Genomic DNA, 57671 nt, shown 5'->3' on the forward strand with positions numbered 1-57671 from the left:
AGAGGATTTTTCTTCTTTTCTACATAATAATTATAATTACCTAAATATTCTTTGAGGCCTCCTTGATTTAATTCAAGGATTCTAGTTATTACTTTATTTAAAAAATATCTATCATGAGATATTACAATAACTGTACCGTCATATGATAGGATTGAATCTTCTAGTGCCTCACGGGACATAATATCTAAGTGATTGGTTGGCTCGTCTAATAGCAAGAAGTTAGATTTAGATAACATGATTTTAAGGAGATTAATCCTGCAGCGTTCTCCACCACTTAATGCGGAAATATTTTTAAATACATCTTCTCCTATGAATAAAAATGCAGCGAGAGCTGTACGAAGTTCTGTGGTAGTAAGTTTAGGAAAGTCATCCCAAACTTCATCTATTATAGTTTTTTCTTCGTTTAAATCCGATTGTTCTTGGTCATAATATCCTACAAAAATATTTTTTCCTAATATTTTTATGCCTGTATCACTAGGGATTTTATCCATTATAATTTTGAAAAGAGTTGTTTTTCCTCTTCCATTTTCACCAATAAGAGCAATTTTATCCGACCTTTTCATATCTAGATTTAAATTTTTAAACAAAAGATTGTCTCCAAATGATTTTGATAAATTTTCTATATGAAGCACGTCATTACCACTTTTGATTTCTGTCTCAAAATTAATTCTAGTTTCCCTAGGATCTTTGTCAGGAATATTAATTCTCTCCATTTTGTCTAAGGATTTTTGTCTACTCTCCGCAGCTCTTACACTTTTTTCTCTATTAAAGGACCTATATTTTGTTATAATGTCTTCTTGCCTTTTAATTTCTGACTGTTGTAAATTGTAGGCTTTTAACTTAATTTCATAATTTATTTTCTTAAGCTCTATAAAACTTGTATAGTTACCATTGTAGCAATCTACATGACCATTAATAAGTTCATAGGTTTTATTAGAAATGGCATCTAAAAAGAATCTATCATGAGATATTATAAACATAGTTCCTTTATAGGATTTCAAATACTCTTCTAACCACTCAATAGCATCTAAATCTAAGTGATTAGTAGGTTCATCCAGTAATAGTACATCTGGATTATTTAGTAGTAACTTACATAATGCAACTCTGGTCTTTTGACCTCCACTTAATATGTTTATTGGCTTATTATAATCTTCTTCCATAAAGCCAAGACCTTTGAGAACTTTACCGATTTCTGCCTTATAGGTGTACCCACCTCTGTTATTATAAAGGTCATAAGTTAATGTATATTCTTTTATTATTCTATTAGTATATTCTTCTCTTGACGCATCATATGGCTCATTCATTATTGTTTCTAATTCTTTAAGCTTTTTTTCGAGACTTAATAGATTGTCAAATACTAAAATGGTTTCTTCATATATAGTGTTACTGGAATCTAATTTTAGATCCTGAGAAAGATAACCAACTCTTTTATTTTTATCTATAAATAACTCACCATTATCATAATCTAATTGACTTGTGATTATTTTAAAAAGTGTAGATTTACCTGCCCCATTAGCACCAATAAAACCTATTCTTTCACCTTCATTTATACTAAAAGTTATTTTATCTAAAATAACATCTATTCCATAACTTTTGTGAATATCTTTGCAACTTAGAACTATCATTATTTTCACCTTCCCTGCTCTGTATAATTTAAATTATATAATGGTTTCAAGATCATAAAGGGCAATATTATTTGGAAAAATTTATGTATATGAACTTTTAAACAATTTAAAATTTAGTTGTTATAGATATTAATTATAGTCCATTTCTATATTATTGTACTATTTATATTGAATTATTGTAGTGAAAAATAAATATATGTAGCATTAATTTTAAAAAACACATCTAAAAATAACTAAAATGGGCAGAATCTTATAAGAACTAATAAATTTCTAGCAAAAGGTAGTGATAATACATAATAGTGTGGTAATATTAATATTATGAAATTTATGATGTTTGCAAAGGGGTGTAATTGTGGAAAGAAAAAAAAATATATCAATGGCGGTTATTAAAAGATTACCTAAATACCATAGATATTTAAGGGAACTTTTAAAAAACGATGTAGATAGAATATCTTCAAAAGAATTAGGAGAAAAAATTGGCTTTACAGCATCTCAAATTAGACAAGACTTAAACTGTTTTGGAGATTTTGGGCAACAAGGATATGGATATAATGTGAAAGAACTATTAAATGAAATCAGCGGAATACTAGGTTTAACAAAAGAGTACAAGATGATAATAATAGGTGCAGGGAATATAGGGCAGGCTATTGCTAATTATACTCGTTTTGAAAAGTTAGCATTTAACTTAGTGGGTATTTTTGATATTAACCCAAAGCTAATAGGACTCAAAATTAGAGATGTTGAAGTGAAAGACATAGATGAATTAGTGGAATTCCTTAAAGCCACACTAATAGATATTGGTGTGATTTGTGTGTCGAAAAACAATGCTCAAACAGTTGCTGATATTATGGTAGCAAATGGGGTTAAGGGTATATGGAATTTTGCACCTGTGGATTTAGAGGTGCCGGAACAAATAATAGTGGAGAATGTTCATTTAAGTGAAAGTTTATTAACTCTTAGTTGTTTAATGAATGATAGGACATATCCATAAAATTAATGCATTTTACTAATAACATTTAAATACTGGAAAATCATTCTTTTAAAAAAAAGTGGTGATTTCTGTTGAAATATACACGGCAAAGATATATACTGTAATTGAAGCTAAAAAGCTTCAATTAGTTTTTAGGTGTAATTGTTATATTATTAACAAATAGTTAATGAACTGATTAATTCGTAAGGAGTGGATTGTTGTGAAATACAAAAATATTGTTCTTCAAAAGGAAGACAAAGTTGCAGTGCTAACAATTAGCAGACCCAAAGCTCTAAATGCATTAAACACAGAAACATTAAAAGAGCTAGATTCAGCAATTGATGAAATTGCTGAAGATGACCAAATCTATGCAGTGATTTTAACAGGAGAAGGAAAAGCTTTTGTTGCAGGAGCTGATATCACAGAAATGAAAGACCTTAATGTAATGGGTGGTAGAAGATTTGGAAATTTAGGAAACAAAGTATTTAGAAAACTAGAAACTTTAGAAAAACCTATAATAGCAGCAGTAAACGGTTTTGCGCTAGGTGGCGGATGCGAGCTTTCTATGGCTTGTGATATTAGAATAGCCTCATCAAAAGCGAAATTTGGACAGCCTGAGGTAGGCCTAGGCATAACACCTGGTTTTGGAGGAACTCAAAGACTTCCTAGACTTGTAGGACTTGGAATGGCCAAAGAACTAATTTATACAGCAAAGATTATTAATGCAGAAGAGGCATTAAGAATTGGACTTGTAAATAAAGTAGTTGAACCTGAAAATTTATTAATAGAAGCTAAAGCACTTGCGAATACGATTGCAGGACAAGCACCTATGGCCGTAAGTTTTTGTAAAGCAGCAATCAACAAGGGAATACAGATAGATATAGACACGGCACTTTCTTATGAGTCAGAAATATTTGGAGAATGTTTTTCAACAGAAGATCAAAAGAACGGAATGATAGCATTTCTTGAAAAAACAGAAAAATGCTTTAAAAATAAGTAAATAATTTTTAAAAGAAACAAGAGAAAGATAACAATTATATTAATTGTCATCTATGCCCGAGAATAGTGAGGAGGAAGGTTTATGGATTTTTCATTGACAAAACAACAAGAATTTGTAAAACAAATGGTAAGGGAATTTACAATAAACGAAGTAGAACCAATAGCTGCGGAAATAGATAGAACAGAAAGATTTCCTTCAGAAACAGTAGAGAAGATGGCTAGATACCATATGCTTGGTATTCCAATTTCTACTGAATTTGGTGGAGCTGGCGGAGATAATTTATCTTACGTTATTGCTGTTGAGGAATTATCAAAAGCATGTGGTACTACAGGAGTTATTTTATCAGCACATACATCATTATGTTGTGGACCATTAGATATGTTTGGTACACCAGAACAAAAGAGCAAATATTTAATTCCACTTGCAAAGGGTGAAAAATTAGGAGCTTTCGGATTAACGGAACCTAATGCAGGAACAGATGCATCAGAGCAACAAACTACAGCAGTAATAGACGGCGATAATTATATATTAAATGGTTCAAAAATATTTATCACTAATGCTGCAGTAGCCGATACATTCATAGTTTTTGCTATGACAGATAAGAGTAAAGGAACAAAAGGAATTACTGCTTTCATAGTAGAAAAAGAGTTTAAAGGATTCTCAATTGGTAAAATAGAAGATAAATTAGGAATAAGAGCATCATCAACTGGTGAGCTTATATTTGAAAATTGTATAGTGCCAAAAGAAAACATGCTTGGAAAAGAAGGAAGAGGCTTTGGTATAGCAATGAAATCTCTTGACGGAGGAAGAATTGGCATAGCGGCTCAAGCACTAGGAATTGCAGAAGGAGCACTAGACGCAGCTGCTAAATACATGAAAGAAAGAAAACAATTTGGAAAGCCTCTATCAGCATTCCAAGGACTTCAATGGATGATGGCAGAACTTGATGTTAAAGTAGAAGCTTCAAAACTTTTAGTATACAAGGCAGCATGGAATAAGGATAATGGACTTTCATATAGCTTAGAAGCAGCTAGAGCAAAATTATATGCATCAGAAACAGCAATGGAAGTTACAACTAAAGCAGTTCAAATCTTCGGTGGATATGGATATACAAAAGAATACCCAATAGAAAGAATGATGAGAGATGCTAAGATAACTGAAATTTATGAAGGAACTTCTCAAGTTCAAAAGATGGTTATCGCTGCAAACTTATTAAAGTAGGAGGGATTAGGCAATGAATATAGTTGTATGTATGAAACAAGTTCCAGATACAAACGAAGTTAAAATAGATCCAAAAACAGGAACCCTTATAAGAGAAGGAGTTCCATCAATTATAAATCCAGATGATAAAAATGCACTAGAAGAAGCACTAACATTAAAAGATAATAGTGGTGCGCATGTAACAGTAATAAGTATGGGACCCCCACAAGCAGAAAAAGCACTAAGAGAAGCACTAGCTATGGGAGCAGACGCCGCAATATTGATATCTGACAGAGCTTTTGCAGGAGCAGATACATTAGCTACATCACATGCGCTTGCTGCAACACTCAGAAAATTAGACTACGATGTAGTTTTCGCAGGTAGACAAGCTATAGATGGTGATACAGCGCAAGTTGGTCCAGAAATAGCAGAACATTTAGGTCTTGCTCAAATAACTTACGTTGAAAAAGTTGAAGTAATTAAGGGTGGCCTAAAAGTTAGAAAAGCTTGGGAAGATGGATATGAAGACATCGAGGTTAAAACTCCAGTTCTTTTAACAGCTATAAAAGAGTTAAACGAGCCAAGATACATGAACATAAAAAACATATTTAATATGTATCAAAATAAAGAAGTTAAAATTTGGAATGCAGATAGTATTGATGCAGACAAAGCTCTTCTTGGACTAAGTGGTTCACCAACAAAGGTTAAGAAGTCTATGACTAAAGAACCTAAAGGAAACGGCGAATTAATAAAGTTGCAACCTAAAGAAGCGGCAACGTATGTAATTTCAAAATTAAAAGAAAACCACTTTATTTAAGGAGGGATCGAGCAATGAATATAGAAGATTATAAAGGAGTCTGGGTCTTTGCTGAGCAAAGAGACGGAGAACTTCAAAAGGTATCACTTGAAATATTAGGTAAAGGCCGTGAAATAGCGGATAAATTAGGAGAAGAATTAACAGCTGTAGTACTTGGAGACAAAACAGATGCTATGGTAAAAGAATTAGTAGCTTATGGCGCTGATAAAGTAATTGTTGCTGAAAGTCCACTACTCCGTCACTTTTCAACTGATGCTTATGCAAAAGTTATTTGTGAACTAGCAGCGGAGAGAAAACCAGAAATAATATTTATTGGAGCAAGTTATCTAGGAAGAGACTTAGGGCCAAGAGTATCTGCAAGACTTGCAACAGGACTTACAGCTGATTGTACTTCACTAGATGTAGATACTGAAACTAAAAACTTACTTATGACAAGACCAGCATTTGGAGGAAACTTAATGGCTACTATAGTTTGTGGAGAGCATAGACCACAAATGGCTACTATTAGACCAGGAGTTTTTGAAAAATTAGCTAGAGATAAAAACAGAACTTGCAAAATTGAGAAAATCAATGTAAACCTAAAAGAATCAGATATCAGAACTAAGACTTTAGAAGTTGTAAAACTTACTAAAGATATAGCAGATATAGGAGAAGCTAATATCATAGTATCTGGTGGACGTGGAGTTGGATGCGTAGAAAACTTCACACTACTTGAAACTCTTGCAACTAGCCTTGGTGGAGTTGTTGGTGGATCTAGAGCTTCAGTTGAAAATGGTTGGGTAGATAAAAACCTTCAAGTAGGACAAACAGGAAAAACAGTTAGACCTACTGTGTACATAGCTTGCGGTATTTCAGGCGCAATTCAGCATTTAGCTGGAATGCAAGATTCTGATTTTATAATAGCTATAAACAAAGATGCAACAGCACCTATCATGAAAGTCGCAGATATAGCAATAGCTGGAGATTTAATGAAGGTTATACCAGAAATGGTAGCTCAACTAAATGCATTAAATGAGGAAAAATAATTCTTAAATAGTTTGAATTAAAGTGAACTTGCTCTAATGCTAAAATTTAGTATTAGAGTAAGTTTTAAAAAAAGTAATTGTTTTATTTTCAAATAAAATAAAATTCGAGGAGCGTGTTATTATGGAAAAGATTTTTGTGCTTGGAGCTGGAACTATGGGAGCAGGTATTGTTCAAACATTTGCAGCTAAGGGATACGAAGTAATAATGAGAGATATTAAAGATGAATTTGTAGATAGAGGACTTGCAACAATTAAAAAGAACTTAGAAAGATTAGTAAAAAAAGAAAAAATGACTGAAGCACAAATGGAAGAAATACTTTCAAGAGTTACAGGAACTACTGATATGAATTTAGCAGCAGACTGTGATTTAGTAGTGGAAGCAGCTGTAGAAATTATGAAAATAAAGAAAGAAATTTTTGCAGAACTTGATACAATCTGTAAACCAGAAACTATTTTATCATCAAATACATCTTCACTTTCTATAACAGAAGTAGCAGCAGCTACAAATAGACCTGATAAAGTTATAGGAATGCATTTCTTTAATCCAGCTCCAATGATGAAACTTGTAGAAATCATTAAAGGAATGGCTACATCCACTGAAACTTTCGATGCAGTTAAAGAAGTAGCAATATCTATTGGAAAAGATCCTGTAGAAGTTGCAGAAGCACCAGGATTTGTTGTAAATAGAATATTAATACCAATGGTAAATGAGGCAGTAGGAATACTTGCTGAAGGTATTGCATCTGCAGAAGATATAGATAAAGCAATGATGCTTGGAGCTAATCATCCAATGGGACCACTAGCACTAGGAGACCTTATAGGACTTGACGTATGTCTTGCTATAATGGATGTTTTATACACAGAAACTGGAGACTCTAAATACAGAGCTCATAGCCTTTTAAGAAAATATGTTAGAGGCGGACTATTAGGAAGAAAAACTAAAAAAGGATTCTTTGTTTATACAAGATAGAATCTTCTTTTGAGTAATGAATTTAGAGAGTATTATAACTTATAGAGAGTTATAATGCTCTCTAAACTTTAATTATATATAATATAAAGTGCTTGCTAGTGTTATAATAATAGTAAAAATTTGGAGTTACTACAATAATATTTGGATTAATACTAGAAATGCTATTGTTTTTTACGCATTAGTAATAGTTAGTCCATGCTAAATTAATATTTCATAGTTTTATTGCTAAGTAATACATTTGAATTGTTAATGTTATATCAGTAACAATGAAGTAGCAAAATAACAAAGAAAGTATAATTGTTGTTAAGAATATAAGTTCAGAAACAGATAGTACGGGTTTAAATACGAGGGAGGAAAATATAATGAATAGATTTACACTACCAAGAGATATTTATTTTGGAGATAACTCACTAGAGGTGCTAAAAACCATAAAAGGTAAAAAAGCAGTAATAGTCACTGGTGGAAGCTCTATGAAAAAGTTTGGATTTTTAGATAAAGTTGAAGCTTATTTAAAAGAGGCAGGAATTGAAGTTAAGCATATTACTGGTGTAGAACCAGATCCATCAGTAGAAACAGTTATGAAGGGCGCAGAAGTAATGAGTGAATTTAAGCCAGACTGGATCGTATCCATTGGTGGGGGTTCACCAATAGATGCTGCAAAGGCAATGTGGATTTTCTATGAATATCCAGAATTTACTTTTGAGAAGGCGATTATACCTTTTGGTATTCCAGATTTAAGACAAAAGGCTAAATTTATAGCTATACCATCAACTAGTGGAACAGCAACAGAAGTTACAGCATTTTCAGTAATTACTGACTATAAAGCAAAAATAAAATATCCTTTAGCAGATTTTAATTTAACACCAGATATAGCTATAATTGATCCATCACTTGCTCAAACAATGCCACCAAAATTAGTAGCACATACAGGTATGGATGCATTAACTCATGCACTTGAGGCTTATGTTGCGGGACTTCATTCATATTTCTCAGATCCTCTTGCAATGCAAGCTATTACTATGATTAAAGAGAATTTAGTAAAATCATTTAATGGAGATGTTGAGGCAAGAAATGAGATGCATATGGCTCAATGCCTTGCTGGAATGGCATTTTCAAATGCATTACTAGGGATATCTCATAGTATGGCGCATAAAATAGGTGGTGTATTCCACGTTGCACATGGACTCGCAAATGCAATACTTCTTCCACATGTTATAGATTTTAATAAAAAATCTTGTGGAGATAGATATGCAACAATTGCTAGAACATTAAAACTAGCTGGTAATACGGATGATGAATTAATAAATTCATTAACTGATATGATTAAAGATTTAAATAAGACTTTAAATATACCAGTATCTTTTTCTGAGAATGGTATGACTAAAGAAGAGTTTGATGCTAATTTAGATTTTATAGCTGAAAATGCTTTAAAAGATGCATGTACAGGATCTAACCCGAGACCAATAAATTTAGATGAGATGAAAAAAATACTAAAATGTTCGTTTAATGGTGAAAAAGTTACCTTTTAAAAATAACAAAAGATATGTTTATATTGACTATACTTGTAAAAAGATTTAAAATATAAGTATAATTTAATATAAATGGATGAAAATTGTTGGAGATATCCCGTGCATTTTGGGATAACCGAAGAAGAAATGAGTAAATTTTGCTAAGAAATACTCGGAAGCTTTCAGGTTGAATACAATAATTGGACATGTCCCTGGAGAGATCCATTTAATATGGGCATCGAAGAAGAAACTCAAAGGTTGTTAGATTTGAGGAAACTTTCAGATAACAGGACAGGTAGTGAATAGCATTGGTATTTCTATGCTCTTTACCGCCTGTCTATTTAATTTAGACCTCTAGTAAAGATGCCTTGAAATCGTTATACTAATAAAGATGTTGTAAAAGATTTATGATAAGTCATAGACTTTTACTCTTTGTGGTAAAATGAAGTTATAATGAGCATTATATATATTACAATAATTGTTTTTAATGTACTTAATATAAACACACAAAATCACAGATGAACATGGAGGATGAAAAATGTATAAAATTATTGAAAAAAGAGCATTAGCACCTCAAATATTTTTAATGGACATTGAGGCACCAAGAGTAGCTAAATCAGCAAAACCAGGTCAGTTTGTAATTATTAAAATGGATGAAAAAGGTGAAAGAATTCCTTTAACAATCTCTGACTTCGATACTAAAAGAGGTACAGTTACTATAGTAGTTCAAACAATAGGCTGTTCAACAAAAGAAATGGAAAACTACGAAGTTGGTGATTCATTCTTAGATTTTGTAGGACCCCTTGGACAAGCATCAGAACTTATGAGTGAAAGTATTGAAGATCTAAAGAAAAAGAAAATAATGTTTATAGCAGGTGGACTTGGAACAGCTCCAGTTTATCCTCAAGTTAAATGGCTTAACGCGCAAGGTGTAAAGGCTGACGTAATAATAGGCGCAAAGGCTAAAGAATATGTGATTATGGAAGAAGAAATGAAGAGTGTAGCAGGAACAGTTTATCCATGTACTGATGATGGTTCTTATGGATATAAGGGACTTGTTACAAATAAATTAAAAGAATTAGTTCAAAATGAAGGCAAGAAATATGATCTAGTTATTGCTATTGGACCTATGATAATGATGAAATTCGTTTGTAAATTAACTGAAGAACTTGGAATAACAACTATTGTAAGTATGAATCCTATTATGGTAGATGGTACAGGAATGTGTGGAGCTTGCAGACTTACTGTGGATGGTGAAACTAAGTTTGCTTGTGTAGATGGACCAGAATTTGATGGTCACAAGGTTAATTTCGAAGAAGCAATGAGAAGACAAACAATGTACAAATCACAAGAAAGTTTGAAAGATGAAGGCATTAAACCAGGATGCGGTTTAGTAGGAGGTATTAAATAATGGATAGAATGAAGAGAATTCCAATAGCAGAACAAGATCCAAAGATAAGAGCTACTAATTTTGAAGAAGTATGTTTAGGATATACAGAGGATGAGGCAGTTGAAGAAGCTACAAGATGCTTAAACTGTAAAAATCCACAGTGTGTTACAAAATGCCCAGTAGCAATAGATATTCCAGGGTTCATTCAACATGTTAAAAATAGAGAGTTTGAAGAGGCAGTTAAAGTAATAGCAAAATATAGTGCATTGCCAGCTGTTTGTGGAAGAGTCTGTCCACAAGAGACCCAATGTGAAAGTAAATGTATATTAGGAATAAAGGGAGATGCCATAGCTATTGGTAAGCTTGAAAGATTTGTAGGCGATTATTCAAGAGTACATAATGTTGATATTTCAGAGACAAAACCTAAAACAGGCATTAAGATTGCTGTTATAGGAAGTGGCCCAGCTGGACTTACTTGCGCAGGAGAACTCGCTAAAGATGGATATGATGTAACTATTTTCGAAGCACTTCATGAAGCCGGCGGAGTTTTGGTATATGGAATTCCAGAATTTAGATTACCAAAGGATACAGTTGTTAAACATGAAGTTGAAAATGTAAAGAAATTAGGAGTTAAAATAGAAACAAATGTTATTGTGGGAAGAACTGTAACAATAAATCAGTTGATGGAAGAAGAAGATTTTGTTGCTGTATTTATTGGATCAGGTGCAGGACTTCCAATGTTCATGGGAATACCAGGAGAAAATTTAAATGGAGTATTCTCTGCTAATGAATATTTAACTAGAAATAATTTAATGAAAGCATATAAAGAGGGCTATAACACCCCTATTAGAACAGGTAACAAGGTTGCTGTTGTAGGTGGAGGTAACGTTGCTATGGACTCTGTACGTACAGCAGTAAGATTAGGAGCAGAGGGCCATATAGTATACAGAAGATCAGAATCAGAGCTTCCTGCAAGAGCTGAAGAAGTGCATCATGCAAAAGAGGAAGGAGTTATAATGGATTTACTTGTGAATCCAGTTGAGATCCTAGGAGACGAAAAAGGAAATGTTATAGGTATGAAGTGCATAAGAATGGAACTTGGTGAACCAGATGCAACAGGCAGAAGAAGACCTATTGCTATTAAGGGTTCAGAATTTATAATGGATTTAGATACAGTTATAATGTCTCTTGGAACATCACCGAATCCATTAATAGCTTCAACCACAGAGGGATTAGAAATTAATAAATGGAAGTGTATAGTTGCAGAAGATGAAACAGGCTTAACTTCCAAACAAAATGTGTATGCCGGTGGAGATGCTGTTTCAGGAGCTGCTACGGTTATATTGGCTATGGAAGCAGGCAAGAAAGCGGCTTATGCTATAAATGAAATGTTAACAAAATAATAATAAGATAAATATTGAATTTTAAGTCTATGGGAATAAATAAATGTTAAATATAAACAGCTCCTTAAATGAAAGTTTAAGGAGCTGTTTATATCTAAAGGGTGATTAAATTGTGAATTGTGTTGTGAATTGTGGGGACAGTTAATTACTATATGACATTTAGGCCATAAAAAAATAAAAGTTATTAACTGTCTCCGAAAAAAAATAAAAAACATAAAAAGTTCACATTTAAGGGTTAATAATTTGATATAATAAAGGTAAACAATAGGGGGGATATACATGTTAATGGATAAAATAAATAAATATTATACTGCAGAATATAATTTAAGCTGTTCTGAAGTGATGATTTATGCTGCTAGTGAAGAATATAATATGAATTTAAAAAGTGAAACCTTTAAAGCCATGGCATCTTTTGGTGGCGGAATGGGCATTGAGAGCATATGTGGGGCAATAACAGGTTCCCTTTCAGTTATAGGTATATTATTCACTAAGGAAAAAGCTCATGAAGGAGACAGAGTTAAAAAGCTATGTCAAGAATTCTTCAGAAAATTTGAAGCAAAGTTAGGTACAAATAATTGTGCAAAACTTAAAGAAAAATATAAGAAACCAGATATTGGTTGTAGGATTATGATTGAAACTGCTGCAGAAATATTAGATGAAATTGTTATAAGAGAATTAAAAGTTAATAATTGATATAAAGAAAGGAAATATTATGGATTACAAAAGTATTGAATCATTTGATAAGGGCATCATTATAAAAGATGTAGAGAACTTTGAATTAGACCATATATTTGAATGTGGTCAATGCTTTAGATGGAACAGAGAATCTAATGGTAATTACATTGGGGTAGCCTATGGTAAGGTAATAGAATTGAAAAAAAAGGATAAGGATGTAAAGATATACAATATAAACGAGGAAGAATTTAATTCCATTTGGTGTGATTATTTTGACCTTAAAAGAGATTACTCTGCTATCAAAGAAGAATTTATGAAAGATCCTCTTCTTAAGAAATCTGTTGATTTTGGATATGGTATTAGACTACTTCAACAGGAACCATTTGAACTTACTATGTCATTTATAATTTCTTCAAATAATAGAATACCAATGATAAAAAGGGCCATAAACAATTTGAGCAAAAAATGGGGAAAAGAAATAGAATATAGAGGTGAAACCTATTATACATTTCCAACAGTATCCGATTTAGAGGGAGCTTCTTTAGAGGATATTCAGAGTTGTAGTCTAGGATTTAGATCTAAATATGTAAAAGACACGGTGCATAGGGTATATACTGGCGAAGTGAATTTGGAATCTATCAAATCCCAGGAAGATGATATTTGTCATGAAGAATTAAAAAAACTTAATGGTATTGGTCCAAAGGTTTCAGATTGTATAATGTTATTTTCTATGCAAAAATATTCTGCATTCCCAGTGGATGTATGGGTTAAAAGGGCAATGCAATTTTTTTATTTAGCACCAGATGTTTCATTACCTAAGATAAGAGTTTTTGCTAGAGATAAATTTGAAAACACTGCTGGATTTGCACAACAGTACTTATTTTATTATGCCAGAGAGAATAATATAAAAATAGAATAAATTATTGAAAACTAAGCAAAATAACATAGAATATATAAACTTATGGATAAATGTTTAATGATATACGAATGAAGAGGATGAAAAATATGAATAAAATATGGAATGCTATTAGAATAAAATTATCGGAAAATAAACAATATATAGTACTGTCAGCAGTTTTAATAATATTCATATATATTGGATATGAATATTATTTCAAGTATTCATACATATTGAAAAATCCGAGTGCATTAAAAGAAGTTATTCGTTCTTATGGAAATTTCAGTGTTTTAGTTTTCGTTCTTATGCAGATTATACAAGTAGTTGTTTTTTTTATTCCAGGGGAGTTTATACAAGTAGCAGGAGGATATATTTTTGGTGCTTTTTTAGGTGGTATAATATCTTTGATGGGTATTACATTAGGAAGCATGATAGTATATCTAATTTCTAATAGCTACGGTAAGCCTTTTGTAGAAAAAATCATACTAAATAAAAAAGTGAAACTATTTAAAAAGGTATTAAAAGAAGGAAGCAAAAAAAACGTAGTATTCATGTTTTTTTTGATCCCTGGAATACCAAAGGATGCAATAACATATATTTGTGGAGTGTCGGATATTTCTTTTAAAGATTTTTTTGTATATTCAACCTTAGGTAGAATTCCTGGGATTTTTATTTCCTCTTTTTTTGGGCAAAAAATATTTTCATGGGATGTTACAAGTTTAATTACAATAGGAATAATCATGAGTATATTATCCATAATAGGTATATTTAAAGGTAATACTATAATCAAGGCTACCATAAAAAAGAAAAAAACTTATTGAAAAAATCAATAAGGCCATTTCTTTTAGACGAATATTATTAGTAGTTTAGTTTTTTATATTGTGACTTGTATATACATCTTAATAATATGCTGATTATAATAATGCAAAATATTATTAGTAACGCACAATGAAAGAAGAAATTTTGTGGAAGGATTGTTATTATTGGGTCAGTGTTAATATCAAATAGCCAGTAATCATTGTTGAAGAAGATATGATGAAAGGCGGTAAAGCTTTTATCAAAATTTATGACAAATGGTATAAGTAACATTATTGGTAATATTATTAGAACTACAGAACTAGTTAATAAGTATTTTATTTTTTTGTGCTTCTTATTCACAAGTATTCCTATGATGCTTACTAGTATTGAAAATAATAGCATTACTTTAAGTTTATCAAATATTACTTTTACCTCTTTAAAATGAGTTTTACCATTATCAGATGAGGCTAGTGTTGGAAGGTTAAATTCTTCTTGTTTATTTTGCGTTAAATATGTAATAAGGTAGTTATAATTAGACTTTAGTTCATATTTGCTTAAACTTGAGGATTCTTCGATGTTTAAAACTTCAATATCCATATAGTAAAGCGGCTTAAAAATTAAAGTGAAATTTACTGTTAATGATATAAAACAAAAAGTAAAACACAAAATAAAAAACGTTTTTAATAAAAATTTTAAAAAAGTTTTGATATTCACAAAATCACCTCTATATATTAATTTTAACAAAAAATTAAACTATATTCAATGATTTAAATAGTATTCTATTAAAAATAGAAATCATCTTAAAGCTTATAAAAATTGTAAAAAATTACAAAAAACAGAAAAACCAAGCAAACATAAGATAAACTATAAAAATCAGCGAAAATAGAAGCTAATTTGGTACAATGACTATAAATGGTATAATATATAAGGTAGGCGAAGTTGATATTATACCCATTATTAATTAGTATATAAGTTATAGAACATATTAGCACTCAGATGTGTTGAGTGCTAACAATAGAAATAAAAATATAAAAGGAGGGGTTTAAAATGAACATTAGACCACTTAGTGATAGAGTATTAATTAAAAGGTTAGAAGCAGAAGAAACTACAAAGAGTGGAATACTTCTTGCAGGAGCTTCAAAAGAAAAACCACAAGAGGCTGAGGTAATTGCAGTAGGACCAGGAAAAGTTGAAGATGGAATACAAAGAAAAATGGAAGTTAAAGTAGGAGATATAATACTATTCTCTAAATATTCAGGAAGTGAAATAAAATATGATGGTGTTGAGTATATCATATTAAAAGAAGAGGAACTATTAGCTATAATTGAAAAATAATTTTAAATAAACGTAAAAACAATTAAATATAACTTTAAAGTTATATTTAATTATTGGCGTATAGGAGGGTTTTAAATGGCTAAAAATATATTATTTGGAGAAGAAGCAAGAAGAGCTATGCAAAGAGGTGTAGATAAGCTTGCAGATACCGTTAAAATTACATTAGGACCAAAGGGAAGAAATGTTATTTTAGATAAGAAATTTGGATCACCACTTATAACAAATGATGGTGTTACTATAGCTAGAGAAATAGAACTTGAAGATCCCTACGAAAATATGGGAGCACAACTTGTTAAAGAAGTTGCTACAAAGACAAATGATGTAGCAGGAGATGGAACAACTACAGCTACACTTCTTGCTCAAGCTATAATAAGAGAAGGACTTAAAAATGTTACAGCTGGAGCTAATCCAATGCTAATAAGAACTGGTATAAAAATGGCTGTAGATAAAGCAGTTGAAGAAATTAAAAAAGCATCTAAACCAGTTAATGGTAAGGAAGATATAGCAAGAATTGCTGCTATTTCAGCTAGTGATGAAGTAATTGGAACATTAATAGCCGATGCAATGGAAAAAGTAGGTAATGAAGGTGTTATAACTGTAGAAGAATCAAAATCTATGGGAACTGAACTAGATGTTGTTGAAGGAATGCAGTTTGATAGAGGATATTTAAGTGCATATATGGTTACTGATGCAGAAAAAATGGAAGCAAATCTTGATGAGCCATATATTTTAATAACAGATAAGAAAATTACTAACATACAAGATATACTTCCAATACTTGAGCAAATTGTTCAACAAGGTAAAAAATTATTGATAGTTGCTGAGGATATTGAAGGCGAAGCTTTAAGTACACTTGTTGTTAATAAATTAAGAGGAACATTTACTTGCGTAGCTGTTAAAGCTCCAGGTTTTGGTGATAGAAGAAAAGAAATGCTTCAGGATATAGCAACACTAACTGGTGGAGAAGTTATATGTGAAGAATTAGGAAAAGAGCTTAAAGATGTTACTGTTGAAATGCTTGGAAAAGCTGAAAGTGTTAAAATTACTAAAGAAAACACTACAATAGTAAACGGAAAAGGTGATAAGACAGCTATACATGATAGAGTTTCTCAAATTAAAAAACAAATTGAAGATACTACTTCAGATTTTGATAGAGAAAAATTACAAGAAAGACTTGCAAAACTTGCAGGAGGAGTAGCTGTAATAAAAGTTGGAGCTGCTACTGAAACTGAATTAAAAGAAAAGAAATTGAGAATAGAAGATGCTCTTGCGGCTACAAAAGCAGCAGTTGAAGAGGGAATTCTTCCTGGTGGTGGAACAGTTTATATTAATGCCATTGTAGAAATTGCAAAATTAACATCAGATACACCAGATGTTCAAGTTGGTATTAACATAATTAAAAGAGCACTAGAAGAACCATTAAGACAAATAGCTACAAATGCTGGAGCAGAAGCTTCAGTTATAATAGAAAAAGTAAGAGCAAGCGCAGGGGAAGTTGGATACGATGCATTGCGTGGAGAAATGGTAAATATGATAAAAGCAGGAATTGTTGATCCAACAAAAGTTGTAAGATCAGCACTTCAAAATGCAGCATCAGTTGCAGCAACATTCTTAACCACAGAAGTTGCAGTAGCAGATATTCCAGAAAAGAATTCAGCACCAATGGGCGCACCAGGAATGGGAATGGATGGAATGTACTAAAAAAATTGAATGTTAATTATTTAAATAAAATATTCAATTTAAAAAAATAACTAGGGCCTAGTCCTAGTTATTTTTTTATATTCGATTTATATGTTTGAAATTTTAATATTTTGGTGAATTAGTAAGAATTATTCATTGACAAATCTTTAAACATTAACTATCATTATACTAACTTTAAAAAACAATATCGCAACTCATATATCCCTTGAATATGGCAAGGAGTATCTACGGTCAGCCACAAATTGACCACTATGGGTAATTTTAGTGTGAACTTATTTTAGGCATGCTAATTTTACTTTAGCCAAAGTAGGATTAGTATGCCCTTTTATATTTTCTCGCTTTTTTTAAAATTCAGTATATATAAATATTTTTATGCTAATTATAAAACAATAAGGCACACTTAAATAAACAACATGTCAGTAGGTTAGTTTATTTGTTTTTATTTATCTAAATTATAACTGTGAAAGGGCGTTGATGAAATGGCAAAGATAATAAAGCAAGCTTATACATTTGATGATGTATTGCTAGTTCCAAATAAGTCAGAAATATTACCTAGGGATGTTAGTTTAGTTACTAATCTTACAAAAACGATAAAACTTAATATACCTCTAATGAGTGCAGCTATGGATACTGTTACCGAGTCTAGAATGGCGATTGCTATGGCTAGAGAAGGTGGAATAGGTATTATACATAAGAACATGAGCATTGAAAACCAAGCTATTGAAGTGGACAGAGTTAAGAGACAAGAAAATGGTGTAATTACAGATCCGTTTTTTCTGTCACCTGATAATATTCTAGAAGATGCTTTAGCACTAATGAAAAAATATAGGATATCAGGAGTTCCAATTACTACGCATGGTAAATTAGTTGGAATAATTACTAACAGAGATATAGTTTTTGAAACTGATTATAGTAAGAAAATAAAAGACATAATGACAAGTGAAAACTTAATTACAGCGCCAGAAGGAACAAGCATGCAAGAGGCTAAGGAACTTCTAAAAAAACATAAAATAGAGAAGTTACCTTTAGTAGATAGTGAAAATTATTTAAGAGGACTTATTACTATAAAAGATATAGAGAAAACCATAAAATTTCCTGATGCTGCAAAAGACTCTAGAGGAAGATTATTGTGTGGTGCAACTGTTGGTGTAACTGCAGATGTTATGGATAGAGTAGCAGCGCTTGTAAAAGCTGGAGTAGATGTAATAACAATAGATACAGCTCATGGACATTCTTTTGGAGTATTAGACGCAGTACGAAGAATTAAATCTGCTTACCCAGAACTTCAAATAATTGCAGGAAACATTGCAACAGCGCAGGCAACCAAAGATTTAATTGAAGCAGGGGCAGACTGTGTAAAGGTAGGAATAGGTCCTGGATCAATTTGTACTACAAGAATTGTAGCAGGGGTAGGAGTTCCACAGCTTACAGCAGTAATGGACTGTGTGGAAATGGGGAATAAATACGGAATACCTGTAATCGCAGATGGTGGTATAAAGTACTCAGGAGACATAGTTAAGGCACTGGCCGCAGGAGCTAAAGTAGTAATGATGGGCTCTATGTTTGCAGGATGTGAGGAAGCACCAGGTGAGATGGAAATATATCAAGGAAGAAGCTATAAGGTATATAGAGGTATGGGTTCACTAAGTGCTATGGCTTCAGGTAGTAAGGATAGATACTTCCAAGAAGGAAACAAAAAATTAGTTCCAGAAGGTGTAGAAGGAAGATTACCTTTTAAGGGAAGTGTTATAGACACTATATATCAGCTAATAGGTGGTATACGTTCAGGAATGGGTTATTTAGGTTCAGCAACACTTGGTCAACTGTTTGAGACTTCAACATTTGTTGTACAAAGTTCAGCAGGACTCAGAGAAAGCCATCCACATGATGTATCAATTACAAAAGAAGCACCAAATTATAGTGTGAACAGCTAGGATAGATGAGAACAGCTAGGATAGATGAGAACAGCTAGGATAGATGAGAACAGCTAGGATAGATGAGAACAGCTAGGATAGATGAGAACAGCTAGAATAGATGAGAACAGCTAGAATAGATAAGAATAAAGTTTAAATGCACAGGAGGAAAAACATTGATTAATAGAGAATTAGTTTTAGTAGTTGACTTTGGTGGTCAATATAATCAGCTTATTGCAAGAAGAGTTAGAGAAAATAATGTTTATTGCGAGATAATACCATACACATTTTCCGTGGAAAAAATAAAAAAAATGAATCCAAAAGGAATAATATTCACTGGTGGTCCCAATAGTGTTTATGCAAAAGGTGCTCCAAAGGTGGAAAATGAAATATTTGAGATGGGTGTCCCTATTTTAGGGATATGCTATGGTGCTCAATTAATGGCGCAGTCTTTTGGTGGAAAGGTTATAACACCTGATGTTCGTGAGTATGGGAAAATAGAAGTTGACTTAAACAAGGATGCATTGATTTTTAACGGGATAGAAGAAAATCAATGCTGGATGAGCCATACAGACCATATTTCTGTGGCTCCAGAAGGATTTGATATAATTGCAACTACAAAAGATTGTCCAGTAGCTGCTATGGCTAATGTTTCTAAAAAACTCTATGGAGTTCAATTTCACCCAGAAGTGAAACATACACTTTTTGGTGAAGAAATGATTAGAAAATTCCTATATGATGTATGCGAAGTTAAGGGCGATTGGTCAATGTCTTCTTTTGCAGAAGAAAAAATCAAGGCTATACGTGAACTAGTTGGAGACAAAAAAGTACTTTGTGCTCTATCAGGGGGAGTAGATTCTTCCGTGGCTGCAGTACTTGTACATAAAGCTATAGGAGACAATTTAACTTGCGTATTCGTAGATCATGGTTTGCTCAGAAAAGATGAAGGCGACCAAGTTGAAACAATATTCAAAGGCGAATTTAAAATGAATATAATAAGAGTTAATGCTCAGGAAAGATTTTTAGGTAAACTTAAAGGTATAAGTGATCCAGAGCAAAAGAGAAAGATAATTGGAGAAGAGTTTATAAGAGTTTTTGAAGAGGAATCTAATAAACTTGGACAATTAGATTTCCTTGTGCAAGGCACTATATATCCCGATGTAGTTGAAAGTGGTACCACAACTTCTGCTACTATAAAAAGCCATCATAATGTTGGAGGCCTTCCAGAAGATATGCACTTTAAATTAATAGAGCCACTGCGAGAATTATTTAAAGATGAAGTTAGAGCAGTGGGAGAAGAAATTGGAATTCCTCATTATCTAGTGTGGAGACAGCCATTCCCAGGACCAGGCCTTGCTATAAGAGTACTTGGAGAAATAACACCAGAAAAATTATTTATAACTAGCGAAGCAGATGCAATATTTAGAGATGAAGTAGCTAAAGCAGGACTAGAAAGCGAAATATGGCAATACTTTGCATGTCTTCCTAACATTAAATCTGTTGGAGTAATGGGAGATGAACGTACTTATTGTCATACAGTTGCTCTAAGAGCTGTAACTAGCTCAGATGGAATGACTTCAGATTGGGCTAGAATACCATATGAAGTATTAGATAAAGTGTCCAGAAGGATTGTTAATGAAGTTAAGGGAGTAAACAGAATTGTTTATGACGTAACGAGTAAACCACCTTCAACTATTGAGTGGGAATAGGTCAGAATGTTGGTATACCTAGATATATTAAAAAATAAGTAGATAATAAGTGGTTATGATGTATGCTATTAATTTAGTATATCATAACCACTTTTTTGATATTTTTCAATAAATAATAAGGGATCTTTATTAAATTTACAAATTATTTTTGCTTTGGACATTATGATGACACAAAGAGCTGTTATTATAAATATATAGCAAGTAGCTATTGATTGATTTTTAATTAGAGTCCCCCTTTAATTAAATATATAAATATGAAACTAGTAATGGACTGGCATAATTTTGCCAGTCTTTTTTATTTTTTGATTACTCTAATTAGAAAACTATAATGATTAAACTGTGCCTTTCTTGATTATAAAGGAAACAGCTCGTGGAAAAAATGTGGTCAATGGATTGCTTGGTAGTGAAATTCTTAGGGAAACTAATTAGTGTTAATATTATTCGTGATATTAAAGAAAGTTATTTAGTACCTAAGAACCCCAGGCCTTTAGGAGTGGGAGTTTCATAGAGTGGCTTAGAAGTAAGAATATCAACGAGCTAAATCTTATAAAAAGGGAAGGGCTTGTACTTTTAATTAAAAACGATGGTGTAAGCATATCAAAAGAGGACAAAGAAAAGATATTTTTACCTTTTTACCAGTGCGATGACTCCAGAAGTAAAAAGACAAGTAAGGGTGTGGGCCTTGGCCTCAGCATTGTTAATTTAGTGATAGACAAGCATAAGGGCGAAGTAAGGATATTCTCAGATGACAATAGTACAGTTTTTGCTTGCTGGATTCCACAAAAATTAAATTAAGAAATAGAATATAAAAAGTAGTACTTAAGTTTAAGCATAGCTGAGGGTTTTGAAACATATATAAAAACTTCTCAGTTTTTTTATTGTAAAGCTAACTTGACAAGATAATATTACCAGTGATATAATAATGTAAAGTTGACTTTACAATAGGAGGACAGGAAAATGAAAAATAAGTTAAAATTATTACGAGAAAATTTTGGATTTACTCAAGATCAGCTTGCAACGTTAGTAGATGTATCAAGACAAACTATAATTTCACTTGAGAGGGAAAAATATGATCCTTCAATCCAACTTGCATTTAAGTTATCTAATATATTCAGTTGTACAATTGAGGATATTTTTATTTTTAAGGAGGAAAATTAATTATGAATAGTAAAAAATTAAGTAGTGAAACTAGAGGTTCAATTGTTAATATTCTTATGGGATGCTTTGGAGTCTTATGTTACTTATATGGAAAAGAAAAGGGCATAAAAGGAGCGGAAAGTTTAACAGTTTTTGCAATATCAGTAACGTTAATAGGGGTTAGTATTTTGGTGATTTTAACTTCATCACATTTAAAAAAGTATCCATTAAAAAGTATTGGACGAGTAAATAAGGATGATGAAATGCTTGTAGCATTAAGGCAAAAAGCTTCTCATCGTGCCTTTCATGTAACCCTAATGATTATATTTGCCTTAGTTATGGTAACTGCTACTGGAATAATTAATTTAAATGTAAATCCATGTTACATTTTATTTGGGATATTGGTTTTAATGTACAGTTTAGATATTATATTTATTACTATATTTAGTAATAAAAGTATGAATTAATAAATGTTGTCTAAGGAATACTGTAAAATAGTAAGCTAGGGGAGGAAAATTAAGTGAAATTAATAATTGAAAGTATAGAAAAAAGTTATGGAGATAAGCAGGTGCTTAAAAAAGCATCCTTTACCTTTGAAAAGGGGAAGATATATGGACTATTAGGAAGAAATGGAGCAGGTAAAACAACTCTTTTTAACTGTATTAGCGGAGAAACTAAATATGAAAATGGCAGTGTTAGTATTATTGAAGATGGACAAGCAGCAAAGGAGATAGATTATAGAAAAGTAGGATATGTTTTTTCAGATCCAGTGATACCAGAGTTTTTAACTGGATATGAGTTTTTAAAATTTTATATTGATATTAATAAGGACAAAATCGAAAATTTACTTACAATAGATGAGTATTTTGACATTATAAAGATTAAGGAAGACGACAGATATCGTTTGATGAAGGGATACTCCCATGGAATGAAAAATAAAATGCAGATGGTTTGTCTTTTAATAACTCAGCCTGATGTAATTTTGCTAGATGAACCATTAACATCTTTTGATGTAGTGGTGGCTCTGGAAATCAAGAATTTGTTAAAGAAAATGAAAAGTGAGCACATTATTATTTTTTCAACTCATATTCTTCAACTGGCTACAGATTTATGTGATGAAATATTGGTTCTAAATAATTGCATTTTAGAAGAAGTGGATAGTGAAGTTCTAAAGAGTACTGAATTCGAAACAAAAATCATGGAGATTTTGAAGGAGAAGGATGATGTTTAACACATTTATAAATAGTTTTAAGGTATCTTTTGTAGAACAGGCGAATACCTTTATATATTTTCTTAAAAGGATACCCCTTGTGGGGAAAAAAATTCCCGATAATTTATATAAAAAAACCAGAGCTAAACTGATTATAGGGGTTATACGTGAGATTTTAGGAGTGTTTGGGGGAATCATAGGAAAAACTATATATTTAGGTATAATGATCATTTTACCTTCATATTTAATTACTAAAGATATAGCAAAGATGCAGCCTATTTTCATACATATACTTTTCTTTTTAAGTTTTGTTTTAGGACCAATTATAAAAAGTATAATTTTTGATGAAAACAATAAAGCTGCCTTTAATATGATAACCTTAATGAAGGCGGATGCGAGAGAATACTATCTTTCAGAGATAGTATATAGAAATATAACAGATTTTATATACTTTGTAATTCCAGTAATCATTATAGGATTAGTAATAGGATTTTCGCCTCTAAAAGCTGTCGCTATGGTTGCGGAATTAATAGCTTTAAAATTAATTGGCGAAGGTCTACAGCTCTTTATATATGATAAGACAGAAGTAATGCTCAAAAAGAAAGCAATATTAATATCGTTACTAGTTATTAGTGGACTTCTCCTTGCCTATGCATTGCCATTTTATGGTGTCATAATTAATTTTAATCCAATATTGTTTAATGTTTATGTGGCAATTATTATATTAGGTCTAGGAGCTGTAGCGTTTATATATTTATGGAAATATACAAAATATACACCTATTGCAAAGGTTTTATTAACTAAAGATAAATTATTTAATGTAGAAGCTATTAGAAAGGGAGCGGCTTTTGCAAATGTAAAATTAGATGAAAAAAATATGAGTAAAGAAGACTTAAACACAAAAAAATATAATGAAAAGCAAGGATATGAATATTTAAACTCATTATTTTTTCTTCGGTTTAGAAGAATAATGGTAAAACCTATAGAGAGAAGGGTTGCCATCATAGGTATTATATTCTTAATTGGTATCTATGTAGTATTTTTTATGCCGAGTAAAAAGATAATGCTAGTGACTGAAATTAAAAAAAGTATTCCGATATTAATATTCGTTATGTATATAATGTCAACGGGGGAAAGAATTTGCAAGGCCATGTTTTATAATTGTGATGCAGGATTATTACGATATGGTTATTATCGAGAGGGTAATGTAATTTTAGCCAATTTTACATCAAGGCTTAAGAGGGTAGTTATTCTCAATTTGATACCAGCTTTAACTTTATGTGCTGCTATAGTTTGCATTATATTAGCTAGTGGTTACGGCTACGATCTTACTGGAATGATACCGCTATTTTTGTGCATACTTTGCTTAGCTTGTTTTTTCTCAATACATCATTTGTTTATGTACTATGTTCTGCAGCCTTATACAGCAGAGTTAACGGTAAAAAGCCCACTATTTAAAATCGTGAATATGGTTATGTATTTTGTTTGCTATGCATGTCTTCAAATTAAGACACCCCCATATTATTTTACTGTAGGGATTATTATAACAACTATTGTATATATGGGCATGGCTTTGATTTTAACCTATAGAGTGGCGCCAAGAACTTTTAAGTTAAAATAGAGAATTCTAACAAAAGGATATGTTGCGAGGAAATCATTCCAGTAACATACCCTTTTAGTTAAAGCATAATCTGAGAAAAACTTGATAATTTGAGCTTGAAATTAGATTTTTAACTAAAGTAATTTTTTTATATCGAATAGTGAATTTTGAACCAGCCAAGCTTGAGGGAAGTATTTTCCCACTGTCCAATAACTAACTCCACCTAAATTATAAGCATTAGCAGTCCTAAACTTAGCATCTATACTTCTAGCATCTTCAAACCAAACTACATGTCTTTTCCCATCAGTATCATAATAGTTAAAAAATGGTGCTTGCGAGATATAGTCATATTGAATAGATGCAAATACTTTTCTGGCAAGGTCTACGGCTTCTACATTACCAAGTGCAGTTGCTTTAGTTCCTTTCACATAAGGTAGTGTCCAATCATAACCATAATTAGGTATTCCCATAAAAATCTTTTTACTTGGGATTACTGTTACAGCATAATCAAGAATTTTTTTAACTTGGTTAATAGGCGCCACTGCCATTGCAGGACCAGAAGTATATCCCCATTCATAAGTCATCAGTATAACATGGTCAGCTAGTGCACCATGAACTGGATAATCATGTGCTTCGTAGAGTAGGCCCTTCAGATCACCAGAAGTTTTAGGAGCCAAGGCTGTAGTAACAACATAGCCTAAAGGTCTTAGTTTACTTACTGTTTTACGCAGAAAATTATTATATTTTTCTCTATCTTCTGGGAAAACGTATTCTATATCCATATCTAAACCGTAATAATTTTTATTTTTTAATGTAGTAGTTATGTTATCTAATAATGTGTTTTGTACTTTTTCATCAGTAAGTATAGTATTGGCTAGGTTACTATCAAATCCCCCACCCTCTTTTAAATTGGTAATTACCATCATAGGAGCTACTTTAGCACTCCTAGCGGCTTGTATTAGTGGGGCATCATTAATACCTTTTAGAGTGCCGTTTGCAAGTATCTGATAGCTGAATATACTAAGGTAAGTAAGACTGGGAAGAGTTTTTGCTAGAACAGCCATATCTGTAGTAGGAAGAGCATAACCATTAGCTTCAAGGGAACCTAATTTTTGCGTAGATGATGGTATTATAATAATTTCACCAGGATAAATTAATGGAGTATTTTTAAGTTTAGGATTTGCAGTAAGTAAATCAGAAACTGTTACACCATACATTTTAGCTATCATGTAAAGTGATTGACCAGGAAGGATTTTATGTGATCTTGTGCCTTCAAGTACTACAATGGTTTGACCTACCACAAGGTCATTTGGGTTTGTAAGCTCATTATCAGAAGCAATTTTATTATATGAAACTCCATATAGTTTAGAGATTCCATATAAGCTTTCACCGCTTTTTACAACATGAATAATCAAAAAAAATCACACCTCATTTAGTAATATACTTCAATATATGCAACATAATGCATGTGAGTACATCCTATCTCATTTTTAATTTAAAATTCAAAGATCATTAGAATATATATATTGTACACAGAAAATACTAAAGATAGTAAGTGAATGGATTTGATAATTTTGTAATGTTTTTATTTTAGTTAAATATATAAGTTTAGGCAATTTTAATAACATTATATGTAATAAGTACTATATTATATTTAAAAACTTGATTTATCTAATGGAATAAACTAAAATTATTGTATGTTGTTTTATTAATTTAACGTATAAGTGAATAGAAGTTTATAATTTTTATCTACTAAATAAAAATATAAAGAGCAAATCAGTGGTTAATTGTTTCACTGTAGTGAAACAAACAAGGAGGAATATTAATGGAAAAAATTTTATCTTTAGATCTAAGCAAAACAGTTCCCTATTTAGGTGAGCATGAAGTTTCTTATTTTCAACCAATGGTGTCTACAGCACACAAAATGCTTATGGATAAATCAGGCCAAGGAAATGATTTTTTAGGATGGATAGACCTTCCTATAAACTATGATAAAGCAGAATTCGAAAGAATTAAAAAAGCAGCAAAAAAAATAAGAAGTAATTCTGAGGTCTTAATAGTAATTGGAATAGGCGGATCTTACCTAGGAGCTAGAGCGGCTATAGAAGCATTAACGCATAGCTTTTACAACAGTCTTTCAAACGACAAAAGAAAATCTCCAGCAATATTTTTTGCAGGAAATAATATAAGCTCTACATATATGGCTGATTTACTTGATGCTGTAGAAGGAAAAGATATTTCTGTAAATGTAATATCAAAATCAGGAACTACAACAGAACCTGCTATTGCTTTTAGAGTATTCAAAGAACTATTAGAAAAGAAATACGGAAAAGAAGGAGCAAAAGAAAGAATTTTTGCTACTACTGATAAATCAAAAGGAGCTTTAAAAAAATTAGCAGATGTAGAAGGCTATGAAACTTTTGTTATTCCAGATGATGTAGGAGGAAGATTTACAGTATTAACTCCTGTAGGATTACTTCCAATAGCAGCAGCAGGAATAGATATTGATGAAATGATGAAGGGTGCAGCAGATGCAAGAATAGCATATAGCAATGAAGATATAAATGAAAATGATTGTTATAAGTATGCAGCAGCTAGAAATGCATTATATAGAAAAGGTAAGGTTACAGAAATTTTAGTTAACTATGAGCCAGCGCTTCAATATTTTGGAGAATGGTGGAAACAGCTTTATGGCGAAAGCGAAGGAAAGGATCAAAAGGGAATATTCCCAGCAGCTGTTAATTTCTCTACAGATTTGCATTCTATGGGACAATATATCCAAGAAGGTGTGAGAAATATATTTGAAACAGTTATCAATGTAGAAAAGCCAAGAAGAGAATTCATAATTAAAGAGGAAAAGGGCGATTTAGATGGATTGAACTTTTTAGCAGGCAAAACTATGGATTTTGTTAATAAAAAAGCTTTTCAAGGAACAGTACTTGCACATAATGATGGAGATGTACCTAATATTATATTAAATGTACCAACACTCACAGCATATAATTTTGGTCATATGGCTTATTTCTTTGAAAAAGCTTGTGCAATAAGTGGATATTTGTCAGGTGTAAATCCATTTGATCAACCGGGAGTTGAAGCATATAAGAAGAATATGTTTGCTCTTCTTGGAAAATCAGGATATGAAGAAACTAAAGCAGAACTTGAAAAAAGACTTTAGAAAAATGAGAAAACACATATGAGAATTATAGTAGATGCAGATGGGTGTCCTGGAAAAAATCTAATAGAAAAAGCAGCTGTAGAGCACTGTGTAGAGCTTATTATGTATTGTGATATTAATCATGTTTTAAGTAGTGATTATGCGCAAATAAGGTATGTGGATAGCGGATTTCAAAGTGTTGATATGAAAGTAGCTAATGAAGCAAAACCTAAGGATATAGTAATTACTCAAGATTTTGGTGTTGCCGCTATGGTTTTAGCTAAAGGAGCCTATGCTATGGGACCTAAAGGACATATATATGACGATAGTAATATTGATAAATTATTATTTGAAAGACATATGTCTGGAAAATTAAGACGTAGTGGGGGTAAAACCTTTGGTCCTAAAAAAAGAACCTCAGAAGATGATGAAAAACTTTATTATAATTTAGTTAAATTGATTATAAAGGCTAAGTCATAGCATGAGTATGATTGCTATATAATATTTAAAATATATAAAGGGACTAGTAATGAAAATTACTAGTCCCTTTATAAAATTTAGAGGGCTAAATGGTTAAGGATTGTTTAACTCTCTAAAAAATTAATCAGTATCTTTTAGCTGTTGCATATCAACACTATTTTTAAGAGAATCAGGAAATAGTGCACCATTATTTAGGCTTTCTAGCATAGGATAACCATTTTTATTTTTTTTATCAATTGTTACATTTTCTTTTTTATATGGATAATCTGGATTATAATGGTCTAGTTTTTCATCTGACATAATAGTTCTCCTTCCTTCAATTATTTAAAATCTATATCTATAATAGTTTTACCCTATTATTAAATTTTATAATAACAAATTTAATGCCATAAAAAGATATAAAATTTAAAATAAGATTGTTTTAAAATAAAATCATGAGTGTTTATGTCTATAAAAAAAAGGTTGAAATCGGATTATATGCTGTTACAAATAATGGTAATATAGTATAATATATCAGTATAGACAGTGATTTTTATAAAAATTTTTCTAGCATATAGCTTATTTATAAAGGTAGGTGAATTTATATGAATGAAATGAATATATTATTTAGTACAGAAAATATTCAAGAAAAACAAAAAGAAATAGTAATAAGTGTTGAAAATGAAGTAGAGGATAATTTAAGCTATAAGTTTCTTATAGGTTTAAAGGGTACCTGGACCACTTTAAAGGATTTAAGTGAAGCTAGTGCAGCTATATGGAAACCGGATACAGAGGATAAGTATTCTATAATGGTACAAGCTAAACGAAAAGAAAGTAAAAAGCCCTTTGATTTTATTTCAAAAACAGAATATACAGTGGGTACTGTTTGTGAAAAGCTAATAAGTGAAATTTACATAGACAAAAATGAGATAAGGGTAGGTGAGAAAATCACCTTAACAGTAGATTCCACAAAAATTCCTATTATGTATAGATATTGGGTACATGAAGATGATAATTGGTTACTTTTAAAGGATTATTCAACAGAAAATGTGCTAACTTGGGCTTCAAAACATTCGGGTAAGCAGGAGTTTTTGGTAGAATGTAAGGATTTAGATTCTAAAAATTCTTTTGATGATTTTATGAAAATAGAGTTTAATGTAAAAGCTATGAAATCCTTAGAAATTATGAACTTTGAATGTTTGACTGAAGACATATTTGAAGATAGGGAATTAGTTTTTGAGGTGGGTGCGAACTATGAAGATAACAGGATGGTTTTATACAAATTCGTGAAAATTAATTCTGATGGAAATAGCACTTGTATACAAGATTTTTCTACTAAAAAATTAGTCGGTTATGTTGAAGAAAATAGTGGGGATTATAAGCTGTTATGTATGGCAAAGGATATGTATTCTCTGCTTGAATTTGATGATAGAGCATTAATTCATTATACCGTAAAGCCATATGAAGAAATAAATATACAAAGTTTCACTAGTGACTTAAGTTCGCCTCAGTTATGTGATACACCTATTATTTTCAAGTGCATTGTTAGAGGTGGAAAACATTTATTGTATAAATTCGAGGTTAATGGAATTTGTCCGGAGAACTCTGGTTATATTAGAAAAAATAATTATATATGGAGACCTAAAGAAGCAGGAGAGTATAGTGTTTCACTATGGGTTAAGGATGTATCATTTAAGGGAGAATATGAGAAAAAAGCTTGTTTAAACTTTATAATTGATAATATAGGTAATGGAAATGTAGTTATTGAAGATGTTATTTTAGATAATAAAAACATAGTATTAGTAGGACAGGCTATTCATGTAAAAGTTAAAGCTACAGGAGGAACTTCATTAAGATATGGGTTTACGGTTTTTCAAAATGATAGTGAAATAGAAAGAATTGAATATGGAATCTTTGACTTTGTGGATTTTACTCCGGAAGAAAGTGGTAAATTCAAATTAGAGGTAAAAGTAAAAGATAAATATTCCAAGCGTGAATTTGATTGCCACGCAGTGGTATATATTGAAGCATTAGAATGTATACCAGCTAAAATAGATTATGTCTTAATGCCGCCAAAAGAATATTACATGGTTGGAGATACTATTGCGCTTCAAGTGATCTCTGAAAACACTAGAAATATTCTTATTAATTATGTTTTGAAAATAAATGGTCATTACGTGGAACAAACTAATTTTGTACAACATATGAATTATGAACTTAAACCTAAATGCAGTGGAACCTATTCAATAGAGCTTAGAGCAAAAAACAAATCTAGTGCAGAGGCATATGATAGTATGAAGGAAATAGAAATAGAAGTGCATGAGACTCTGCCCATAACAAATACAAAGATTTTATGTGATAAAACAAGCTTTATTGCTAACGAAGCAATAACATTTATGGCAGAAAATCATGGGGGCAAAGATGTTATATATGAGTTCTATCTTATGGAAAAAGGGGACTGGGCATTGGCACAAAGCTTTAGCAGAAAAAATGACTACACATTTATGCCATTTACTAAAGGTATTTATAAAATACTAGTTTTATCAAAAAATTTTTATAAGAGTATTTCATATGAAGATTATGATATAATGGAGATAAAAGTAGTAGAATAAATTAAAAACAGCTCTTTAAGGCTGTTTTTTTTATGAGAAAAGGGTTTATACTAACAATATACAATGGCTATTTTGTATGTTGTATTTTGTGAACTGAAGGTTTAAGAAACAAGTGCACTAGATATTTTAAGGAGATGAATATAAATGGAAAGAATAGATAAAATATTGTCCAATTTAGGTCATGGAACAAGGAAAGAAGTAAAGGGGTTATTAAAGAAGGGCAGAGTAGAGGTTGATGGAGTATTAGCATCTGATAGTGCTATGAAGATTAATCCAGATAAGTCTGTAATTAAGGTAGACGGCGAAGAGATTAGATATAGAAAAAATATATATTTAATTATGAATAAACCAGCTGGAGTTATTTCTGCTACTGTAGATAATCATGATGAAACTGTAATTGATTTAATAGATGAGCAGTACCATGCTTTTAAACCATTTCCAATAGGAAGACTGGATAAAGATACAGTAGGATTATTACTAATTACTAATGATGGTGAATTAAATCATAAGTTAATAGCGCCTAAGAATCATGTAGATAAGGTATATTATGCTGAAATCAATAAATTTATAGATGCGACGGATATAGCTACCTTCAAAAGAGGAGTAGTGATAGATGATGGATATAAATGTATGCCTGCAATACTCAAAGTATTAAATGCAGATGAAAATGGATCTGAAGTTATGATTACTATTCAAGAAGGTAAATTTCATCAGGTAAAGAGAATGTTTGAAAGTGTAGATAAGAAAGTTGTATTTTTGAGAAGAACTAGTTTTGGACCATTAAAATTAGATGAAAATTTAGCTGAGGGACAATACAGGGAACTTTCAGAAGAAGAGCTAAATTCATTAAAATTGGTTTAATTAAGTCAATAATATAATAGTATACATAAAACATGAATAAAATATGAATAAAATACCACTATTTTAAAAATTATTTACAAAAAAACATTAAAAACCCCTTGCAAAATTAAGCTAAGTTTAATATAATTAAAGAGTAAAGATAAATAGAGAGATAAATAGCCCCCTTTTTATTTATTATAAAACAGCCCAACCCCAAGGGCTGTTTTATTTTGCAAAAAAAAGTCGATTTCTGTGAAGAATTGTTTATATAATATATTTCGACAAAACGCCCACATTAAATAGAACTATTTAATGTGGGCATTTTTTAATGTATAATTGGGAACAATACAATTAAAGTATATACTAGAGGTATGTTTTGCATTATAATAAAAGTGAGCAATTATAGAAATAAATGAATATATTAGCACAGCATATTATGAAGGGTTAAAGTAATAATGAATATTTTTTAGGGGAATTCAAAAAAATATAATAATACAAAAAAATATAGTATTAATATAAAAATTAAGCAGGAGGGAAAATCGTATGGAGATAAAAGAAACATTGATAAGTCTTATGACAGAACAAGCATATAAACCAATGAATATAAAAGAACTTTCAAAAATGTTCCATATTAATAAATCAGATATAAAAGAGTTTACTGATTTATTATCTGAAATGGAGAAAAGCGGAGAAATAGTTAAAACACGAACGCAGCATTATGGTATTCCAGAAAAGATGGGTCTTGTAATTGGTAAATTTCAAGGTCATCAAAGAGGATTTGGATTTGTAATAGCGGAAGTTGAAAGACCGGATATATTTATTCCAGCAGATAATGTGAATGGCGCAATGAATGGTGATAAAGTTCTTGCTAAAATCTTAAAAGAAGAAAATAAAGGTAAGAAATGTGAAGGTGAAATTACAAGAATAATAGAAAGATCCAATAAAACAATAATAGGAACATATGATGACAGCAAAAACTTTGGTTTTGTAGTAGCAGATGACAAGAGGATTGCTCAGGATATATTCATTCCGAAAGCGGAAAGAAATGGTGCTAAAACAGGTCAAATAGTAATAGCTGAAATAACTGAGTGGCCAGAACAAAGAAGAAATCCTGAAGGGAGAATTATTGAAATCCTAGGCGATAAAGGAGATCAAGGCATTGATATATTAACTATAATTAAAAAGCATAAGCTGCCAGAAGAGTTTCCACAAAAGGTTGAAGATTTTGCAGCCAATATAGTTGAAGAAATCCCAAAAGAAGAATATGCACGAAGAACAGATTTAAGAAATCTGCAAATGGTAACTATCGATGGAGAAGATGCTAAAGATTTAGATGATGCTGTGTCTATTGAAGTTTTAGCTAATGGCAACTATCGTTTAGGAGTACATATAGCGGATGTTTCTAATTATGTAAAGGAGAAAAACCCACTGGATATAGAAGCACTAAACAGAGCTACTTCTGTATACTTAATTGATAGGGTTATTCCAATGCTTCCTAAAAAATTATCCAATGGAGTTTGTAGCTTAAATCCTAAATTAGATAGGTTGGCTCTTACTTGCTTTATGGAAATAGACAAAAGTGGTAAAACAGTAGATCATGAGATAGTAGAGTCAGTTATAAAAACTAATGAAAGAATGACTTATACTGATGTTACAAAAATACTAAGGGATAAAGATGAAGAAACAATAAAAAAATATGATTATTTGTATGAAGATTTTAAACATATGGAAGATTTATGCTCAATTCTTAATAAAAAGAGAATGGGAAGAGGTGCCATAGATTTTGATTTCACAGAGTGTAAAATAATACTAAATGAATTTGGAAAACCTGTAGATATTGTACCTTATGAAAGAGGAACTGCTAATAGAATCATTGAGGAATTTATGTTAATAGCTAATGAAACAGTAGCTGAGCATATGTTCTGGCTTAATGTACCATTTGTATACAGAATCCATGAGGATCCAGATGAAGAGAAACTAATACACTTTAGCGAATTTGCACATAATTTAGGTTATGCTATGAAGTGGGGAAAAGAGATACATCCTAGAATGCTTCAGGAAGTAATAGCAAGTGTAAAAGGAAAGAAAGAAGAGATGGTTCTAAGTACACTGTTACTTCGTTCTATGATGAAAGCAAAATATTCCCCAGAATGTGTTGGGCATTTTGGTTTGGCATCTAAATATTATTGCCATTTTACTTCACCGATTAGAAGATATCCAGACCTCATGATTCATAGAATAATTAAAGAAGTTATTAATGGTGGCTTAAGCGAAAAAAGAACAGAAAGATTAAAAAAAGAAGTAGAGATAGCATCAAAACAATCTTCAGATATGGAAAGAGTAGCTATGGAAGCTGAGAGAGAAGTAGATGACTTAAAGAAAGCAGAGTACATGAATGAAAGAATTGGTCAAGAATTTGAAGGCATTATTTCTTCAGTAACTAACTTTGGATTGTTTGTGGAACTTCCTAATACTGTAGAAGGATTAGTTCATATGAGCAGCTTAGATGATGATTATTATGTTTTTGATGAAAGACATTTAACCCTTGTTGGAGAGAGAACTAAGAAAATGTATAAATTAGGAGAAGCAGTAAAAATCGTAGTTAGTAAGGTTGATTTAGCTTCCCATGAAGTTTATTTTGATATACTTAAAGCTGAAGATGAGGAAGAAGACAATGAAGAATATACGGTTAAGGATTTAGATGAACTTATAAAGGACGATTCTACAAAATAAGGACAATATATAGTAGAACAATAGAAAAATGAAAATACAGAAGAGGATTACCCCTCTTCTGTTTATTATTTATTGTTATGGGGATATAGGTAGTGGGAGAATAATCTATATATTCTTGAAAAAGAGTACAGTATATAGTATAATAATATATTAATAAGAATAAAGTAGGTGAAGTTATGTCAAAGGAAACAGGAAATAAAACACTAGTAGAAAATAGAAAAGCAAGACATGATTATTTTATAGAGGATGCAATGGAAGCTGGTATAGAACTTGTTGGTACAGAGGTAAAGTCTATTAGAGCTGGAAAGGCAAATTTGAAAGACAGTTATGCAGATGTTATAGATGGTGAAGTATTTATTAAAAATATGCACATAAGCCATTATGAAAATGGAAATCAATTTAATGCTGATCCATTAAGAGTCAGAAGGTTATTGCTTCATAAAGAGCAAATAAGTAGACTTGTAGGATTTACAGCGCAAAAGGGTTTTACTCTAGTTCCATTATCTCTTTACCTTAAAAACACCAAAGTTAAAGTTAATCTTGGTATTGTTCGAGGTAAGAAAGATTATGATAAAAGAGATGCGATGCTTGAAAAAGATGCTAAGAGAGACATGGCTAGGCAGTTCAAGGAAAGTATGAGATAATAAGCAGCAATACACTTAAATTCCATAATATTAGCACTTGATAAAGCACCTAATATAGTGTATTATTAGGTACATAGACAGTAGGATATGAAAAACTGAGTTATAGTTTATTTATAACAGTTTTTTAAATTAGTAAATATAAATTGCGTTATAAATATGCAATAAGCTTCATATATTATTGCATTGCAAGAGATTTGAATTAAATCTTTTGACAATACGGGGGCGTACTTGGTTTCGACGGGGGTACGTTGCATCGAGGAAGCGAGCCGGGGGAACCTATGGACCCGCGTAAACAACTATAGGGACAATTTAAACGCAAACGATAATTTAGCACTAGCAGCTTAGTTCTGCTACGTCTTACCTTTGATTACCGCGACTTAGGATAGGGCGCCGACAGCGGTGAACCGAGTCTGGGAAAGCTTTGACCTGGAAACGGAAAATATGAAGCTACCAAAACTAAAACCCGGCCAGTAGGGGCTTAGTAGAGGGAATTTTAAAGTATTGGCTACGCTCGTAGATGCCTAGGTGTTATGGCTTTCGGACAGGGGTTCGACACCCCTCGCCTCCACCAACCATATCACTGTCCGCATTCTTGTTGCTACTACTAGGTTCAACCTTGTAAGTAACATCAATGCGGTCAACATAGATTATTATTTTATGTACAAATGTTTCAATGACTTTCCTTTTAGCTATTGGATCCTCTACTTCGAGGTTTTCCATTGATGCTAGGAGGAATTTTTTTATTTTCTTTTCATCAAGCCAAGAATAGTCTTTATTTTTAAGAACTGACTGTTTTTGTATTATATCATTTAGTTGCATTTCCAATTCGTTTGTTTTTTTAGCTAGTAATACTTTAGAAATTTTACCATCAAAAGCCATATCGAAAGCCATATCGATTTTGGTTTGAATAGATTTATTTTGTTTAATAAGAGATTTGTTTTCTTTTTCAGTAGAAGAATTTATTTCTTTTAATTTTATATATATCCCACAGGTGATTTTATTTATAGCTTCATTGTTAAAAATATTTTCTTTCAATTGTGCTATAACATAATTCTCAATAATATCCTGTCTTATATTTTTATTACTGCAAGTATGACTTCTTTTATTTGTACAGGAGTAAATAGGATATTTTTTGCCGTTTCTGCCTGGGACATAGCCAGCACCTACATAAGAAGCTCCACATTCTCCACATTCAATTTTGCCCGTAAGCAAATAAAATCTCTTCTGATTCATTCTAGGACCTACCTTCTTTCCATCCATTTTAGATTTAACAACTAGAAAATCTTCTTTAGATATTATAATTGGAATAGCATCTTCAATTCTAATAATTTCAGCATCATCTTTATATTTATGATTATCCTTTTTAGAGAGTCGCTTATTAAAGATATAAGTTCCAGTATATTTTTCATTTAGAAGTATATCTCTTATGCTGCCTTTAGTAAATAACCTTCCCAATTTTGTACACTGTCCATGGTCATTGAGATTTTGTGCTATTATTCCATAACCATTACCGGCAATATACATTTTAAATATTTTTTTTACTATTTCAGCTTCTTTATCATTTATTATATAAGTCTTATCAGTAGAAACATCATATCCAGTAGGTGCCATGCCTCCATTATGTTTACATTGTAAAGCGGTTTCTTTCATGCCTTTCATTACTTCTCTAGCTAAATTTTTAGAGTAGTACTCAGCCATGCCCTCTAATACTGACTCTAAGATAATACTTTCAGGTGAATCATCAAGATTTTCTAAAACTGAAACTACCCTAACATCATTATCTCTTAATAGTTTTTTATAAATTGCACTGTCATATTTACTTCTAGTAAAACGGTCTAGTTTATGGACTATGCATATATTGAATGTGCGGTTTGAACTATCATCTATCATATCTAAAAAACCCTTACGGTTATCATTGGTACCTGTTTTAGCTTCATCCGTATATATTCTAATTAAAGAATAGTTATTTCGTGAACAGTATTCTCTTATAGCTCTAACCTGGGCATCAATTGATTCTTCCCTTTGATTATCAGAACTGTATCTACAATAAGCAACTGCTTTTATCATATTGTTCACATTCCTCTCTATATGAATTGGTAATCATGCTGAATCGTTGCTTCAATGAGAAACAAATTTGTCCTAATGTTACTTGGTATAATTCAGCTTTATCAAATATAATTTTGCTTAGATTTAAAGCAAAATAGTTGGATTATTTTTCAAAATTTTATCATTTATTATAAAAGTATTACTAATATCAATACGTATCAGGTTATATTCTAGTTTATCTCTTAAATAAAATAGCTCATAATTTAAGACTAAGTTATTTCTTATAATAATTTTATTAAGTCCAATAATATAAATTCAATTCTCCTCAAATAACATAAGGTTAGGTTTTTGGGTTTCAAAAACTTCTATATCTATTTAATTGAAAATATCAAAGGCTCATTTGCACTGTAAATATCAAATATTCCAATTATTATTTGAATAATCTAATCCATTATGGCGCTTACTTATTTTTTATATTTATAGCTTACCATTTTCATTTGTTCTAAAAGAGCATTTCCAAATTCCAAGACCTCATCATCCGATAATTTGTTAACATTAAAGCCTCCTGCAGAAAAAATTTTATGCTTACTTATATAATATCTAGTTTCAATAGGATCTGTAAACACTTCTGGAATAATTTCTAAAGTAGTAGTTAATTGCTCTGGTTTATGTTTTTCATTTTCATGATTGTCTTCTCCAAGGCCTAATTCTTCAAAAAAATCTAACTGGTTTTTGAAAAGTTCATCAACTGAAATACCTAGTGCTTTTGCAATGTTATTTAAAGCATCAATAGATGGATTTGTTTTAATTCCTTTTTCTATGTTGCTTAAGTAACTTCCACTGATATCAGATTTTTTGGCTAATTCGTTCAATCCTAATTTTCTCGATTTTCTTATCCGCTTTATGTTATCTCCCAGCATTTTTAATTCCTCCGTTTTATATTATCTCTTAGAACACATATTAATCTATTGGATAATGAAAGTCAAAGGAATTTGAAGCAAATCAATGAAAAACATCCCGTGGATAATGATATACTCTATCAACTGCTATCTGAGGGATATTTATGATTTGATATCCAACAGATAATAGAATATTATTATCTCATGGATAATAAATTAGGGGGTGTCAAATTGAATAAAATTAAATTTTACAGGAAAAATATGGGGTTAACAGTTTATAAAGTAGCTGAAATGTGCGGTTTAACAGCAAGTTATATTTCGAATTTAGAAAATAATAATAGAAGGAATCCATCTAGAGAAGTAATGCAAAAAATATCGAATGTGCTTTGTGAAAGTGTACAGTCAATATTTTTTCCGGATGATAAAAAGGAGTGTAGTTAAATGTTAAAGACTATAACTCTTAATAGAAAAACTGGACTAATCATTAAAGTAAAGATAGAAGAAGGTAATCAAAAAATTGATTATTCAGGACTCATAAATTCGTTAGCTGAAAAATATTCGAAAGAGAAATAGCCTAAAAAGCTAATTAAATTCTTTTCTAAATTTTAAAATTCAATAAATATAAAGTGAAAATGGTACTAAGTTATAAATTGAAGTTCAATTATGTAGCGGTAGTATTTAGAGATTATCTATATATATATAGAAACATTTAATTTATATATAAAGAAAAACATGCTAAGAAAAAAAAGAATAGTGTCAAACATCCTAGTGATGAAGAGTTTCAATAATAGTGAATGATAACAGATGATTTAAAGGAAGGTGAAAATGGAAAAAAGCAATAATGTAAAAACACAAAAAAAGGTTAGACTATATTTTTATAGCTACCCAGTAGCAGGAACTATAAAAAAATATCTATCTGTATAAAAAAGAACCCTTTACAGAGGGTCCAGGTAAACATTCAATAACATTATAACATACGAGGGAGATATAAAAAATGAGTGATAATAAAAAATATTATTATCTGAAATTAAAAGACAATTTTTTTGACAGTGAAGAAATGAAAATTGTTAAGGCAATGGATAATGGATATGAATATGCTTGCATTTTATTAGAAATGTACCTTAAATCACTTAAAAATGATGGTAAGTTAATCTTTCAGGATACAATACCATATAATCCTAAAATGTTATCAATCGTACTAGGACATAATATAGCGATTATAGAAAAAGCGATTAAGATATTTGATGAGCTCAATTTAATAGAATTGTTAGAAAGCGGAGAAATATTTATTCTTAATATTCAATGTTATATCGGTAAAAGTAGTACAGAAGCTGATAGAATAAAGACTTATAGAAAATCTATAGAAGATAAAAAATTATTACAACTAAGTGAAAATACTGAAGGTGTACAAATGTACGACAAATGTACACCAAAGAAAGAGATAGAGATAAAGAAAGAGAAAGAGATAGAGAAAGAGATAGAGATAGAGATAAAGAAAGAGAAAACTTTTTCATCTGATTCGGATGAATACAGATTATCTACATTTCTATGGGAATATATTAAAAATAATAATGAACAAGCAAAAGAACCTAATATGCAGAAATGGTCAAAAGTATTTGATTTAATTCTAAGATTAGATAAAAAAACAATTGACGATATTAAAAAATTAATAATATTTAGTCAAAAACATGAGTTCTGGTATAAAATCATCTTATCACCAGGCAAACTAAGGCAACATTATGAGACATTAATATTACAAATGAAAGAGCCTAAATATGTGAGTAACAAAAATAAAAGTAATTTTGTGGAAAATTGTATGACAAGAGATTATGACTATGATCTTTTAGAAAAGAAGTTATTGGGGTGGGCTAATTAAGAAGAACATCTTTACTTAAAGGAAATTTCATAATACGTAGTGATAATTTATTCAATAACTGGAAGCACTTAGTGAACGTCGGTATATACAGTTTTATTAGAACATTATATTTATTGATAGCATAAAAAAATAAAAATATAAGTGCTTCTAGTTGTTAATAGTAGATTATTATATTGTGATTTATTTTAAAGAAATATAGTATTACAGCATAAACGTAGTAATTACAACGTGTTAACGAGTATATATGCATGTTATAAATACAAAATATATTATGGGGTGATGATAATGTGGAAAAAGTAAAAGAAAATAAAAGTGTAGTTACTAGTTATAGATTATCACAGCAGGCAAAAGATAAGTTACAACAACAGTTGAAAGACTTAGACATGACGCAGGAGCAGTATTTTAATAAAGTAGTAAGGATTATGGAACTGGAAAATGTGAAGCAAAACAGTTTTTTAGCTAAAGACACAACTATTATACAAAGTAGTTTAGATTCGATATTAAATTCATTTATAAGCATTGCAGATGGCAGCAACACTTTAATAAGTAATAAAGATGTAGAACTTGAACTTTTAAAGGCAAAATATAAAGACATGCTGTTAAATAAAGAAATATTTATTGCGGAACAAAAACAAGAATTACAAGAAGTTTATAGTAATCTACTTGCACTTCAAAATGAAGATAAAGAACATAAAAATGAAGTTTTGAATACTAAAATTGAACATAATAAACAAATAGAGCAGTTAGATGGCAACTTGAAAGATAAGGATTTACTTGTAAATGAATATAAGTGTAAGAATGATGATCTATTAAGCATTGTAACTGAATATAAGAATTTTAAAATTGAGCTGGAAGAATATAAGAAGTTACTTGCAGATTCTCAGACCAGAAATATTGATTTAAGCAATAGTATTAAAGATAAGGATTTTAACATTAATCAGCTAAACGTAACCCTTAAGAAGTTACCACAAGATCATCATAAGGAATTGGAACAGGTAAAAAAAGAAAATGAATTACATGTTAAATTAGAAGTAGCAGAAGTAAAAGAGGATTTGAATAATAAATTAAACCAGCAGCAAATGAAATATAATATTGAAATAGAAAAATATCAAAATAAATATAAAGTATTATTGGAAGAGATTGAGAATAAAAGTATAAAATATAAAATCATTAAAAAGGGTAGTGAATTAATCAAAGCTAATAAATAGTATATAAAATCCTAGTGATATATGGGGGAGTTTTATAAAAGGTTTCTTAATTAAATTTTAATTAAATTTTAATTAAATTTAATTAAAATTTAACTATAAATAGAAAATTAGCTTTTATTCTAAATACAAGTCAGGAACTTGAGAAAAAATTAGAAGAAATAGATAGAGAAAATATCAAAGCTTTCTAGGGTATTTGTGTTTAACAAGTACCATTCCATTACCAAAATAAATTTAAAAGGGGATGTATTAAATGGATTTAATGAGAGTTTATCAAATGGATGATGGATATAATGAGCCAAAGACAATGACAATTAACGTATCTGAGATTATGAAAGTAGTAGATTTTACAGGTGCTGATTATGTAAGGAACACAAGTAATCCAGTTATATCAGATGATTTTATTAGTGGCTATATAGCATGGCTAGAAAAAGAGGGCGAGACACATTGTTTAGAGATGGTAAATGAATTTTCACAAACTATAGGATATGGAGAATTTGAATATTGTAATGATTACGAAACATCTAAAGATTGGGAAGTGTTAGTCACAATAGATGGAAATCTTGAAGACAAAATGAACTCAAATCTTTTTATAGAGATTGAAATTTATGAATGGCATGATGGAAGTAATTGGAATACGGAAATTTTAGATGGATGTAATGGATGGCAAGAAATTTGTGAGTATGATAATGACGAGATAAATTTTATTAATATTGATGAGTTTGATGGAAATGAATTTTGTACTTGCAATAAATGTAATCATGTAAAAATCGGCAAAATGAAAGATGGCAATTACGTTACAGATGAATATTCTCAATTTCTAGGAAGCCATTCTTGTGGCAGATTACTCGAAGGTGACGACGCATTAAAAGAATATCTTGAAGCAATAAATAGACTTGACCATTACGATGAAATTCTTTTAGGTTAAAAAGTTTTCTGAGTGGTTTGTACTTAACTCTGGGGTAATGACCTCAGAGTTACATTTTTACGCATTTTTATAAATATTGCAGGAAAAGATAAATTTGTGTTGAATAAATATGTTATAGAAAGCAGCTTATATGTATTTAAGCAAGTAAATAATATTGTAGATAATATCTATAATATGCGGTTGGAAAATACGCTAATTTATGAAATTGATAACTTTTTTTGTATTGTAGTAGATTTATTTAAGAGGAGTGTACATAATTATGAGTTTATTAGATCCATCAACAGTTCATGGAGCATTACTAATTGGAATAATGGGAGGATTAATTAGTGGTGTAATTATTGGATTCTTTTCAGGAAGAACATATGAAAAAAAAGTAATTAAAAAATCAAAAAATAAAACAAAAGGTAATAAAAATATAGTAATTCAAAATTCAAATTTGAAGGGAAATTGATTAGTATGCTAGGTCCTAAAGATAATAAAAGTATTTCAAAAAATAAAACTGAAGGTAATGGAAATGTTAATATACAAAATTCGAATATAAAGATTAATAAAGGTATGGATGAAGTATTAGAACTTGCTAGAGAAGGGGATAACATAGGGGCATTGAGAAAGATGGGAATGCTTCAAAGATGTTTTGGTGCAATGCATCCATTGTATCCTGATTTTAGATATAGTTTAAATATGAATGAAAAAGGAGTATCTATTAAAGTAGTAGGTAATAACGAAGAGGCTATTAAAAAGTATCCGCCACATGGAAATATAAAGTTTATAATTCCAGATGAATATAAATGGGCAAAAAACATAAATGAATTAATAGTTTATGGTTATGAAAACCAAATTCCTATTAAGTTGAAAGCAGAAGGTATTAAATTGTGGCTTGGAGAATATTTGATGGAAGAATTTAAATCAGTAAGTGAAGTGAATATAATAACAAAGAAATTTCCTCAGCCTATCCCAATGAAGTTCGAATTCCAAAACACATCATTTAAATTGGATTATCTGGAAATGGGACTTGTAAGAATTGAAAATGATTATTTAATATTAAGTAATGAAATGCAAGAAGGTGCCAAGTTAATTTTATCATTATCCATAAATAGGTCTAATATTTCTGATGATAGACTCAATATAAAAGTATCTGAAAAATATATAGATAATGTAGAAGTTAACCTAAAAATGAATAAATTTTTATCTAATATTGGACAAGAAGGAGTTAAAAAACTTGTTGTATTAAAAGATGATAGTGAATTTATGGTTTTTTCAGACTCAAATATAAATTATACAAATATTAGAGGGATTGAAAAAGAAATAGGATTATTAGAAAGACTTTATGTTTTAGAAAAATATTATGGTGTGGTTTTTACATTACCAGAAAAAATAACTGAAGATGATTGTGAGAATTTATTAGTTTTGGAAAAAAGCATGAATAATAAGCCTATTACTGGGACATACAGTAAATTGACAGTTTCATTAACAGTAAATTCCAATTTTAACCAGATAGAAGCCATTAACAAAGATATTGGACAAAATGTAGAATGCGTATTTATTGGTGAGAAAGTTGAAATTTTTGGACAAAGCATAGTTTTTAAAGAGAAAAAAATAAATTATTATAATGCAGTAGTGGATAATAAAGAAAAAACTTTAAAAAAATTTGAGTTTGCAGATGATTGTGATGTATTAAATGTTAAATTTATACCGTTAGATAAAATCAATAATAGTTTTGAAGTATACTATAAATTTAAATAAAGATGACAAAAATAAAAATTTATTCAATTGTTATCTAAAATCATATTTAATAGGATGGTGTAGAAATGAAAAAAAATAAATATAAATTAGAAGAATATCTTAAATTAGAGCAAATATCCGCTGGAATGCTATACCATTATACAGATGCTGCTGGTTTGCTAGGAATTTTACAGAATGAGTTATTTTGGGTATCAAAGAGTAATTTTCTTAATGATTTCTCAGAAATTAGTTATATAGATACAGTTATTAAAATTATTTGTAAAGATATGTTTACCGATGAATATGAGTTAATAGCTGGAATGATATTAGAAGAAGTACATTTTTTAAACTTTGGTAAGAGCATGAATGTTAAAGAACAAAACTATTATATTTTGTCGCTAACAGAAAATCCGGATTCATTAGCATTGTGGTCTACCTATTCAAATTGCTTTGGTTATAATATTGGTCTTGATGGGAGCGATTTAGCTCAGATAATGTCAAATTTACAAAATGAAACTCCTCTTGGTATTCACGGAAAAGTTATCTATGATAAAGCTATACAATGTCAGATAGTTAGAGATGAGATAAATATAACAAAAATACCTTTGTTATATAATAAATATCTTAAATCAAAGAATACTGAACTAATTAAGGAGTTGAAAGATGAGATATCTTTAATGTCAGTTGCTTTGGGCGCATATGGTTTGTTTTTTAAAGACCCCCTATTCTCTCAGGAACAAGAATATAGAATCGTGTTTTTTCATTTAGTGAATGAGGGGTTAAGTACTAAACTAAATCATGAAATTAAATTTAGAGATAGGAATGGTATAATTATTCCTTATATAGAGGTTCCTATGACTAATGACAAAGGTTACTTACCTGTAAGAGAACTCATGGTTGGTCCCAAAAACAATTTAGATATCGCAGAACATGGTATTGACTTTCTTCTTTACTGGTTGAAAAAGAAAGATGTAACTATACGAAGGTCCGGCATTCCTTTGAGATACTAGTCTGATAGGGAGGTTAATATTAATTAGGTTTGGCATAATTAGTAATTTGAATAGGTTCTGAATTTTAATTAGTCTAACTTCTAAATATTATAATTGGTGTCTGAAAAATATAAAATGAGAATAATATAGTAAATAACTATTATTCAAATTGTTAATTAAGAGGTAACTATTAGCTGTGAGATTATGTTTATCCCATGGCTTTTTATTTTTAGAAAAACAGAACGACTGGCATGAGGGAGAAAAAATAATGAATTTGGGAGACATTATTGGAGTAATTGAAGAAAGAGAACCATCATATTTTGTACAGCTAGTGGTTTTTAATAGTGGGATAACTCACGTTATCTTATAATTATTTATAGTGTTTATATAGACCATAGTCTAAACAGTGTAAGAAACAGAATAATAAACTGTTTATATAGAGTTGTTTTTAGAATTAATAAATATTTATTTGTGAAAGTCTTGATAGGTTAGCAAGAAGTACAAATAACCTATTAGATATAGGGGAACAGTTACAAGTAAAGGGAATACACCTAGTAAGCAGCAAAGAGAGCATAGAGACTAACACAGCTACTGGCAAACTAATGTTAACTATGATAGAGGCTATATTAATGCCTTTGAACGTGAGAATATGCTAGAACGTCAGATAGAGGGAATTGCAATGGCAGTATAAGGGGTTGAATATATTCAGAGTAGTAATTAAGTTTACTGATTTTTTATTTTAAAATATTTTTTTTTATGATAATATAAAAGTATACTAAAGTAGTTTAAAAGTAAACCATGAATAATGGAGGTTAAGAAAATGAGTAAACCAAATAAACTAGACTTAACAATTGAAAAATTAAAAGAAATAGCTCAATCAATAAATAAAAACACAGCTGCTAATAGAAATAAAAGTAAAGAAGATAAAATTTCAACAGATAAATTTATTAAACAGTTTGGAATAAATAGAAAATATTTTTCTGAAATGATTAAAGATACAAATATAAAATATAATAAATCAACTTTTAATTACAATATTGAAGGTAGTAGACAATTAGATTTTTTGCCTAAGAAAGTTGATTCAGAAGAAGTAATCCAAAGAAATGAGAAAACAACTGTCTCTAAACCATTGGTAAAACAGGAAGTATACCAAATAACTACCCAAAGTAGTTCAAATGAAATTCAAAGTATACCAAAGAATACTTTGCAACTACCAAATGAGCTTAAAGAAATTTTATCTTTAACAGGAGATCTAAAAGAAATGTTAGGCTGGTATAGAAAACAAACTAACACAAGTTTAATTGAAATTCCGGAGATTAATATAAATATTGATAAATTAGATGGAGAAGTGGTGACAAGAAGCTTTAAAATTTATAAAGAAATAGCAGAAGATTTCTCCGATTTTGCAGATCGTAGAAAGGAAACACAAAAGGATCTTATTTCACTTGCATTGTTAGAATTTATAAAAAAATACAAATAGGCTCAGTTTAAATGTTTTTGTTCTCTAAAACACATATAATGGTAAATGCTTTTTACCGCTGTAGTATTTGTAACACATTAAATAACCTATATTAGATCCTATTGAATTTTATTTCTTTATTAGCAAAAATATATATCTAACTCTTCTATTCCATCAACTATAACCTTATTATAAAATTTTGTGATGGCACATATATGGAAATAATTTAAATTAGGTATGATAATAGAAAAAAAAGAGACTGTAAATAAAAAAAAAACAACCCATTATAGGCTGAATTATAGTTCATACTAATATTATTTAAAAGTTTACCATAAGTCCCCATCTGATATTGAGTAGTGTTCAACAAATTCATCTTTGTTTTCACGATATAACATAATTTGGTAAACTGAAATTTCTCTTAAATTAGCCATTCCACATATTGTTACAAAATTTGAAAATAATTCATCAGTAAAGAATTCCCTAATATTTTTAGTACCTAGACTAATATTATACAGGTCTTGTTTTTTCGTTACAGTTACTTTTATTTTTTCAATATGTTTTTTACTTATAAAGAAAGAAATTAATTCATCTTCATTTAAATTTTTAATTATCCATTTATTTAAAGATTCTAACTCAAATAATGATTTTAATTTTTTAATTCTTAAATTTTGTTCAGAGATTTCTTGTTTTTTCTGCAATATTTCCATTTTAGTTTTAGATATATGCTCCTCTTTATCCCAGTCTTGCACTTTTGACCTTGCCATATAATCCTTAAATCCTTTTTCATGTACCTTATCTTTAAATTTAATTTGTGATGCCATTTTTACCATCCTCCTTAAGATTTTAGCTTAATTTAAGCCATAAGATGTTATCTATTTTATTATTATCACATTTTAATTTTTTTTTCATAAAGTGATGATTTATTTGGGTTATTAAGTATTTATTTAAATTTAACTATTTATATTTAGGTGGTTTTAATATAATTAATACTTATGGTAGTTTTGGTTGAGATTTGGTAAGTTTAATTATTATAAGTTACGTTAATTCATTCGACATATAAATGTTTGTGAAAGGGAGAGGCTGCAGCAAACTAGCATAAAAGTAGATTCAATACATATCGTCGAAACTACTGGATTTACTGACAAGAGAAAAACTGTATATATTATATATCATTAAAGAACTGATAAGGGGCTCTTTTTCATGTATATAATTCTACTTCTTGTCCATAATTAATGTGGAAGAGGTGAAATTATGGAAAATACAATCAAGGTAAGAAATTTTCAAATTAAGGTAAAAAGTGTATTTGCAATATCACTAACGGTCGTTATAGTTTCTTTTATCTCATTGCTAAACTACATAGATAAAAATATTTTAACAAATGTATTAATAAGTAGTACGTCTAGTTCTATAGGAATATGTGGAGGGTATTATGTATCAAAAAAAATAGATGCGGATAATCAAAAGATAAAAGCAGTAACGTTGAAGAAGAATATGCTAAATTTACTAGAAAACGAAATTTATGAAAATGGAATTATTTTTAATGAGCATTATAATAAAGAGAAAATTAAAGCTGGGTCTTTAGATTTAAAACTTAAGAACAAATTTAAAGTTGATGTATGGGATAAGTTTAAATTTAAAATATTTACTGAAGGAATAGAAATATTAGATCAAGATAAATTTACAGAATTATGTGAGTTATATAAAAGATTCGAGAGACTCAATTTGCAGAAAGAGTTAAATTCGCCTGTTAATGAAATAAGTAAGACAGATATACTTAATTATATTGATGGAAACTTAATGAAAATAGAAAACTACTTAAGAGCTAATTAGTTCTTATTTTATGTAAAATTAATAATCTAGAATCAGTTTTAAATAATAAAGTCACAAACATATATATAATCGTTTATTCGAATAGTTAAAAGTTAGAATTATATGTTGTAAATTTAGTTTTAATATAATACATTTAAGATTGTATATTTTACGAAAAGAGTAGAGAGTATTGTTGGATGTAAATGTCATACATTCTGTATTGATGTAAAAAAATAATAGGTATCCATCATAAGGAATTAAGCATACTTACAGCTTAGATGTGGAAGATATGGAAGCATTAACTGACCATACAAATAAAGCATAAGAGTAGATATCAAATATATTTGGTAAATCCAATGAGAGGTGCAGCATAGGTATAATAATTATTGTACCTAAAGGTCAATAGAATGTCTTAATTTAAATAATGTTTATTTGAAAAGAACAGTTTAGTATGAGTATCTTTCAATGTTTCGGTGATTCTATAGACAATTTGTTGACCTTACCTTTTTTATGGACAATAAAAAGGTAATAATAAAAAGGTAATAATAAAAAATAAAACTTTGGAAAAAGAATTGTGGGAGTGACTTCCACAATTCTTTTTTCTTCTATATATGTTATATGGATATACAAGATATAGCACCGATAATTTAAGGGCAATTGAATTATTTGAGATTAGGAGGGGAGAAAGGTCAATTATTTGATGGTCTTTTTCTCTTCCACTAGTTCTATTAATTCAGCCACAGAGTATTTCTCATAAAGGCTGATTAAATTATTAGCTTTAAAGTGTTTTTTTGATAGTTTTTGTTTTGAAGTAGAAATATCAATTTTCAGCTTTTCTACAATTAGCCACGTTGTAGCCTTAACACAATTTTCATGTGAAGCCCAGAATTTCCTTGGAACATTATGTAACTCCCATTCCATAAATCTATTAGGGTATGTAGTGTTTATAGCTTCGAATGGGCTTGTATTAAAGCAACATTGTAACATTCCATATAGATTATTATCTTTGTAAATTTGTTTAGAGTAATTTTCTTTAATATCGGTATCGGTCCATTTTAATCTATGCTCAATAAGCCATTTAACGGCTAGTACACCTTTATCTTTATCCCAATAATTATTTTTTACATGGGTACCAATTTCCCAATTCTTAAATTTGCCTGGATAAGCTGCATCTATAGCTTCAAATAGAGTACAGTTAAATGCTTTTTTTAACATGCCAAGTAAATGGTTTTCTGTGAATACATTCTGGTTTAAATTTTCAACAATTTCATTTTCAGACCATTTAAGCTTTTCTTCAATTAGCCACTTTGTAGCATATATAGCATTTTCTTTTCCTTGTTCCCCTTGCCAGTAATCATTAGGTGCATTAACAAAATCCCATGCATGAAAGTTTTTTTTAGGATAAGCTTTTGTAATTGCTTCATAGCAACTATCTTTATATTTGCACAATAATAACCCACCAAGTTTATGCTCTTTAAATGTTGTCTTTCTAAGTTTTTCCCTAACGTCATCATCTTTCCACTTAAGTATTTTTTCAATTAAGTATCGTGTAAGCTGAGGAGCATATTCATCACTATCATCGCATTCCCAAAAATGTTTCGGGAATTTCTTTATTTTTCCACTTCTAACCAATTCATATGTTTCTATAGGAGTAAGCTTATAGTAGTTATATTTATTAAAGCTCTTATTAAAAGATTTCAAATTACTCAAATCCTTTCTAAATTATAAGTAGAGTATAATAAAATATTGAGCCATGGTATACATAAATACAATTAACGCAAGTTAATCATTGACCATGATAATTATTGATTAACTATATTTTGTTTAAGCTTAGAAAATTCTATGGTTATATATAATATATAATACATCATTAATCACTATAGAAATATAAAAATAATGAATAAATTGAAGGAATTTATCTATTTATAGAGAATTGATAATAATATCTATTTATGAAAATATTACCACGTTGGTACATCTCAATAGCACTATAACAATAATAGTAAATTAATTATATAATAACAAATAAATTGCCGTTTTGCGAAATGTTTTGCGGTATATCACAATATATTGTATAATATTTACAACTACTTTATTTGTGAGCATGGAGGTTATAGTGAAAATTTGTAATGTTCTTGAATGTGACATTGGTGATATTATGGAAGTATTAGTGGGTGAGAAGTTGTAGCCCTTATTATGGGATAAGCAGAATAGCATAATGATACTAATTTTGAAAAGAGGATATGATTTTTTTGGATAACAGAATGATTAATTTCAAAGAATGGTTACAAAATAAAAAAGGAATTGCTAACCTTTACACAATCGAGGGCATAGTATGGTACATTGAATCTATAGCAAATTTTGCATTGAAATTTAGTATATCAAAGACCCCATTGTTAGAAATAAATGTACCTAAGGATTTCATTGATATTATTGATAAGATAAATAAGGAAAAACGTTATACTTTTAAATGCCCCAATAAAACAAAATACTCAAAATCTTTAGATTTTTATATAGAGTATTTGAAATGTACACAATCTCAGCAACTGATCGAACCCAATATCTCGAAACAAAAGAATGAAATTGTGGGGTGCAATGACAGAAAAGCACTAGAGATAGAATTGGATAGAATATCACAAAGTCAGGAACAAAAGTTTTTAGATTATTTAAAAGATATTATTGGGGTATCAGAGACCATAGCTGAAAGCTATGTTAATACACTTAAAAATATTTCGGAATGTTTCAAAGTTATGAATTTATCCATTACACCACTTCTGAATATAACTACAACAAAAGATTATAAACTAATAGATAATACTATTTGGCTAAATAAAGCATTCGTAAATATAAATAAAAATGCAAACTATCAATACGGATTAGTGTTTAACAAATACGGGCTATTTTTAGATTACGATAAAAGGAAAAATCAATCTTATGAATTAAATTCAGTAACCCAGACAGATGTTTGCAACGAAGAAGAAATAGATGTAAATTTGAAAGAAAGTGTTCCAATTATGGAAGCAGTTCAAGGAGAGCAGTTAGTTAGTTCTAATGACCGAAATCTAGAGTATACAAAAGAGACAGATGACCTTTTGGAGAATAGTATGATTAACTTTAAAATGTGGTTATATAATAAAAAAGAAATTGTCAACAGTAAAACAGTCAACAGCATATCTGAAAACATACAAATTATAGCAAGTTTTGCTTTGGGTTTTCATATATTACAAACCTCTTTGTTAAAAATAAAATTACCTAATGATTTTATTGATGCTATTAATAAGCTAAATAAGAGTAGAAATTTTATTGTAAAAGATAATGTAGCTAAAAATAAATACTCTAAATCTATAGAGTTTTATCTACAGTATTTGAAATTTGTAATATCTCAGCAATTAGACGAACCAAATATTTCAAAGCAATCAGAGAAACAAGTGGAGTGCAATTTCAGAAAAATGACATGTAATGAACTGAATTTAGTAACCAAGACAGATGATCGTACAGATGAAGAAACAGATGAAGAAACAGATGAAAGTGTTTTAGTTATAGAACCAGTTCAAGGAGAACAAATAGTTAATTTTCATAACCCAAATCAAGGATATACAAAAGAGAGAGATGACATTTTGGTGAACAATATGATCACCTTTAAAGTATGGTTATATAATAATAAAGAAATTGTCAGTAGCCAAACAATTAGTAACATAGCAGAGTATGTTCAATCAGCAGCAGATGCTGCATTGAAATTTAATATATCACAAACATCTATACTGGATATGAATTTACCTAAAGATTTTAGTTATGTTATTCATAAACTAAACAGGAATAAAACTTTTGTTGCTATAGACAATGTAAGTAAAAAGAAATACAACGAAGCTATAGAATTTTATCTACAGTACTTAAAATTCATACAATTTCACCAACAAAATATACCATATAAGCCCAAGCAACTTGAAGACGTTGTGGAGTGCAATAGCAGAAAAGTGTCAGATAGAGATTTGGATGTAATACCAGAAAGTCAGAAACAAAAGTTTTTAGCCTATCTCGAAGATATTATATTTCTGTCTGATACTATAGCGAAAAGCTATATTTATGCGCTTGAAAATATTGCTAAAGTTTGCAGAATTAAAAATATATCCAACAAACCACTTTTAGAAATTACTATGATAGAAGATTATAACCGTATAATTGATATTATGTGGCTAAATAAGCCGTTTCAAAATAATAATAAAAATGCAAACTATAAGTACGGTTTAGCAATCAACAAATACAGAGAATTTTTATCTTACTGTAAGTTTAATGATCAATCAAATGAATTGAACCAAGAACACCAGATTCAGGATTGCACCGAAGTGGAAATAGGTATGAATTTGAATGAAAGTGTTTCTATTACAGAATCGGTTAAAGGCGAGCATATAGTTAATTTTAACAACCAAAACCAAACGTATACTCACAGTCACCCATATAAGTTAAATATAGATGATGTTTCGATAAATGTTCATAATTGGACGGATGTTTTAGTTAAGCTCTGTGAAGAGTTAATAATAATGTGCCCAGATTCTGCAAGTGAATTTCCATTGAATTCTATAGTCAACAGTGCAAAATGGAAATGCTTTAGTTATGACTCGTTGTTACTTATAGCTGGTAAACGGCTGTCCAATGGATTATGGATAGAAACAAACTTCAGCGCAAACAATATTGTAAAAACATGCAAGTGGCTACTTGATGAGTACAAAATTAGTACAGAAAATGTGAATATTTATTATGCTTTAAAAGGGGAATCACCAGATATAGACATAGAATTACAATTGCTCCTTAAAAGCAGTGAAATTGTAATTGAAGAAGTAGAGTTTTATATTAATCAAAAGCAATACAATAAAAAGCAAAAGATTTATATAGAAACACTAGATGAATATTTTCCTAAAGGTATTAGAGTATCTAGTTCAATTCAAGTTAATAAATTTAAAAAATTAGCACAACAAATAAATTCTCAAATATTGAATTGTGATAATGAAATGATTATAGATGAATTGCAAACAATTGCAGTACGTTGTGAGGAGAGTTTTTATATGTCGCCAAATAAAATAGTAGAAGAGAAGGTGCTATTAGAAAAAATACTTAGTTTTGTGTTAGATACATTTAAAACAAAAAAAGTTATATATTTCGACGGGATATTCAATCGTTTTAAAGATGAACTTACATACACAAATATTTATAATCAAACTGTTTTAAAAGGGCTCCTTGAATATTACTTTGAAGATTGTTTTTGCATTCAAAACAGCTATATTTCGCTTTCAGATGAAGTCATAATAGATGTACAAGAAGAAATTGAAGAAACAGTAAAAAATAGTGATGCCCCTATTAGTAAGTATGATATTCTGAAGTTGCTTCCACATATATCTAAGAAGAAAATTATTGAAACTTTAAATTACAATAACAATATTCTTTATTGGCAAATAAATGAGTATTGGCATATTGAAAGGATTGATATATCTGAGCAAGAAAAAAATTTGATAAGAGATATTATATGGTATGAAACAAGGGATGGATTTATTTCGGTAAAGAAGTTGTATGAAATACTTAAAGAAAAAGCTGCTGGGTTTATTGAAAGTAATTGCATTATAAACTACGTTTGTTTACGGGATATTTTAAAATGTTACTTTGCTGGTGAATTTGGATTTAAATATACTTTTATTGGAAAAGTGGGAGAAGAGATGTCAGCAAACTTTGCAATGCAAAAGTTTATTGAAGGGAAAGAGATGTTTAAGTTAACTGAATTGTCTAACTTTGTTGAAGAGAATGATTTGCAGGCAATCAACAGTTTATTTATTGAAGAAGCAAGTAAATTGTACATTAGAACAGATGAAGATAACTTTCTTTTAAAAGAAAAGCTAAATATTAATATTGATTTGATTAAAGCAATAGAAAATGCAACAAAAAAATATTTGATAAATGGTTATGTTACACTGAGCAGTATTGACAGTTTTACTATATTTCCAACTATAGATTTGAGATGGAATATTTTTTTACTCCAAAGCATTGTTGAGGGATATTGTAATGACCTAAAGATTTACTCTCATTCAAGAAGTATTACAAAACCAATAGGTGTAATTGTTGATAATTCCTTTGGGTTTGATAGTTATGATGAAATTTTGGTTGAAGAAATTGCAATACAGGATTTAAAAAAACATTTTTCTGATGAGAAAGAAGCACTAAAATATTTGTTTAATAATGGTTATTTGGCTCAAAGAAGAATGGTAAACTTTGATAGAGTGTTCGCATTGGCTAAGTTTAAAAATAAACAGGCAATTAATGCCTTATAGATAAGGAGTAAGAATATGTATAATTATGACTGGGATAGCACTACTGGGGGCTATATATTAAATACAACTGCATCAAAGTTTAGCAAAGAACCCAGACCAGTATATTATAAAGAACTTGATATACTGGGCTTTGATGCGTTCTGGGACTACGAGAAAGATGATAGCCTGCCATATATGTGGGCAGAATCAAGTTATTATTATTATAGAGGAAAAATGGTAGCAAAGACTATCGGCGGAGGTTTATATACAGCTCCAAAACTCGAAGTATATGAAGAGAACTTAAAGCTTAGATTTGTAGATGTGGATGCAATGGTTGAGAAAAATATAGTAATCATGGATGCTTTGGTTAATGACACAATAAAAAAAGTGTATAATGCTTACATTTCATATAAGAGCAAAATAGATGTTTTCTATGTTGCTTTTAGCGGGGGTAAGGACTCCATTGTTCTTCTTGATGTAGTACAAAAGGCATTGCCACATAATGAATTCGTAGTTGTGTTTGGTGACACAGATATGGAATGCGAAGATACATATAAAGTTAGAGATGAAATAGAAAGGTTTACTAATTATGAAGATATAAAGTTTTATACGGCTAAATCCCACTTAAAATCAACGGAATCTTGGAATATATTTGGTCCTCCGGCACATAGGTTGAGATGGTGTTGTACTGTGCATAAAACTACCCCTCAAATAAATCTGCTTAGAAAGATTTTGAGGAAACCAAATTTTAGGGGCATGGCTTTTACTGGAATAAGAAAAGATGAGAGTCCTGTTAGAAGTGAATACGACACGATAAATGTTGGTAAAAAACATGAAGGACAGTATTCAATGAATGCTATTGATGCTTGGAGTACGGCTGAACTATATTTATATATTTATAAAGAAAATTTAATGATAAATGAAGCATATAAAAAAGGAAATAGTAGAGTAGGATGCATTGTTTGTCCGATGTCGTCTGGAAAACATGAATTTATAAAAGGAGTAAACTATCCTGGGCAGGTAAGTTCCTTTATGGAAATAATTAAAAATAAAAGCAATAGAAAATTTGATAATCAACAAAAGGAAAATGATTTTTTTTATAGTGGTGGTTGGAAAATGAGAAATAACGGTAGAGACATAGAACACAATATGGATGTTTATGAGGAAATAATAAGTGATAATACAATTAGAATAAACATTCAAGAAAATACAGAGTGGAAAATTTGGATGAAGACAATAGGAGTTCTTATTCAAATCGATAAAGATAGATATTCTATATTAGCAAATGGTAAAGAGTATATTTTTTCAGTAACTACAAGTTTGAATAAGCTAAATATTGAGCTGAATTGTAAATCTAAAACGAAAGAAGAGATACTATTTGTTTCAGCATTTAAAATAGTATTTAAAAAAACAGTATATTGCGTAAAATGTGGAGTGTGCGAAGCAAATTGCATAATGGGTTATATTAATATGGAGAATGGATTATATATTGATGATAAATGTTTAAAATGTAGAAAATGCCATAATATTGACAGTGGTTGTTTGGTTTATAATTCACTAAAAGATTTAAAAGGGGTTGGAAGAAAAATGAGTTTAGATTGTTATGCAAGTTTTGGGGTAGAAAAAGAATGGGTAATTAAGTATTTAAAATATCAAGAGGATTTTTGGAAATCTAAAGACAATGATTTAGGTTCTGTTAAAATTACGGCACTAAAGAGGTTTCTGAAAGATGCAATGATTAAACCTGAAAGGGGTAATAATAAAAATGGAGCAGAGAAATCTGATATTATGAATAAAACAATTTGTAAATTAGGTTTAAATAGTACATCATCTTGGGCTCTGATATTATGTAATTTAGTATATACTCCTCAGTTCAATTGGTTTACAAAAGAATTATCCTTAAATGAAAGATATCTTTCTGAACAAATAAAAGCAATGATTAGCGATAACTACAGTAAAGGCTCAAAGAATAATATTGCATCATCATTGAAAAATATTCTTACAAAGACACCACTAGGAAGAGATATTACTAAGAAACCATTAGAAGGAGACATTGAGGTTGCAGCAATATGCGAAACAAGAAAAATTGGGGGTAAAGATTCATTAGTATCTATTACCCGTACTTCATGGAAAAATCCTGATTCAAAAGTTGTGCTATATGGGTTATATAAATTTGCAGAAATTTGTGGTGATTACTATCAGTTTTCACTAAGCAGATTGATGAATTATGATATTGACAGTGAAGGCATAAGTCCAACACTTATTTTTGGTATTGATGAAGAAACTATAACAAAAATACTTAGTGGCTTGGCGGTGAATCATCCTGAATTTATAACTGTGGGTTTCACTCACGATTTGGATAATATAAACTTGAACAGCGAAAAAACATCATCAGATGTATTGAGACTATTTATTGAGGGGTGCTAAGAGATGGAAGTTAAAAATGCTTATAAGAATTATTTTGATATCGATGAAAATTACTTTCCATCGGTTAGTGATGAATTATTAGCTGGTGGGTTTGTCGACTGGAACAGTTTTTACCCACATGCAACTTTTATTGAATTACTTAAGAATACAGCAAGCATATTAAGACGACAGCAAAAGCTTTCAATATGGGTTGAGGGAGCATATGGTACGGGTAAATCCCATGCTGTACTAACTCTAAAGCATATACTTGATGCTCCTGAGACTGAAGTGGAGAAATACTTTGTAGAACATAATCTGGAAATGGACTTGTTTAACATCATTCAAGGTGCAAAAGCTCAGGGGAAGATTCTAACTATACATCGTGTCGGATCATCAGGTATTAAAGGTGATAATAGTTTAATTATGGCAATACAAGAAAGCATAAAAGAAGAGCTTTTAAAAAAAGATATTGAGTATAAATGTGAAGAATCACTTAAAGATGCAATTATCAAAAAGCTTGGAGATCCTGTGTTTGCAAGGTTCTTTAATGATCTAATAGTATCAAGATATAAACTAGAATTTGGAGCTGATAATGCAGAGAGCATTATTCATAAGCTATCTACATACAGCGAAAATGATGTGGCTGATTTAATTCGAAAGATATTTATGGTTGCAGAGAAAGAGGATATTTCTGCAATTAAGCTAGATACGAA

52 protein-coding genes, 1 other RNA gene and 2 riboswitches (2 of these 55 cut by a window edge) are annotated in these 57671 nt (G+C 30.1%); of the genes, 45 read left to right on the forward strand and 8 right to left on the reverse strand.

Annotated features, from left to right (window positions below; all coding sequences use genetic code 11):
* Window positions 1–1625: the 5' portion of a ribosomal protection-like ABC-F family protein gene (gene abc-f / locus KPL51_RS03780; RefSeq protein ID WP_216157581.1), read on the reverse strand. Its footprint begins 301 nt before the window's first position; only the first 1625 of its 1926 coding nucleotides appear in the window; the start codon lies at window positions 1623–1625; its stop codon lies off the left edge, out of view.
* A gap of 352 nt (window positions 1626–1977) precedes the next feature.
* Between abc-f and KPL51_RS03785 the strand changes: the two genes are divergently transcribed.
* The 12 genes from KPL51_RS03785 (at window position 1978) to KPL51_RS03840 (ending at window position 14302) form a co-directional block, all read left to right on the forward strand.
* Window positions 1978–2616, forward strand: a complete 639-nt coding sequence (locus KPL51_RS03785) for a redox-sensing transcriptional repressor Rex (RefSeq protein ID WP_216157585.1) — start codon at window positions 1978–1980, stop codon at window positions 2614–2616.
* A gap of 199 nt (window positions 2617–2815) precedes the next feature.
* On the forward strand, window positions 2816–3595 hold the full coding sequence (locus KPL51_RS03790) for a short-chain-enoyl-CoA hydratase (RefSeq protein ID WP_216157588.1): 780 nt from the start codon (window positions 2816–2818) through the stop codon (window positions 3593–3595).
* Window positions 3596–3676: 81 nt separating this feature from the next.
* Window positions 3677–4816, forward strand: a complete 1140-nt coding sequence (locus tag KPL51_RS03795) for an acyl-CoA dehydrogenase (protein ID WP_216157591.1) — start codon at window positions 3677–3679, stop codon at window positions 4814–4816.
* Between the two features lie 13 nt (window positions 4817–4829).
* The gene (locus tag KPL51_RS03800) at window positions 4830–5612 is read left to right on the forward strand and encodes an electron transfer flavoprotein subunit beta/FixA family protein (protein WP_216157594.1); all 783 of its coding nucleotides are present in this window, start codon (window positions 4830–4832) and stop codon (window positions 5610–5612) included.
* Between the two features lie 14 nt (window positions 5613–5626).
* A complete protein-coding gene (locus KPL51_RS03805) occupies window positions 5627–6637 on the forward strand; it encodes an electron transfer flavoprotein subunit alpha/FixB family protein (RefSeq protein WP_216157597.1) in 1011 nt (336 codons plus the stop codon).
* Window positions 6638–6758: 121 nt separating this feature from the next.
* Window positions 6759–7607: a 3-hydroxybutyryl-CoA dehydrogenase gene (locus KPL51_RS03810; protein WP_216157600.1), complete on the forward strand. Its 849-nt coding sequence runs from the start codon at window positions 6759–6761 to the stop codon at window positions 7605–7607.
* Window positions 7608–7969: 362 nt separating this feature from the next.
* Window positions 7970–9136 (forward strand): iron-containing alcohol dehydrogenase, encoded by a 1167-nt coding sequence (locus KPL51_RS03815; protein ID WP_216157603.1) that lies wholly within the window; start codon window positions 7970–7972, stop codon window positions 9134–9136.
* A 181-nt stretch (window positions 9137–9317) separates the two neighbouring features.
* Window positions 9318–9420: riboswitch (glycine riboswitch) on the forward strand.
* Window positions 9421–9653: 233 nt separating this feature from the next.
* Complete coding sequence (locus tag KPL51_RS03820) at window positions 9654–10526, forward strand: sulfide/dihydroorotate dehydrogenase-like FAD/NAD-binding protein (protein WP_216157606.1); 873 nt, start codon at window positions 9654–9656, stop codon at window positions 10524–10526.
* Window positions 10526–11908 carry an NADPH-dependent glutamate synthase gene (gene gltA / locus KPL51_RS03825; RefSeq protein ID WP_216157610.1) on the forward strand — a complete coding sequence of 461 codons (1383 nt, stop codon included), beginning with the start codon at window positions 10526–10528 and terminating at the stop codon, window positions 11906–11908. The genes KPL51_RS03820 and gltA overlap by 1 nt, the downstream gene beginning before the upstream one ends.
* Before the next feature lie 279 nt (window positions 11909–12187).
* Window positions 12188–12601: a C-GCAxxG-C-C family (seleno)protein gene (locus KPL51_RS03830; protein ID WP_216157613.1), complete on the forward strand. Its 414-nt coding sequence runs from the start codon at window positions 12188–12190 to the stop codon at window positions 12599–12601.
* Between the two features lie 19 nt (window positions 12602–12620).
* Window positions 12621–13502: a DNA-3-methyladenine glycosylase family protein gene (locus KPL51_RS03835; RefSeq protein WP_216157616.1), complete on the forward strand. Its 882-nt coding sequence runs from the start codon at window positions 12621–12623 to the stop codon at window positions 13500–13502.
* 86 nt (window positions 13503–13588) lie between these two features.
* The gene (locus KPL51_RS03840; RefSeq protein WP_224853705.1) at window positions 13589–14302 is read left to right on the forward strand and encodes a TVP38/TMEM64 family protein; all 714 of its coding nucleotides are present in this window, start codon (window positions 13589–13591) and stop codon (window positions 14300–14302) included.
* A 37-nt stretch (window positions 14303–14339) separates the two neighbouring features.
* Here KPL51_RS03840 and KPL51_RS03845 read toward each other — a convergent pair whose 3' ends face one another.
* Window positions 14340–14993 (reverse strand): TIGR01906 family membrane protein, encoded by a 654-nt coding sequence (locus KPL51_RS03845; protein WP_216157622.1) that lies wholly within the window; start codon window positions 14991–14993, stop codon window positions 14340–14342.
* Between the two features lie 333 nt (window positions 14994–15326).
* Between KPL51_RS03845 and KPL51_RS03850 the strand changes: the two genes are divergently transcribed.
* The 10 genes from KPL51_RS03850 to KPL51_RS03895 all read left to right on the forward strand — a co-directional run bounded on the left by KPL51_RS03850 (window position 15327) and on the right by KPL51_RS03895 (window position 24905).
* Complete coding sequence (locus KPL51_RS03850; protein WP_216157624.1) at window positions 15327–15614, forward strand: co-chaperone GroES; 288 nt, start codon at window positions 15327–15329, stop codon at window positions 15612–15614.
* Between the two features lie 75 nt (window positions 15615–15689).
* On the forward strand, window positions 15690–17315 hold the full coding sequence (gene groL, locus KPL51_RS03855) for a chaperonin GroEL (protein ID WP_216157627.1): 1626 nt from the start codon (window positions 15690–15692) through the stop codon (window positions 17313–17315).
* Window positions 17316–17489: 174 nt separating this feature from the next.
* Window positions 17490–17587: riboswitch (purine riboswitch) on the forward strand.
* Window positions 17588–17794: 207 nt separating this feature from the next.
* Window positions 17795–19249, forward strand: a complete 1455-nt coding sequence (gene guaB / locus KPL51_RS03860) for an IMP dehydrogenase (RefSeq protein WP_216157630.1) — start codon at window positions 17795–17797, stop codon at window positions 19247–19249.
* A gap of 158 nt (window positions 19250–19407) precedes the next feature.
* Entirely contained in the window at window positions 19408–20937 is a 1530-nt protein-coding gene (guaA, locus tag KPL51_RS03865) for a glutamine-hydrolyzing GMP synthase (RefSeq protein ID WP_216157925.1), read from the forward strand.
* Between the two features lie 370 nt (window positions 20938–21307).
* Window positions 21308–21445, forward strand: coding sequence for a hypothetical protein (locus KPL51_RS03870; protein WP_216157633.1), 138 nt, complete (start codon window positions 21308–21310; stop codon window positions 21443–21445).
* Between the two features lie 38 nt (window positions 21446–21483).
* On the forward strand, window positions 21484–21732 hold the full coding sequence (locus KPL51_RS23325; RefSeq protein ID WP_224853720.1) for a sensor histidine kinase: 249 nt from the start codon (window positions 21484–21486) through the stop codon (window positions 21730–21732).
* Between the two features lie 162 nt (window positions 21733–21894).
* A complete protein-coding gene (locus tag KPL51_RS03880; RefSeq protein WP_216157636.1) occupies window positions 21895–22095 on the forward strand; it encodes a helix-turn-helix transcriptional regulator in 201 nt (66 codons plus the stop codon).
* A gap of 2 nt (window positions 22096–22097) precedes the next feature.
* The gene (locus tag KPL51_RS03885; RefSeq protein ID WP_216157639.1) at window positions 22098–22541 is read left to right on the forward strand and encodes a DUF2178 domain-containing protein; all 444 of its coding nucleotides are present in this window, start codon (window positions 22098–22100) and stop codon (window positions 22539–22541) included.
* Window positions 22542–22594: 53 nt separating this feature from the next.
* Window positions 22595–23305 carry an ABC transporter ATP-binding protein gene (locus KPL51_RS03890; RefSeq protein WP_216157642.1) on the forward strand — a complete coding sequence of 237 codons (711 nt, stop codon included), beginning with the start codon at window positions 22595–22597 and terminating at the stop codon, window positions 23303–23305.
* Window positions 23298–24905 carry a hypothetical protein gene (locus KPL51_RS03895; RefSeq protein WP_216157645.1) on the forward strand — a complete coding sequence of 536 codons (1608 nt, stop codon included), beginning with the start codon at window positions 23298–23300 and terminating at the stop codon, window positions 24903–24905. Before KPL51_RS03890 ends, KPL51_RS03895 begins: the two co-directional genes overlap by 8 nt.
* A gap of 113 nt (window positions 24906–25018) precedes the next feature.
* On the opposite strand, the gene KPL51_RS03900 is transcribed toward KPL51_RS03895, so the two are convergent.
* Window positions 25019–26299, reverse strand: coding sequence for a glycosyl hydrolase family 18 protein (locus tag KPL51_RS03900; protein WP_216157648.1), 1281 nt, complete (start codon window positions 26297–26299; stop codon window positions 25019–25021).
* Between the two features lie 410 nt (window positions 26300–26709).
* On the opposite strand from KPL51_RS03900, the gene KPL51_RS03905 reads away from it, so the two are divergent.
* Window positions 26710–28059: a glucose-6-phosphate isomerase gene (locus tag KPL51_RS03905; RefSeq protein WP_216157651.1), complete on the forward strand. Its 1350-nt coding sequence runs from the start codon at window positions 26710–26712 to the stop codon at window positions 28057–28059.
* An 18-nt stretch (window positions 28060–28077) separates the two neighbouring features.
* The gene (locus KPL51_RS03910) at window positions 28078–28518 is read left to right on the forward strand and encodes a YaiI/YqxD family protein (protein WP_216157654.1); all 441 of its coding nucleotides are present in this window, start codon (window positions 28078–28080) and stop codon (window positions 28516–28518) included.
* A 120-nt stretch (window positions 28519–28638) separates the two neighbouring features.
* Here the strand turns inward: KPL51_RS03910 and KPL51_RS03915 are convergent, their stop codons facing one another.
* Complete coding sequence (locus KPL51_RS03915; protein WP_216157658.1) at window positions 28639–28818, reverse strand: hypothetical protein; 180 nt, start codon at window positions 28816–28818, stop codon at window positions 28639–28641.
* A 284-nt stretch (window positions 28819–29102) separates the two neighbouring features.
* Here KPL51_RS03915 and KPL51_RS03920 point away from each other — a divergent pair, with 284 nt between their 5' ends.
* The 5 genes from KPL51_RS03920 to ssrA all read left to right on the forward strand — a co-directional run bounded on the left by KPL51_RS03920 (window position 29103) and on the right by ssrA (window position 35897).
* Window positions 29103–31109 (forward strand): triple tyrosine motif-containing protein, encoded by a 2007-nt coding sequence (locus KPL51_RS03920; protein ID WP_216157661.1) that lies wholly within the window; start codon window positions 29103–29105, stop codon window positions 31107–31109.
* A 144-nt stretch (window positions 31110–31253) separates the two neighbouring features.
* Window positions 31254–31970: a pseudouridine synthase gene (locus KPL51_RS03925; RefSeq protein ID WP_216157664.1), complete on the forward strand. Its 717-nt coding sequence runs from the start codon at window positions 31254–31256 to the stop codon at window positions 31968–31970.
* Between the two features lie 522 nt (window positions 31971–32492).
* Window positions 32493–34682, forward strand: a complete 2190-nt coding sequence (gene rnr, locus KPL51_RS03930; RefSeq protein WP_216157667.1) for a ribonuclease R — start codon at window positions 32493–32495, stop codon at window positions 34680–34682.
* 176 nt (window positions 34683–34858) lie between these two features.
* Window positions 34859–35326 carry an SsrA-binding protein SmpB gene (smpB, locus tag KPL51_RS03935; protein ID WP_216157670.1) on the forward strand — a complete coding sequence of 156 codons (468 nt, stop codon included), beginning with the start codon at window positions 34859–34861 and terminating at the stop codon, window positions 35324–35326.
* A 218-nt stretch (window positions 35327–35544) separates the two neighbouring features.
* Window positions 35545–35897, forward strand: a transfer-messenger RNA (tmRNA) gene (ssrA, locus tag KPL51_RS03940).
* Here ssrA and KPL51_RS03945 read toward each other — a convergent pair.
* Window positions 35855–37393, reverse strand: coding sequence for a recombinase family protein (locus tag KPL51_RS03945; protein ID WP_216157672.1), 1539 nt, complete (start codon window positions 37391–37393; stop codon window positions 35855–35857). The two genes, ssrA and KPL51_RS03945, sit on opposite strands and share 43 nt — an antisense overlap.
* A gap of 443 nt (window positions 37394–37836) precedes the next feature.
* The gene (locus KPL51_RS03950; protein ID WP_216157677.1) at window positions 37837–38292 is read right to left on the reverse strand and encodes a helix-turn-helix domain-containing protein; all 456 of its coding nucleotides are present in this window, start codon (window positions 38290–38292) and stop codon (window positions 37837–37839) included.
* 210 nt (window positions 38293–38502) lie between these two features.
* Here KPL51_RS03950 and KPL51_RS03955 point away from each other — a divergent pair, with 210 nt between their 5' ends.
* The 11 genes from KPL51_RS03955 (at window position 38503) to KPL51_RS04000 (ending at window position 46471) form a co-directional block, all read left to right on the forward strand.
* Window positions 38503–38712: a helix-turn-helix transcriptional regulator gene (locus KPL51_RS03955; RefSeq protein ID WP_216157679.1), complete on the forward strand. Its 210-nt coding sequence runs from the start codon at window positions 38503–38505 to the stop codon at window positions 38710–38712.
* Window positions 38713–38844, forward strand: a complete 132-nt coding sequence (locus KPL51_RS23930) for a hypothetical protein (RefSeq protein WP_263628210.1) — start codon at window positions 38713–38715, stop codon at window positions 38842–38844.
* Between the two features lie 421 nt (window positions 38845–39265).
* The gene (locus tag KPL51_RS03960) at window positions 39266–40147 is read left to right on the forward strand and encodes a putative phage replisome organizer (protein ID WP_216157682.1); all 882 of its coding nucleotides are present in this window, start codon (window positions 39266–39268) and stop codon (window positions 40145–40147) included.
* Window positions 40148–40434: 287 nt separating this feature from the next.
* A complete protein-coding gene (locus tag KPL51_RS03965; RefSeq protein ID WP_216157686.1) occupies window positions 40435–41355 on the forward strand; it encodes a hypothetical protein in 921 nt (306 codons plus the stop codon).
* 250 nt (window positions 41356–41605) lie between these two features.
* Window positions 41606–42280 carry a hypothetical protein gene (locus KPL51_RS03970; RefSeq protein ID WP_216157689.1) on the forward strand — a complete coding sequence of 225 codons (675 nt, stop codon included), beginning with the start codon at window positions 41606–41608 and terminating at the stop codon, window positions 42278–42280.
* A 259-nt stretch (window positions 42281–42539) separates the two neighbouring features.
* Window positions 42540–42731: a hypothetical protein gene (locus tag KPL51_RS03975; RefSeq protein ID WP_216157693.1), complete on the forward strand. Its 192-nt coding sequence runs from the start codon at window positions 42540–42542 to the stop codon at window positions 42729–42731.
* A gap of 5 nt (window positions 42732–42736) precedes the next feature.
* On the forward strand, window positions 42737–44023 hold the full coding sequence (locus KPL51_RS03980; protein ID WP_216157696.1) for a hypothetical protein: 1287 nt from the start codon (window positions 42737–42739) through the stop codon (window positions 44021–44023).
* 65 nt (window positions 44024–44088) lie between these two features.
* A complete protein-coding gene (locus KPL51_RS03985; protein WP_216157699.1) occupies window positions 44089–45012 on the forward strand; it encodes a DUF2971 domain-containing protein in 924 nt (307 codons plus the stop codon).
* Between the two features lie 175 nt (window positions 45013–45187).
* Window positions 45188–45361: a hypothetical protein gene (locus KPL51_RS03990; protein WP_216157702.1), complete on the forward strand. Its 174-nt coding sequence runs from the start codon at window positions 45188–45190 to the stop codon at window positions 45359–45361.
* A 148-nt stretch (window positions 45362–45509) separates the two neighbouring features.
* The gene (locus KPL51_RS23330; protein WP_312888385.1) at window positions 45510–45647 is read left to right on the forward strand and encodes a hypothetical protein; all 138 of its coding nucleotides are present in this window, start codon (window positions 45510–45512) and stop codon (window positions 45645–45647) included.
* A gap of 164 nt (window positions 45648–45811) precedes the next feature.
* Window positions 45812–46471: a hypothetical protein gene (locus KPL51_RS04000; protein ID WP_216157705.1), complete on the forward strand. Its 660-nt coding sequence runs from the start codon at window positions 45812–45814 to the stop codon at window positions 46469–46471.
* A gap of 305 nt (window positions 46472–46776) precedes the next feature.
* Here the strand turns inward: KPL51_RS04000 and KPL51_RS04005 are convergent, their stop codons facing one another.
* Window positions 46777–47280, reverse strand: a complete 504-nt coding sequence (locus KPL51_RS04005; RefSeq protein WP_216157708.1) for a hypothetical protein — start codon at window positions 47278–47280, stop codon at window positions 46777–46779.
* 421 nt (window positions 47281–47701) lie between these two features.
* On the opposite strand from KPL51_RS04005, the gene KPL51_RS04010 reads away from it, so the two are divergent.
* The gene (locus KPL51_RS04010; RefSeq protein ID WP_216157711.1) at window positions 47702–48280 is read left to right on the forward strand and encodes a hypothetical protein; all 579 of its coding nucleotides are present in this window, start codon (window positions 47702–47704) and stop codon (window positions 48278–48280) included.
* A 672-nt stretch (window positions 48281–48952) separates the two neighbouring features.
* On the opposite strand, the gene KPL51_RS04015 is transcribed toward KPL51_RS04010, so the two are convergent.
* Complete coding sequence (locus KPL51_RS04015) at window positions 48953–49960, reverse strand: DUF4046 domain-containing protein (protein ID WP_216157714.1); 1008 nt, start codon at window positions 49958–49960, stop codon at window positions 48953–48955.
* Between the two features lie 403 nt (window positions 49961–50363).
* On the opposite strand from KPL51_RS04015, the gene KPL51_RS24455 reads away from it, so the two are divergent.
* The 4 genes from KPL51_RS24455 to KPL51_RS04035 all read left to right on the forward strand — a co-directional run.
* Window positions 50364–50447, forward strand: coding sequence for a helix-turn-helix domain-containing protein (locus KPL51_RS24455; RefSeq protein WP_224853727.1), 84 nt, complete (start codon window positions 50364–50366; stop codon window positions 50445–50447).
* A 64-nt stretch (window positions 50448–50511) separates the two neighbouring features.
* Complete coding sequence (locus KPL51_RS04025; RefSeq protein ID WP_216157720.1) at window positions 50512–54573, forward strand: hypothetical protein; 4062 nt, start codon at window positions 50512–50514, stop codon at window positions 54571–54573.
* Window positions 54574–54588: 15 nt separating this feature from the next.
* The gene (locus tag KPL51_RS04030) at window positions 54589–56979 is read left to right on the forward strand and encodes a phosphoadenosine phosphosulfate reductase domain-containing protein (RefSeq protein ID WP_216157722.1); all 2391 of its coding nucleotides are present in this window, start codon (window positions 54589–54591) and stop codon (window positions 56977–56979) included.
* A 3-nt stretch (window positions 56980–56982) separates the two neighbouring features.
* Window positions 56983–57671, forward strand: partial view of a hypothetical protein gene (locus KPL51_RS04035; RefSeq protein WP_216157725.1) — the beginning only. It continues 3469 nt past the right edge of the window; only the first 689 of its 4158 coding nucleotides appear in the window; the start codon lies at window positions 56983–56985; the stop codon falls past the right edge of the window.

Origin of the sequence: Clostridium bowmanii (genome assembly GCF_018861315.1) — a bacterium.
GTDB classification, from domain to species: domain Bacteria; phylum Bacillota; class Clostridia; order Clostridiales; family Clostridiaceae; genus Clostridium_AD; species Clostridium_AD bowmanii.

Excerpts from the sequence above, each read along its gene's own strand:
- KPL51_RS03795 (WP_216157591.1), top strand. The coding sequence starts at position 3,677 with ATGGATTTTTCATTGACAAAACAACAAGAATTTGTAAAACAAATGGTA.
- KPL51_RS03800 (WP_216157594.1), top strand. The coding sequence starts at position 4,830 with ATGAATATAGTTGTATGTATGAAACAAGTTCCAGATACAAACGAAGTT.
- KPL51_RS03805 (WP_216157597.1), top strand. The coding sequence starts at position 5,627 with ATGAATATAGAAGATTATAAAGGAGTCTGGGTCTTTGCTGAGCAAAGA.
- KPL51_RS03810 (WP_216157600.1), top strand. The coding sequence starts at position 6,759 with ATGGAAAAGATTTTTGTGCTTGGAGCTGGAACTATGGGAGCAGGTATT.
- KPL51_RS03815 (WP_216157603.1), top strand. The coding sequence starts at position 7,970 with ATGAATAGATTTACACTACCAAGAGATATTTATTTTGGAGATAACTCA.
- KPL51_RS03820 (WP_216157606.1), top strand. The coding sequence starts at position 9,654 with ATGTATAAAATTATTGAAAAAAGAGCATTAGCACCTCAAATATTTTTA.
- gltA (WP_216157610.1), top strand. The coding sequence starts at position 10,526 with ATGGATAGAATGAAGAGAATTCCAATAGCAGAACAAGATCCAAAGATA.
- KPL51_RS03830 (WP_216157613.1), top strand. The coding sequence starts at position 12,188 with ATGTTAATGGATAAAATAAATAAATATTATACTGCAGAATATAATTTA.
- KPL51_RS03835 (WP_216157616.1), top strand. The coding sequence starts at position 12,621 with ATGGATTACAAAAGTATTGAATCATTTGATAAGGGCATCATTATAAAA.
- KPL51_RS03840 (WP_224853705.1), top strand. The coding sequence starts at position 13,589 with ATGAATAAAATATGGAATGCTATTAGAATAAAATTATCGGAAAATAAA.
- KPL51_RS03850 (WP_216157624.1), top strand. The coding sequence starts at position 15,327 with ATGAACATTAGACCACTTAGTGATAGAGTATTAATTAAAAGGTTAGAA.
- groL (WP_216157627.1), top strand. The coding sequence starts at position 15,690 with ATGGCTAAAAATATATTATTTGGAGAAGAAGCAAGAAGAGCTATGCAA.
- guaB (WP_216157630.1), top strand. The coding sequence starts at position 17,795 with ATGGCAAAGATAATAAAGCAAGCTTATACATTTGATGATGTATTGCTA.
- KPL51_RS03880 (WP_216157636.1), top strand. The coding sequence starts at position 21,895 with ATGAAAAATAAGTTAAAATTATTACGAGAAAATTTTGGATTTACTCAA.
- KPL51_RS03885 (WP_216157639.1), top strand. The coding sequence starts at position 22,098 with ATGAATAGTAAAAAATTAAGTAGTGAAACTAGAGGTTCAATTGTTAAT.
- KPL51_RS03895 (WP_216157645.1), top strand. The coding sequence starts at position 23,298 with ATGTTTAACACATTTATAAATAGTTTTAAGGTATCTTTTGTAGAACAG.
- KPL51_RS03905 (WP_216157651.1), top strand. The coding sequence starts at position 26,710 with ATGGAAAAAATTTTATCTTTAGATCTAAGCAAAACAGTTCCCTATTTA.
- KPL51_RS03910 (WP_216157654.1), top strand. The coding sequence starts at position 28,078 with ATGAGAATTATAGTAGATGCAGATGGGTGTCCTGGAAAAAATCTAATA.
- KPL51_RS03915 (WP_216157658.1), bottom strand. The coding sequence starts at position 28,818 with ATGTCAGATGAAAAACTAGACCATTATAATCCAGATTATCCATATAAA.
- KPL51_RS03920 (WP_216157661.1), top strand. The coding sequence starts at position 29,103 with ATGAATGAAATGAATATATTATTTAGTACAGAAAATATTCAAGAAAAA.
- KPL51_RS03925 (WP_216157664.1), top strand. The coding sequence starts at position 31,254 with ATGGAAAGAATAGATAAAATATTGTCCAATTTAGGTCATGGAACAAGG.
- rnr (WP_216157667.1), top strand. The coding sequence starts at position 32,493 with ATGGAGATAAAAGAAACATTGATAAGTCTTATGACAGAACAAGCATAT.
- smpB (WP_216157670.1), top strand. The coding sequence starts at position 34,859 with ATGTCAAAGGAAACAGGAAATAAAACACTAGTAGAAAATAGAAAAGCA.
- KPL51_RS03945 (WP_216157672.1), bottom strand. The coding sequence starts at position 37,393 with ATGATAAAAGCAGTTGCTTATTGTAGATACAGTTCTGATAATCAAAGG.
- KPL51_RS03950 (WP_216157677.1), bottom strand. The coding sequence starts at position 38,292 with ATGCTGGGAGATAACATAAAGCGGATAAGAAAATCGAGAAAATTAGGA.
- KPL51_RS23930 (WP_263628210.1), top strand. The coding sequence starts at position 38,713 with ATGTTAAAGACTATAACTCTTAATAGAAAAACTGGACTAATCATTAAA.
- KPL51_RS03960 (WP_216157682.1), top strand. The coding sequence starts at position 39,266 with ATGAGTGATAATAAAAAATATTATTATCTGAAATTAAAAGACAATTTT.
- KPL51_RS03970 (WP_216157689.1), top strand. The coding sequence starts at position 41,606 with ATGGATTTAATGAGAGTTTATCAAATGGATGATGGATATAATGAGCCA.
- KPL51_RS03975 (WP_216157693.1), top strand. The coding sequence starts at position 42,540 with ATGAGTTTATTAGATCCATCAACAGTTCATGGAGCATTACTAATTGGA.
- KPL51_RS03980 (WP_216157696.1), top strand. The coding sequence starts at position 42,737 with ATGCTAGGTCCTAAAGATAATAAAAGTATTTCAAAAAATAAAACTGAA.
- KPL51_RS03985 (WP_216157699.1), top strand. The coding sequence starts at position 44,089 with ATGAAAAAAAATAAATATAAATTAGAAGAATATCTTAAATTAGAGCAA.
- KPL51_RS04000 (WP_216157705.1), top strand. The coding sequence starts at position 45,812 with ATGAGTAAACCAAATAAACTAGACTTAACAATTGAAAAATTAAAAGAA.
- KPL51_RS04005 (WP_216157708.1), bottom strand. The coding sequence starts at position 47,280 with ATGGTAAAAATGGCATCACAAATTAAATTTAAAGATAAGGTACATGAA.
- KPL51_RS04010 (WP_216157711.1), top strand. The coding sequence starts at position 47,702 with ATGGAAAATACAATCAAGGTAAGAAATTTTCAAATTAAGGTAAAAAGT.
- KPL51_RS24455 (WP_224853727.1), top strand. The coding sequence starts at position 50,364 with ATGGAGGTTATAGTGAAAATTTGTAATGTTCTTGAATGTGACATTGGT.
- KPL51_RS04030 (WP_216157722.1), top strand. The coding sequence starts at position 54,589 with ATGTATAATTATGACTGGGATAGCACTACTGGGGGCTATATATTAAAT.